The organism is Agrobacterium sp. CG160-95 (assembly GCF_053521725.1).
Window position 1 is genome coordinate 672564 of record NZ_JBNWDU010000001.1, and the last position, 54312, is coordinate 726875.

The 54312-nt window shown below is 59.7% G+C and carries 62 protein-coding genes (2 of these 62 running past the window's edge); 31 read left to right on the forward strand and 31 right to left on the reverse strand.

Annotation, left to right across the window (positions count from 1 at the left end; all coding sequences use genetic code 11):
• From ispH to coxB, 9 genes are all read right to left on the reverse strand, one after another.
• A protein-coding gene (gene ispH, locus ACQZ63_RS03405) for a 4-hydroxy-3-methylbut-2-enyl diphosphate reductase (RefSeq protein WP_019564182.1) crosses the window boundary here: on the reverse strand, positions 1–12 show its beginning. It extends 1035 nt beyond the left edge of the window; the window shows 12 of its 1047 coding nt (coding positions 1–12); the start codon lies at positions 10–12; its stop codon lies off the left edge, out of view.
• Positions 13–75: 63 nt separating this feature from the next.
• Positions 76–810 (reverse strand): SURF1 family protein, encoded by a 735-nt coding sequence (locus tag ACQZ63_RS03410; protein WP_003511792.1) that lies wholly within the window; start codon positions 808–810, stop codon positions 76–78.
• A 10-nt stretch (positions 811–820) separates the two neighbouring features.
• Positions 821–1207: a DUF983 domain-containing protein gene (locus ACQZ63_RS03415; protein WP_019564184.1), complete on the reverse strand. Its 387-nt coding sequence runs from the start codon at positions 1205–1207 to the stop codon at positions 821–823.
• Between the two features lie 100 nt (positions 1208–1307).
• Positions 1308–2183 carry a cytochrome c oxidase subunit 3 gene (locus ACQZ63_RS03420; RefSeq protein WP_003511788.1) on the reverse strand — a complete coding sequence of 292 codons (876 nt, stop codon included), beginning with the start codon at positions 2181–2183 and terminating at the stop codon, positions 1308–1310.
• Between the two features lie 63 nt (positions 2184–2246).
• Positions 2247–2876 carry a cytochrome c oxidase assembly protein gene (locus tag ACQZ63_RS03425; RefSeq protein WP_003511786.1) on the reverse strand — a complete coding sequence of 210 codons (630 nt, stop codon included), beginning with the start codon at positions 2874–2876 and terminating at the stop codon, positions 2247–2249.
• Between the two features lie 42 nt (positions 2877–2918).
• Entirely contained in the window at positions 2919–3050 is a 132-nt protein-coding gene (locus ACQZ63_RS03430; protein WP_013635615.1) for a hypothetical protein, read from the reverse strand.
• Positions 3050–4003: a heme o synthase gene (cyoE, locus tag ACQZ63_RS03435; protein ID WP_113555957.1), complete on the reverse strand. Its 954-nt coding sequence runs from the start codon at positions 4001–4003 to the stop codon at positions 3050–3052. The genes ACQZ63_RS03430 and cyoE overlap by 1 nt, the downstream gene beginning before the upstream one ends.
• Before the next feature lie 381 nt (positions 4004–4384).
• Positions 4385–6094 carry a cytochrome c oxidase subunit I gene (gene ctaD / locus ACQZ63_RS03440; RefSeq protein WP_003511781.1) on the reverse strand — a complete coding sequence of 570 codons (1710 nt, stop codon included), beginning with the start codon at positions 6092–6094 and terminating at the stop codon, positions 4385–4387.
• A 17-nt stretch (positions 6095–6111) separates the two neighbouring features.
• Complete coding sequence (gene coxB, locus ACQZ63_RS03445; RefSeq protein ID WP_019564187.1) at positions 6112–6975, reverse strand: cytochrome c oxidase subunit II; 864 nt, start codon at positions 6973–6975, stop codon at positions 6112–6114.
• Positions 6976–7416: 441 nt separating this feature from the next.
• Here coxB and ACQZ63_RS03450 point away from each other — a divergent pair, with 441 nt between their 5' ends.
• The 5 genes from ACQZ63_RS03450 to ACQZ63_RS03470 all read left to right on the forward strand — a co-directional run bounded on the left by ACQZ63_RS03450 (position 7417) and on the right by ACQZ63_RS03470 (position 11208).
• Complete coding sequence (locus tag ACQZ63_RS03450; RefSeq protein WP_003511775.1) at positions 7417–7941, forward strand: invasion associated locus B family protein; 525 nt, start codon at positions 7417–7419, stop codon at positions 7939–7941.
• A gap of 69 nt (positions 7942–8010) precedes the next feature.
• Positions 8011–8319, forward strand: a complete 309-nt coding sequence (locus ACQZ63_RS03455) for a hypothetical protein (protein WP_113472841.1) — start codon at positions 8011–8013, stop codon at positions 8317–8319.
• Between the two features lie 79 nt (positions 8320–8398).
• Entirely contained in the window at positions 8399–9814 is a 1416-nt protein-coding gene (tldD, locus tag ACQZ63_RS03460; protein WP_003511774.1) for a metalloprotease TldD, read from the forward strand.
• Between the two features lie 275 nt (positions 9815–10089).
• Positions 10090–10527: a bleomycin resistance protein gene (locus ACQZ63_RS03465; RefSeq protein ID WP_019564190.1), complete on the forward strand. Its 438-nt coding sequence runs from the start codon at positions 10090–10092 to the stop codon at positions 10525–10527.
• Positions 10528–10533: 6 nt separating this feature from the next.
• The gene (locus tag ACQZ63_RS03470) at positions 10534–11208 is read left to right on the forward strand and encodes an HAD family hydrolase (RefSeq protein ID WP_080799218.1); all 675 of its coding nucleotides are present in this window, start codon (positions 10534–10536) and stop codon (positions 11206–11208) included.
• A gap of 267 nt (positions 11209–11475) precedes the next feature.
• Here the strand turns inward: ACQZ63_RS03470 and ACQZ63_RS03475 are convergent, their stop codons facing one another.
• Complete coding sequence (locus tag ACQZ63_RS03475; protein ID WP_111789417.1) at positions 11476–11781, reverse strand: pyrophosphohydrolase domain-containing protein; 306 nt, start codon at positions 11779–11781, stop codon at positions 11476–11478.
• A gap of 150 nt (positions 11782–11931) precedes the next feature.
• Between ACQZ63_RS03475 and ACQZ63_RS03480 the strand changes: the two genes are divergently transcribed.
• Positions 11932–12711 (forward strand): sulfite exporter TauE/SafE family protein, encoded by a 780-nt coding sequence (locus ACQZ63_RS03480; protein ID WP_162763635.1) that lies wholly within the window; start codon positions 11932–11934, stop codon positions 12709–12711.
• A 31-nt stretch (positions 12712–12742) separates the two neighbouring features.
• Here the strand turns inward: ACQZ63_RS03480 and pdxH are convergent, their stop codons facing one another.
• Positions 12743–13363, reverse strand: coding sequence for a pyridoxamine 5'-phosphate oxidase (gene pdxH, locus ACQZ63_RS03485; RefSeq protein ID WP_003511768.1), 621 nt, complete (start codon positions 13361–13363; stop codon positions 12743–12745).
• 56 nt (positions 13364–13419) lie between these two features.
• Between pdxH and ACQZ63_RS03490 the strand changes: the two genes are divergently transcribed.
• The 4 genes from ACQZ63_RS03490 to ACQZ63_RS03505 all read left to right on the forward strand — a co-directional run bounded on the left by ACQZ63_RS03490 (position 13420) and on the right by ACQZ63_RS03505 (position 16766).
• Positions 13420–13869 (forward strand): RT0821/Lpp0805 family surface protein, encoded by a 450-nt coding sequence (locus ACQZ63_RS03490; RefSeq protein ID WP_003511767.1) that lies wholly within the window; start codon positions 13420–13422, stop codon positions 13867–13869.
• A gap of 212 nt (positions 13870–14081) precedes the next feature.
• On the forward strand, positions 14082–15191 hold the full coding sequence (locus tag ACQZ63_RS03495) for a DnaJ C-terminal domain-containing protein (RefSeq protein WP_003511764.1): 1110 nt from the start codon (positions 14082–14084) through the stop codon (positions 15189–15191).
• Positions 15192–15322: 131 nt separating this feature from the next.
• Positions 15323–16141 carry an enoyl-ACP reductase FabI gene (gene fabI, locus ACQZ63_RS03500; protein ID WP_003511762.1) on the forward strand — a complete coding sequence of 273 codons (819 nt, stop codon included), beginning with the start codon at positions 15323–15325 and terminating at the stop codon, positions 16139–16141.
• 31 nt (positions 16142–16172) lie between these two features.
• Complete coding sequence (locus ACQZ63_RS03505; RefSeq protein ID WP_003511761.1) at positions 16173–16766, forward strand: histidine phosphatase family protein; 594 nt, start codon at positions 16173–16175, stop codon at positions 16764–16766.
• 197 nt (positions 16767–16963) lie between these two features.
• Here ACQZ63_RS03505 and ACQZ63_RS03510 read toward each other — a convergent pair whose 3' ends face one another.
• A complete protein-coding gene (locus tag ACQZ63_RS03510) occupies positions 16964–17224 on the reverse strand; it encodes a DUF1344 domain-containing protein (RefSeq protein ID WP_003511760.1) in 261 nt (86 codons plus the stop codon).
• 40 nt (positions 17225–17264) lie between these two features.
• Between ACQZ63_RS03510 and ACQZ63_RS03515 the strand changes: the two genes are divergently transcribed.
• From ACQZ63_RS03515 to ribB, 3 genes are all read left to right on the forward strand, one after another.
• On the forward strand, positions 17265–17540 hold the full coding sequence (locus ACQZ63_RS03515; RefSeq protein ID WP_162686617.1) for a hypothetical protein: 276 nt from the start codon (positions 17265–17267) through the stop codon (positions 17538–17540).
• Positions 17541–17677: 137 nt separating this feature from the next.
• The gene (gene aroC / locus ACQZ63_RS03520) at positions 17678–18775 is read left to right on the forward strand and encodes a chorismate synthase (protein WP_003511758.1); all 1098 of its coding nucleotides are present in this window, start codon (positions 17678–17680) and stop codon (positions 18773–18775) included.
• A 12-nt stretch (positions 18776–18787) separates the two neighbouring features.
• Positions 18788–19888, forward strand: coding sequence for a 3,4-dihydroxy-2-butanone-4-phosphate synthase (gene ribB / locus ACQZ63_RS03525; RefSeq protein ID WP_003511757.1), 1101 nt, complete (start codon positions 18788–18790; stop codon positions 19886–19888).
• Between the two features lie 168 nt (positions 19889–20056).
• Here the strand turns inward: ribB and ACQZ63_RS03530 are convergent, their stop codons facing one another.
• Entirely contained in the window at positions 20057–21250 is a 1194-nt protein-coding gene (locus tag ACQZ63_RS03530; RefSeq protein WP_111789419.1) for a winged helix-turn-helix domain-containing protein, read from the reverse strand.
• A 115-nt stretch (positions 21251–21365) separates the two neighbouring features.
• Between ACQZ63_RS03530 and ACQZ63_RS03535 the strand changes: the two genes are divergently transcribed.
• The 7 genes from ACQZ63_RS03535 (at position 21366) to dxs (ending at position 27506) form a co-directional block, all read left to right on the forward strand.
• Positions 21366–22046: an ABC transporter ATP-binding protein gene (locus ACQZ63_RS03535; protein ID WP_113555959.1), complete on the forward strand. Its 681-nt coding sequence runs from the start codon at positions 21366–21368 to the stop codon at positions 22044–22046.
• On the forward strand, positions 22043–22648 hold the full coding sequence (locus ACQZ63_RS03540) for an energy-coupling factor transporter transmembrane component T family protein (RefSeq protein ID WP_113555961.1): 606 nt from the start codon (positions 22043–22045) through the stop codon (positions 22646–22648). The genes ACQZ63_RS03535 and ACQZ63_RS03540 overlap by 4 nt, the downstream gene beginning before the upstream one ends.
• A 31-nt stretch (positions 22649–22679) precedes the next feature.
• The gene (locus ACQZ63_RS03545) at positions 22680–23243 is read left to right on the forward strand and encodes a biotin transporter BioY (RefSeq protein ID WP_035197936.1); all 564 of its coding nucleotides are present in this window, start codon (positions 22680–22682) and stop codon (positions 23241–23243) included.
• Between the two features lie 26 nt (positions 23244–23269).
• The gene (locus tag ACQZ63_RS03550; RefSeq protein WP_003511750.1) at positions 23270–24205 is read left to right on the forward strand and encodes a histone deacetylase family protein; all 936 of its coding nucleotides are present in this window, start codon (positions 23270–23272) and stop codon (positions 24203–24205) included.
• Between the two features lie 2 nt (positions 24206–24207).
• The gene (locus tag ACQZ63_RS03555; protein WP_003503059.1) at positions 24208–24462 is read left to right on the forward strand and encodes an exodeoxyribonuclease VII small subunit; all 255 of its coding nucleotides are present in this window, start codon (positions 24208–24210) and stop codon (positions 24460–24462) included.
• Between the two features lie 102 nt (positions 24463–24564).
• A complete protein-coding gene (locus ACQZ63_RS03560) occupies positions 24565–25488 on the forward strand; it encodes a pirin family protein (RefSeq protein ID WP_113555963.1) in 924 nt (307 codons plus the stop codon).
• A 98-nt stretch (positions 25489–25586) separates the two neighbouring features.
• A complete protein-coding gene (gene dxs, locus ACQZ63_RS03565; RefSeq protein WP_003511745.1) occupies positions 25587–27506 on the forward strand; it encodes a 1-deoxy-D-xylulose-5-phosphate synthase in 1920 nt (639 codons plus the stop codon).
• A gap of 41 nt (positions 27507–27547) precedes the next feature.
• Here dxs and ACQZ63_RS03570 read toward each other — a convergent pair whose 3' ends face one another.
• A complete protein-coding gene (locus ACQZ63_RS03570; RefSeq protein ID WP_013635596.1) occupies positions 27548–27910 on the reverse strand; it encodes a nuclear transport factor 2 family protein in 363 nt (120 codons plus the stop codon).
• Between the two features lie 107 nt (positions 27911–28017).
• On the opposite strand from ACQZ63_RS03570, the gene ACQZ63_RS03575 reads away from it, so the two are divergent.
• Together ACQZ63_RS03575 and ACQZ63_RS03580 are read left to right on the forward strand one after the other, a co-directional pair.
• Positions 28018–28812 carry a helix-turn-helix transcriptional regulator gene (locus ACQZ63_RS03575; protein ID WP_113555965.1) on the forward strand — a complete coding sequence of 265 codons (795 nt, stop codon included), beginning with the start codon at positions 28018–28020 and terminating at the stop codon, positions 28810–28812.
• 6 nt (positions 28813–28818) lie between these two features.
• Entirely contained in the window at positions 28819–29127 is a 309-nt protein-coding gene (locus tag ACQZ63_RS03580) for a putative quinol monooxygenase (RefSeq protein WP_113555967.1), read from the forward strand.
• Positions 29128–29181: 54 nt separating this feature from the next.
• Here the strand turns inward: ACQZ63_RS03580 and ACQZ63_RS03585 are convergent, their stop codons facing one another.
• Complete coding sequence (locus ACQZ63_RS03585; protein ID WP_113555968.1) at positions 29182–29565, reverse strand: ACT domain-containing protein; 384 nt, start codon at positions 29563–29565, stop codon at positions 29182–29184.
• Positions 29566–29691: 126 nt separating this feature from the next.
• Positions 29692–31713: a methyl-accepting chemotaxis protein gene (locus ACQZ63_RS03590; RefSeq protein WP_113555970.1), complete on the reverse strand. Its 2022-nt coding sequence runs from the start codon at positions 31711–31713 to the stop codon at positions 29692–29694.
• Between the two features lie 277 nt (positions 31714–31990).
• Between ACQZ63_RS03590 and ACQZ63_RS03595 the strand changes: the two genes are divergently transcribed.
• The gene (locus tag ACQZ63_RS03595; RefSeq protein ID WP_019564205.1) at positions 31991–32743 is read left to right on the forward strand and encodes a TlyA family RNA methyltransferase; all 753 of its coding nucleotides are present in this window, start codon (positions 31991–31993) and stop codon (positions 32741–32743) included.
• Positions 32740–33990, forward strand: a complete 1251-nt coding sequence (locus ACQZ63_RS03600; protein WP_025592642.1) for a class I SAM-dependent RNA methyltransferase — start codon at positions 32740–32742, stop codon at positions 33988–33990. The genes ACQZ63_RS03595 and ACQZ63_RS03600 overlap by 4 nt, the downstream gene beginning before the upstream one ends.
• On the opposite strand, the gene ACQZ63_RS03605 is transcribed toward ACQZ63_RS03600, so the two are convergent.
• From ACQZ63_RS03605 to ACQZ63_RS03615, 3 genes are all read right to left on the reverse strand, one after another.
• Positions 33991–34305 (reverse strand): hypothetical protein, encoded by a 315-nt coding sequence (locus ACQZ63_RS03605; RefSeq protein WP_003511727.1) that lies wholly within the window; start codon positions 34303–34305, stop codon positions 33991–33993.
• A 90-nt stretch (positions 34306–34395) separates the two neighbouring features.
• Entirely contained in the window at positions 34396–35154 is a 759-nt protein-coding gene (locus tag ACQZ63_RS03610) for a crotonase/enoyl-CoA hydratase family protein (protein WP_019564207.1), read from the reverse strand.
• A gap of 10 nt (positions 35155–35164) precedes the next feature.
• Complete coding sequence (locus ACQZ63_RS03615) at positions 35165–36949, reverse strand: acyl-CoA dehydrogenase (protein ID WP_111783289.1); 1785 nt, start codon at positions 36947–36949, stop codon at positions 35165–35167.
• A 223-nt stretch (positions 36950–37172) separates the two neighbouring features.
• On the opposite strand from ACQZ63_RS03615, the gene ACQZ63_RS03620 reads away from it, so the two are divergent.
• Positions 37173–38168, forward strand: a complete 996-nt coding sequence (locus ACQZ63_RS03620) for a transporter (RefSeq protein ID WP_113555971.1) — start codon at positions 37173–37175, stop codon at positions 38166–38168.
• 103 nt (positions 38169–38271) lie between these two features.
• Here ACQZ63_RS03620 and ACQZ63_RS03625 read toward each other — a convergent pair whose 3' ends face one another.
• From ACQZ63_RS03625 to ACQZ63_RS03640, 4 genes are all read right to left on the reverse strand, one after another.
• Entirely contained in the window at positions 38272–38796 is a 525-nt protein-coding gene (locus ACQZ63_RS03625; RefSeq protein WP_113555973.1) for a BA14K family protein, read from the reverse strand.
• Between the two features lie 224 nt (positions 38797–39020).
• Positions 39021–39485: a BA14K family protein gene (locus ACQZ63_RS03630; RefSeq protein ID WP_003511718.1), complete on the reverse strand. Its 465-nt coding sequence runs from the start codon at positions 39483–39485 to the stop codon at positions 39021–39023.
• Between the two features lie 181 nt (positions 39486–39666).
• Positions 39667–40749 carry an FAD-binding oxidoreductase gene (locus tag ACQZ63_RS03635; RefSeq protein WP_013635587.1) on the reverse strand — a complete coding sequence of 361 codons (1083 nt, stop codon included), beginning with the start codon at positions 40747–40749 and terminating at the stop codon, positions 39667–39669.
• Between the two features lie 7 nt (positions 40750–40756).
• Complete coding sequence (locus tag ACQZ63_RS03640) at positions 40757–42001, reverse strand: aromatic ring-hydroxylating oxygenase subunit alpha (RefSeq protein ID WP_013635586.1); 1245 nt, start codon at positions 41999–42001, stop codon at positions 40757–40759.
• 332 nt (positions 42002–42333) lie between these two features.
• On the opposite strand from ACQZ63_RS03640, the gene ACQZ63_RS03645 reads away from it, so the two are divergent.
• The 3 genes from ACQZ63_RS03645 to ACQZ63_RS03655 all read left to right on the forward strand — a co-directional run bounded on the left by ACQZ63_RS03645 (position 42334) and on the right by ACQZ63_RS03655 (position 45466).
• Positions 42334–42942, forward strand: coding sequence for a DUF6656 family protein (locus tag ACQZ63_RS03645; RefSeq protein ID WP_112681551.1), 609 nt, complete (start codon positions 42334–42336; stop codon positions 42940–42942).
• Positions 42943–43006: 64 nt separating this feature from the next.
• On the forward strand, positions 43007–43984 hold the full coding sequence (locus ACQZ63_RS03650) for an L-threonylcarbamoyladenylate synthase (protein ID WP_112155197.1): 978 nt from the start codon (positions 43007–43009) through the stop codon (positions 43982–43984).
• A gap of 48 nt (positions 43985–44032) precedes the next feature.
• The gene (locus ACQZ63_RS03655; protein ID WP_003511708.1) at positions 44033–45466 is read left to right on the forward strand and encodes an FAD-binding oxidoreductase; all 1434 of its coding nucleotides are present in this window, start codon (positions 44033–44035) and stop codon (positions 45464–45466) included.
• Between the two features lie 27 nt (positions 45467–45493).
• Here ACQZ63_RS03655 and ACQZ63_RS03660 read toward each other — a convergent pair whose 3' ends face one another.
• On the reverse strand, positions 45494–46012 hold the full coding sequence (locus tag ACQZ63_RS03660; RefSeq protein ID WP_003511706.1) for a hypothetical protein: 519 nt from the start codon (positions 46010–46012) through the stop codon (positions 45494–45496).
• A gap of 288 nt (positions 46013–46300) precedes the next feature.
• On the opposite strand from ACQZ63_RS03660, the gene ACQZ63_RS03665 reads away from it, so the two are divergent.
• The 3 genes from ACQZ63_RS03665 to ACQZ63_RS03675 all read left to right on the forward strand — a co-directional run bounded on the left by ACQZ63_RS03665 (position 46301) and on the right by ACQZ63_RS03675 (position 49277).
• Positions 46301–47458 carry a PA0069 family radical SAM protein gene (locus tag ACQZ63_RS03665; protein ID WP_003511704.1) on the forward strand — a complete coding sequence of 386 codons (1158 nt, stop codon included), beginning with the start codon at positions 46301–46303 and terminating at the stop codon, positions 47456–47458.
• A gap of 338 nt (positions 47459–47796) precedes the next feature.
• Positions 47797–48450: a ribonuclease HII gene (locus ACQZ63_RS03670; protein ID WP_019564214.1), complete on the forward strand. Its 654-nt coding sequence runs from the start codon at positions 47797–47799 to the stop codon at positions 48448–48450.
• Between the two features lie 137 nt (positions 48451–48587).
• The gene (locus ACQZ63_RS03675) at positions 48588–49277 is read left to right on the forward strand and encodes a permease (RefSeq protein WP_113555975.1); all 690 of its coding nucleotides are present in this window, start codon (positions 48588–48590) and stop codon (positions 49275–49277) included.
• A gap of 218 nt (positions 49278–49495) precedes the next feature.
• On the opposite strand, the gene ACQZ63_RS03680 is transcribed toward ACQZ63_RS03675, so the two are convergent.
• The 7 genes from ACQZ63_RS03680 to ACQZ63_RS03710 all read right to left on the reverse strand — a co-directional run.
• Positions 49496–49981 carry a F0F1 ATP synthase subunit B gene (locus tag ACQZ63_RS03680; protein ID WP_003511699.1) on the reverse strand — a complete coding sequence of 162 codons (486 nt, stop codon included), beginning with the start codon at positions 49979–49981 and terminating at the stop codon, positions 49496–49498.
• A 1-nt stretch (position 49982) separates the two neighbouring features.
• Complete coding sequence (locus ACQZ63_RS03685) at positions 49983–50624, reverse strand: F0F1 ATP synthase subunit B (RefSeq protein WP_003511698.1); 642 nt, start codon at positions 50622–50624, stop codon at positions 49983–49985.
• A gap of 81 nt (positions 50625–50705) precedes the next feature.
• Positions 50706–50933, reverse strand: coding sequence for a F0F1 ATP synthase subunit C (locus tag ACQZ63_RS03690; RefSeq protein WP_003494147.1), 228 nt, complete (start codon positions 50931–50933; stop codon positions 50706–50708).
• Between the two features lie 73 nt (positions 50934–51006).
• Positions 51007–51756, reverse strand: coding sequence for a F0F1 ATP synthase subunit A (locus ACQZ63_RS03695; RefSeq protein WP_003511697.1), 750 nt, complete (start codon positions 51754–51756; stop codon positions 51007–51009).
• Between the two features lie 61 nt (positions 51757–51817).
• Positions 51818–52183, reverse strand: a complete 366-nt coding sequence (locus ACQZ63_RS03700; protein ID WP_003511695.1) for an AtpZ/AtpI family protein — start codon at positions 52181–52183, stop codon at positions 51818–51820.
• A 270-nt stretch (positions 52184–52453) separates the two neighbouring features.
• Positions 52454–53605, reverse strand: a complete 1152-nt coding sequence (locus ACQZ63_RS03705) for a cell wall hydrolase (protein ID WP_003511694.1) — start codon at positions 53603–53605, stop codon at positions 52454–52456.
• A 146-nt stretch (positions 53606–53751) separates the two neighbouring features.
• Positions 53752–54312: the 3' portion of a potassium transporter Kup gene (locus ACQZ63_RS03710; protein ID WP_013635578.1), read on the reverse strand. 1359 nt of this gene lie beyond the right edge of the window; only the last 561 of its 1920 coding nucleotides appear in the window; its start codon lies off the right edge, out of view — the gene reads right to left on this strand; its stop codon occupies positions 53752–53754.

A 54312-nucleotide genomic window follows, 5' to 3' on the forward strand; every position in this document is an offset into this window, starting at 1 on the left:
GGCGATGTTCATTCGTGCTCCTTGGCGTGCTCCTTGCCCTTGCCCGGTAGCCAGCCTTACCGGACAGGGCGCGCGTTATTCACCTTGCGCCTTACCGTTCCGGAAATAGGCAAAACCGGCGACGATGACAAGGGCCGCCGCCAGACCATACCACGTTATCGCATATTGCAGGTGATTGTTGGGCAAATCTATCAGCGTCACGCCGCCCTGTGGCCAGCCGCCGGGGTTCGGCGCATCGTCGGCATCCACGAACAGGTTGACCAGCCTGTTGGGCGGGATATCGGTGCTCGACGCCATGGCCGCCAGATCCTTCCAGTAGAAGATGTTCTTGGCGATATCGTTATCCGGCAGCAGGGAAGACGGTTTTGCAACGAGCGGCGCGCGCGCCAGCCCCTTGATCTCCACCTCGCCAGCGACCTGCCCTTCAGGCCGCTTCGTTGCCTCCTTCATCTCAAACGGCACGAAGCCGCGATTGACGAAGAGGATGCGGCCATCGGCAAGCGACAGCGGAGTATAGATGTAATAGCCGGTTCTGCCCTGATGGGTGGCGAAGAAATGCCGCTCGCGGGCATGATCGAAAACGCCGGAAACGTTGACCCTGCGATATTCAATTTCGCCGCCGCTTTTGGCAATGGCCTCAATCTGCGAGAGCGTGGCCGGACTTGCGTTGCGCCGCGCCTCGATATCGGCAATCAGCGCTTCTTTCCAGTAAAGCCGCTTCACCTGCCATGTGCCAAGGCCGAGAAGGATGGCAAGTGCCAAAAGGACGAGCGGCGCGGCAAACCAGATGCGTCTTTCCGCCGCCTTCATGTGGGAAACCTCATTCACGATCAAGCCTGCCTTCGCTTGCATTGTTGCGGTATTGCAGCGCAATCATGATGCCCTTCATCTTGCGCAGCAGCACGAGGGAGACGATCACCGCAAAAGGCAACCAGAGCATGACATGCACCCAGACGGGCGGCGCAAAACGCTGATCGAACCAAAGCGCCAGCCCGACGACAAGGAAACCGACGATCAGCATGACAAAGACGGCCGGGCCTTCACCCGCATCGGCAAAGCCATAATCCAGCCCGCAAGCACTGCATGCGGGTTTCGGGGTCAGGAAGCCGTCGAACAGCCTGCCATTGCCGCAACGCGGGCAGCAGCCCTTCAGCCCGACTTTTATTGGGTCCACCGGCGCAAAACCGCCGTTTCCGGGTTCAGACATGATGGCCTCCCGCCCTGGGCCGGTTAAACCTCCGTCCGGCCCGCCTGTTTAAACACAAAGGGCGGCAGATGCCGCCCTCCGAGTCAGAAAACAAACCGCATCACTCCGCCAGCGGCGCGCCCCAGCCGCCCCAGATGTAGATCGCGAAGAACAGGAACAGCCAGACGACGTCTACGAAGTGCCAGTACCAGGCAGCTGCTTCGAAGCCGAAATGCTGTTTCGGCGTGAAGCCGCCGGCAATGGCGCGCAGCAGGCAGACCAGCAGGAAAACCGTGCCGACGAAAACGTGGAAACCGTGGAAGCCGGTCGCCATGAAGAAGGTCGCACCATAGATCGAGTTCTTGAAGTCGAACGGGGCGTGCATGTATTCGTAAACCTGCACGGTCGAGAACAGGACGCCGAGGGCAACGGTGAGGACGAGACCGGTGATCAGCCCCTTGCGGTCATTGTGCAGCAGGGCATGGTGCGCCCAGGTGACGCAGGTGCCCGACAAAAGCAGGATGACGGTGTTGTAGAGCGGCAGGTGCCAGGGATCGATGACCTCGATGCCCTTTGGCGGCCACTGACCACCGGTATATTCGAGGCGGGACGCCTGAATGGCCTCGTGCGGATAAAGGCTGGCATCGAAATAGGCCCAGAACCACGCGACGAAGAACATCACCTCAGAGGCGATGAACATGATCATGCCGTAACGCAGGTGAAGCGAAACGACGCGGGTGTGGCTACCCTCATTGGCTTCCTTGATCGTGTCTGCCCACCATGCGTACATGGTGTAAAGCACGATGACGAGACCGATATAAAACAGCCAGGGATTGGCCAGTTCCATGCCGAACAGCTTGAAGGAGCCAGCCGACAGGTAACGCATGTAACAGACGCCGCCGAAGGTCAGAATGAAGGCGCCGATCGAGGCCAGAAGCGGCCAGGGGCTTGGATCTATGATGTGGTAGTCGTGGTTCTTCTGATGCGTATCTGCCATGTGTGACAATCCCCTGGTATCTCTTCCCAGACCCGGCCCTGCTCAGAAGGCCCGAGTCTCCTCTCACAATTTGCTTTCGCCAGATTCAGTCTTTACCGGCAAGGACGCAACCGGTTTTTCGGTTTTGGCCGGATAAAACGTATAGGACAGCGTCAAAGTATGAATGTTCTTCGTTTCGCGCGCCGTGGCGATATCCGGATCGATGAAAAACACCACCGGCATTTCGAGCGTTTCGCCCGGCTGAAGCGTCGTTTCGGTGAAGCAGAAACACTCCACCTTATTGAAATAAGCGCCTGCTTCCATGGGCGTAACGTTAAAGACCGCCGTGCCCGTGGTTGCCACCGCTGAGCGGTTCGTCGCCTTGAAATTGATCTGCACCGTCTCGCCGATTTTCGGCGTGACCAGCTTGTCGACCGGGCGGAAATCCCAGTTGAGGCCATTCGACGTATTGGCGTCGAATGTGACGTTGATAGTCTTGTCGAGAATGACGTCGGAATATTGCTCGACGCGCTGGGTAGTGCCGTTATAGCCAGTGACGCGGCAGAACAGGCTGTAGAGCGGAACGGCGGCATAGGCCATGCCGATCATAGCGCAGAAAAACACGAGACAGAGCACGAGGATGGAGCGATTGCTCACCCGCTGCGTGCCGGCCGTTGCCTTGTCTGCCCCGATATTTGCCCCAGTATTCGCCATGTCCCCCTCCTCTCCTCCGATCATGCCCTCACTGTCAGGCCGTCAATGCGAGCCGATCTTGATGATGGTGATGACGTAAAACAGTACCACCAGACCGGCGAGCAAGACGCCGAGCGCGACGTTGCGCCCGCGCCTCGATTTTTTCTGCGCCGCGCTCAGTTCCACGGTTTCCATCAAAAAACTCCCGAAATCACGGCTTTCAGGGCCGGAGCGAAATGATCGGCCAAAAGGCCGGAGAAGATGGCGAAGAGGTAAAGCACCGAATAGGCGAACATCTTCTTGGCGGGCAGCATTTTTTCGTCACCATCAGGCATGCGCCGGACATCGAGCGAACAGTACACAAAGATCGCGCTCAGCACGGCGGCGAAAATGCCATAACCGAGGCTCGCCAGACCGGTGAAATACGGCGCGACCGCAACTGCAGCCGTCAGCACCGCGTAAACGATCATCTGGTTCTTGGTGGAGCGCTCGCCCGCCACGTTCGGCATCATCGGAATGCCGACGGAGCCGTAGTCGCGCATCTTGAACAGCGCCAGCGCCCAGAAATGGGCTGGTGTCCACAAGAAGATGATGAGGAAGAGGATGACGCTATCAAGCGAAACGCCGCCGGTGACGCAAGCCCAGCCAAGCATGGGCGGGAAAGCGCCGGCAGCACCACCAATGACGATGTTCTGCGGTGTCGAGCGTTTCAGCCACATCGTATAAACGACGGCGTAGAAGAAAATGGTGAAGGCGAGCAGTCCGGCGGAGAACCAGTTGACCGCAAGCCCGAGGATGACCACCGAAAAGGCCGAGAGCGTCAGCCCGAAGGCCAGCGCCTCGCCAGGTGCTACGCGGCCGGACGGGATCGGCCGCTTGGCGGTGCGGCTCATCACGGCGTCGATGTCTGCATCGTACCACATGTTGAGCGCGCCGGATGCGCCGGCACCGACGGCAATACAGAGAATGGCGATGAGGCCGAGGACCGGGTTGATGTGGCCCGGCGCCAGCACGAGGCCCGCAAACGCCGTGAAGACGACGAGCGACATGACGCGCGGTTTCAGCAACTCGAAATAATCGCGCGCGCCGGCTTCCGAAAGTTCGGAGCTTTCCAGGCCAAGCAATTCGCGATTGTCGATGACGGTCATTTCGTATCCTGTTTTTCTTCAGATGCCGCTTGCCGCGGCATCCCTTGCACCAGCCCGAAAACAGAGTGTCGTTTTCGGCGTGCACGGTGCGTCAATTCATTGGTCCGAACGTTCCGGCACGGGCAGCACCGGGGTCAAAGACCCGATGCCATGCGCCTGGCATATCGCCACGCCCGTTCCGTCGCCCTTCTACGTCTGCCCATTCATAGTGGCAGTACTTGGCTTTTATCATGTCGCACGAAAAGCTTCGCTTGGACAAAATGCCTCACGCAGCAGCAGACTCCGTCCGCCTCAAGGGAAACGGCGCGGATAAGCCCACACCATCCCCTCTTTTCAGCTTCCGGAGTTCGCAAGCCCTGCCTGCGCACTCCGGTCCGGCATTCAGCGAATGCGCGGAAGCTGTTCCCACTGGTGGTATGGCGGCGGAGAGGACAGCTGCCATTCGAGCGTCGTCGCACCTTCACCCCAGGGATTGTTGCCAGCGATCCGCTTCTTGGCGAAGGCTTCCCAAACACCGAAGAGGAAGATCAACACGGCAACGGCCGAGATATAGGAACCATAGGAAGACACCAGGTTCCAGCCGGCATAGGCATCGGGATAATCGATGTAACGACGCGGCATGCCGGCAAGGCCGAGGAAGTGCTGCGGGAAGAAGATCAGGTTCACGCCAACGAACATCACCCAGAAGTGCAGCTTGCCGATGAACTCGTTGTACATGTAGCCGGTGATCTTCGGGAACCAGTAATACCAGCCGGCGAAGATCGCGAAGACCGCGCCGAGCGACAGAACGTAATGGAAGTGCGCCACGACGTAGTAGGTGTCGTGCAGCGAACGGTCGAGACCGGCATTGGCGAGCTGGACGCCGGTAACACCGCCGACCGTGAACAGGAAGATGAAGCCGATTGCCCAGACCATCGGGGTCGAGAAGGTCAGCGAACCACCCCACATCGTCGCGATCCACGAGAAAATCTTGATACCTGTCGGCACCGCGATGACCATGGTTGCGAAGACGAAATAACGCTGCGCTTCCAGCGAAAGGCCGACCGTGTACATGTGGTGCGCCCACACGATGAAGCCGACAGCGCCGATGGCGACCATGGCGTATGCCATGCCGAGATAGCCGAAGACCGGCTTCTTGGAGAAGGTGGACACGATGTGGCTGATGATGCCGAAGCCGGGCAGGATCAGGATGTACACTTCCGGGTGGCCGAAGAACCAGAACAGGTGCTGGTAGAGGATCGGATCACCACCGCCTTCCGGCGAGAAGAATGCCGTGCCGAAGTTACGGTCGGTCAGAAGCATGGTGATGCCACCAGCCAGAACCGGCAGGGAAAGCAGCAGCAGGAATGCGGTGACCAGAACCGACCAGGCAAAAAGCGGCATCTTGTGCAGCGTCATGCCCGGAGCGCGCATGTTGAGGATGGTGGTGATGAAGTTGATGGCGCCAAGGATCGACGACGCGCCGGCAACGTGCAGCGAGAAGATCGCAAGATCCACCGCCGGTCCCGGCATGCCGTTGGTCGAAAGCGGCGGATACATGGTCCAGCCGCCACCCACGCCGTAACCGCCCGCCGGACCTTCGACGAAAAGCGACAGGAGCAGCAGGATGAACGCCGGAACGATCAGCCAGAAGGAAATATTGTTGAGGCGCGGGAAAGCCATGTCAGGAGCGCCGATCATGATCGGGATCATCCAGTTGGCAAAGCCGCCGATCATCGCCGGCATGACCATGAAGAAGATCATGATGAGCGCGTGCGCTGTCGTGAACACGTTGAACATGTGCTTGCCGCCGTCGATGGCAGCGTCACCCTCGAAACCGTAAACCATGGAGGCCAGACCGTGGAAGATCTGGATGCCCGGCTCCTGCAGCTCCATACGCATGACAACCGAAAGCCCGCCACCGATGATACCCGCCATGATGGCGAAGATCAGGTAGAGCGTGCCGATGTCTTTATGGTTGGTCGACAGGAACCAGCGGGCGAAAAAGCCCGGCTTGTGGGAATGATCATGAGAATGATCATCATGCGCGTGCCCATCATGAGCGGATTGACCATGCGAGTGATGATCGTCGTGTGCGGAAGGTCCAGCCATTGTCGTCACTCCAGGTCTCAGTTGGTTTCGTTGGCGGCAACGTCGACCGTGCGCGGAGCGCCATCGACGGAGGCCATCAGTGCCCGGTTCGCGCCGTTCAGATCTGAAGCGGCGGCGGCGTGCCAGGCATTGTACTGCTGTTCGGAAACCACCCGAATGGCGATCGGCATGAAGGCATGGTCCTTGCCGCAAAGCTCGGAACACTGGCCGTAATAAAGGCCTTCCTTCTCCGGCTTGAACCAAGTTTCGTTGAGGCGGCCCGGAACGGCGTCGATCTTAACACCGAAAGCGGGCATGGCGAAGGCGTGGATGACATCCGTAGGCGCCGCCGTCACCAGAAGGCGAACGGTCTTGCCGACCGGAACGACCATTTCATTGTCTACCGCGAGAAGACGCGGGTAGCGGGCCTTGTCCTCCTTGCCTGCAGCTGCACGATCCTGCTCCTTCAGCAGATAGCTGTCGAAGGCGAGCGGCTCGGCGCCCTCGGCAGCCTTGTATTCGTAGTTCCAGAGCCATTGCGTCGCAGTCGCCTTCAGCGTCAGGTCAGGGTTTTCCGGCTGCGTCAGCTGCGCGTTCAGAAGATTGAACGACGGGAAAGCGAGGAACAGGAGAATGAGAACCGGCGCAAGCGTCCACACCACTTCGATCGCGGTGTTGTGGCTGGTCTTGGACGGCACCGGATTTTTCGCTGCACGGAATTTCAAGGCGACGATAATGAGCAGCGCAAGAACGAAAAGCGTAACCGGAACAATGAACCAGAGCGTATATTGTTCAAACCAGCGTATTTCGTGCATGATCGGCGTGGCGGCCTCCTGCATGCCCATTTGCCAATGCACCGGCTGATCGGCGTGGGCGCCGACAGCCGTGAGCAGACAGGTCATCCCCGCCAATGCTGCGTAAATCCTATTCGTCACGGTACCCTCTCCCTCACGCGTCTGATCTTGATCAATTACAGACGCAGAATCCATGCTTATGGTACTAACTTCAAACCACAGTTTGTCCTCTGCCGCAATATGCGTAAGGACACGGATGTAAGCCAATTTCACCATTGTTCATCGCAGCCGAGTTTCCCATGTCCCGTATCCCGCAAGATATTTCAGGTGCGCTTGGCAATGGTCAAAATCCGGCGCAGCCCCTGCTGGCAGCGCTTTTGCAGCAGGCTTGAGCCACCAGGGACCGGCTGCCGCACGGTCAAATCAGGCGCCTGCACCTGGCAACAGGTCCTATTTCCGCCCAACTCGGCTGGAATTGAGGTACCAAGGCTTTTTTTTCCGGATTATGGCGTCAAAATAGCCGCACTGATTCGAATCCCAGAGGTATCCATGCGTCTTTCCCCGCTCGCGCGCACTTTTCTTGCCGCCGCCGGTCTTGCCATCATCGCTCCCGCCGCAGCGGCGCTGGCGCAACAGCAGCCGCCCGGAACGCCGAAGTCGACGCATGGAGCATGGTCGGTGATCTGCGACAAGCCGGCAGGCGCATCCGAAGATCAATGCGCCCTGATGCAGAACGTAATTGCCGACGACCGCCCGGAAGTGGGGCTTTCGGTGGTGGTCCTGAAAACCGCGGACCGCAAGTCGCGCATCCTGCGTATCCTCGCACCGCTTGGCGTGCTTCTGAAGGACGGCATGGAGCTTTATATCGACAACAACAATATTGGCCGCGCCTATTTCACCCGCTGCTTCTCCGAAGGCTGCTATGTCGAGGTCGATATTGACGACGAGCTGCTGAAGGTTCTGCGCGCCGGCAAGAACGCGGTTTTCGCGCTGCGTGAATCCGTCGATCAGGATCGTGTCGGTATTCCGATCGAGCTCACCGGCTTTGCCGAAGGCTACGACGCGCTTCCTTAAACAATAAGGTTGAATCCGAGAGACTAAAACTCTACCATGAAAGTATTGTTTTAACTATTTTCGGATATCATGAAATATAGAAAACCGGCAACCCTCCGTCAGTTTTGCGGCGTTTTTCTGGTACTTCTACTATTTGCTTTTGCGGTGAGCTTTGCTCATGAAAGTGGCCTCTTGCCCGATTTCATGGTAGGAAACGCGCAGCCGCAAATGCTGATTATGATTGTCACTGGGAATATTCTGTCGCAGTTCCACTGGGAACGCGTCGTGCCGAATCCGCCTGAACACTGGGGACGTCTGACGTTGCTGGTTCTTCTCCATAGCGTCCCTGTCTATGTGGCCATGGCTTTTTTCGTGCACCTCATATTCAAGCTGACTTGAGCCAAATCACGCTTTGGCTTGCCACCGACGCCCCACAATCCTACATGCTTGCCAGACACTATTCAGTTTGGAGCCTTCAATGACCAACGACCTTGTAAATCTCTTCGATTGCGACGAGACGCAGTTGCGCAAGCTGGTCGCGGAAGCGCTCACCGGCGCAGACGATGGCGAGTTGTTCATCGAACATGCGCAGGCCGAATCGCTGACCTTCGATAACGGCCGCCTGAAGGGCGGCTCCTTCAATACCGACCAGGGTTTTGGCCTGCGCGCCGTTGCCGGCGAGACCGTTGGATACGCCCATGCGGGCGAGCTGTCGCAGGCTGCGCTGAAGCGGGCGTCGGATGCTGTCGGCGCCGTGACCAGAGGTTATTCCGGTTCCTATGCCGCAGCCCCACAACGCACTAACAAAAAGCTCTACGGCGACGAAAACCCGATCGGCAGCCCGAGCTTCGAGGAGAAGGTGAAACTTCTCACCGATATCGACGCCTATTTGCGCGACAAAGACGCGAATGTCCGGCAGGTGACGGCGACGATTTCCGCAAGCTGGCAGGTGGTGGATATTCTACGCGCCGATGGCCATCGCGTCAGCGATGTCAGGCCCATGACCCGTATCAATATTTCCGTGGTCGCAGGTGAAGGCGACCGGCAGGAAAGCGGCTCCTACGGCATTGGCGGCCGCGTCGGCTTTGGCGATTTCATTACCACGGAGAACTGGCAGCGCGGTGCGGACGAGGCGCTGCGCCAGGCGCTCGTCAACCTGACCGCCGTCGATGCGCCCGCTGGCACCATGGATGTGGTTCTCGGCTCCGGCTGGCCCGGCGTCATGCTGCATGAGGCTGTGGGCCATGGCCTCGAAGGCGATTTCAACCGCAAGAAAACCTCGGCCTTTGCCGGCCTGATGGGCGAGATGGTGGCAGCCCCGGGTGTGACTGTGGTGGATGACGGCACCATCGACAGCCGCCGTGGTTCACTCACCGTCGACGACGAGGGAACACCGTCGGCCTATAATGTGCTGATCGAGAACGGCAGGCTGGTGGGATACATGCAGGACCGCCAGAACGCCCGGCTGATGGGTGCAAAGGCGACAGGCAATGGCCGCCGGCAGGGTTATGCCTATGTGCCGATGCCGCGCATGACCAACACCTACATGCTGTCAGGCGACAAGACGCCCGAGGAGATCATCTCCTCCGTCAAGAAGGGCATCTATGCCGTTTCCTTCGGTGGCGGTCAGGTGGATATCACATCAGGCAAGTTCGTGTTCGGCTGCACCGAGGCCTATCTCATCGAGAACGGCAAGATCGGCGCGCCGGTGAAGGGTGCAATGCTGATCGGCAACGGGCCGGACGCAATGAAGCGCGTCTCGATGATCGGCAACGATTCGAAACTGGACACCGGCATCGGCAATTGCGGCAAGGCCGGGCAATGGGTGCCGGTTGGCGTCGGCCAGCCGCATCTGCGCATGGACCAGATCACCGTCGGCGGCACGAAGGCGTAGTTCCGGCCCGGAGCCGGAATCCGGCCTACCCGCGTTCGCTTGGCGAGATGAGTCTTTTCAGCCCAAGGACTTGGGCTGACTGGATGCCGGATCATGCCCGGCATGAGGTGAGAAAAGCTGTGGCAGGACGAAAAGTTGAACCTGCTTCAGCCCACAACTCCGCACATGGCTGCCATGATGAGGATTCCTCTGGCAAGTCACCCGGAAGACGATAATATCGCCCCATCACCGCAGGCCACGCCTCCCGTCGCCGGGCCTGCGCGGCAAAGGAGACCATGACCATCATACGAAATGCCCTCGTCCCGGAACTAGCCGTCAGCGACTGGCAGAAAAGCCGCGCTTTTTATTGCGACCTGATCGGTTTTCATGTGGTTTATGAGCGCGCCGAAGAGGGCTTTGCCTATCTGGCGCTGGGTGATGCGCAACTGATGATCGACCAGATCGGTGCGACCCGGACCTTCGTGGCGGAAAATGCAGCGCTTGAATTTCCGCTGGGCCGCGGCATGAATCTGCAACTTGCCGTTCCTTCCCTGCTGCCCATCCTCGCGCGGCTTGAGCGGGCCGCAATCGATCTTGTCCTGCCGTCAGAGGAAAAATGGTACAGGCGCGGCACAGTCGAGGTCGGCAACCGGCAATTCATCGTCGCCGATCCGGACGGTTACCTGCTCCGCCCGTTCGAAAGCCTCGGCGAACGCCCCTTCCGGTTCGGTTGAGCCGCCATGCTGCCTTTTCTCCCGCATGCAGTCGTTTTCGACATGGACGGATTGCTGATCGAAAGCGAGACGCTTTATCGCGATTCCTTTCTGGCCGCGTCAGATGAGGGCGGCCACGGAATGTTGGTCGAGACCTATCAGAAGGTCTGCGGCAGCCCGTGGGATGTCATTACCGGCACCATTTTCGCCGATTATGGCGCGGATTTTCCGATCGACAGCTTCCGCGACGCCTGGCTCCGGCATCTTGCCGTGATGATGGCGGAAGGCGTGGCGCTGAAACCCGGCGTCGTCGAAATCCTCGATCTTCTCGACAGGCTCGATATACGCCGCGCCATCGCCACCTCCTCGCGGCACGATTCCGTCACGCGTCATCTCGGCCCCTATGACCTGCTCAAACGTTTCGATACCATCGTCGCCCGCGGCGACTATTCGGAGCCGAAGCCGTCGCCCATGCCATATCTTACTGCCGCAAAACGTCTCGGCATCGATCCGGGCCGTTGCCTGGCGCTGGAGGATTCCTGGCACGGCGTGCGCTCCGCCTCCTCGGCGGGCATGATGACGATCATGGTGCCGGATGTCGCGCCGCCGACCGAGGAAATGCGGGAGAAGTGTATCGCCGTTTCAAGCGACCTTCATGCGGTTGCCGGCCTCCTGCAACAGGCGCCGTTATCAGAGGCATGAAGGCGCGTCACATGCCTTTAGCCATTGGTCTTTATGGAGCCTCACATATAGGCTGACAGGCCGATCCTGCTCGAATTCATTTGTCGGCTCATCCATAAACGGCGCGGCGCTGATATTGCTCGCTCTTTGCGCATTTCAGATTACCCTGCGGCAGGTCATGACACCGGTGGCCGCCATTCTCACAGCTCTGCTCTCTATCGTTTCGCTCTCATAATCGCGGCAGCGGCAGAGCCGCAGCGCTAGGGTCGCGTCCTTCCCCGCAAACTGTCATACCGATGGTGTAAAACGCCACTTGCGCTCTATCGATGCTTCGATGTCGAGGCGGTTATAATGCGCCAGCAGCAAAACGTGGCCGAGGAGATCGGCGGTTTCGTCGGCAAGATCGAGTTTCATCTCCTCTTCGCTTCTGCCTTTGCCGCGCCCACGCCCCGTCAACCGGTTCCAGGCCTGCGTGACCTCACCAACCTCCTCCTGAAGCTTCAGCATATACCAGTCGGGATCGCGGACGATCCCATTTTCCTCGACGTATTTCTGTGAGGCAGCTTCAAACTGGCGCATCAAGACAGCAAGCATTTGTTCATCCTTTGTTCGTGAGATACAACTCTGATCACGATTCTCCGGCGGCGTCGATTCGAAAGCGTATCGTGCGATAATCAGCTGAAATTTCCGCGACAGGTGCCTGCATGCGGGATAAAGAGGTATTCGAAACCCATGCAGTCACCCATGCCTCTCCTCGATTTTTTCTCGGCTCCCATCACCGCGCATAGTCCGACGCTGCTCGCCATGTTTGCGGGCGCCGCCTTTCTCGCCGGACTTGCCCGCGGCTTTTCCGGCTTTGGTGCGGCCCTCATCTTCATTCCGCTGGCAAGCGCCATTGTCGGCCCGCGCATCGCCTCGGTGGTTCTTCTTGTGGTGGACGGCGTTTTGACGCTCGGCATGATACCGCCGGCCTGGCGCATGGCCGACCGGCGTGAAGTCTTCACCATGGCAGCCGGTGCGCTTGTCGGTATCCCGCTTGGAACGCTGCTGCTTTCCGGCGGGGATCCGCACACCCTGCGCTGGATCATTTCCATCGTGGTTGTCGTGCTGCTGTTATTTCTCGTTTCCGGCTGGCGTTACAGCGGCCGGCCGAAAACGCCGCTCACCCTGTTCACCGGGCTTGTTGCCGGGCTGTTTTCGGGTGCGGCGCAACTGGGCGGTCCACCCATCGTCGCCTATTGGCTTGGCGGGGCCCTCAAGGGCGCTTTCGTGCGCGCGAATGTCATTCTCTATTTCGCGATTTCGACCGTGATCTCCGCCACCAGCTATTTTTTTGGTGGCCTGTTCACTGCCGACGTCTTTGTTTTTTTCCTGCTAGCCCTGCCGTTTTACGGGGCGGGTCTTTATGGCGGTGCACGGCTGCACGGGCTCGCCGACGAGGCGGCGTTCAGGCGCATCTGCTACGGCCTGATCGCCATTTCCGCCGTCATCGGCCTGCCGCTATTTGATTCGCTGCTGAAATAGGCAGGCAAGGACGGCCTGCCTCCTGCAGCTTTCAAGGATACATGCGGACCTTGGACCACGGTTCATCCGGCGTCTCGCGGCGGAATTCGACACGGTCGTGCAGGCGGAACTTGCGGTCGTGCCAGAACTCGATGCTGACCGGGCGAATGCGGAAACCGGACCAGTAGGAGGGGCGCGGAATATCGCCGATCGCATATTTCGCGGTGTATTCGGCAACCGCCTTTTCCAGCGCAAACCGGCCTTCCAGCGGCCGCGACTGCTTCGACGCCCAGGCGCCGATGCGGCTTCCGCGCGGACGCGAGGCGTAATAGCTATCCGCTTCCGCGTCGGTAACGATCTCCACCTCGCCGCGCAGACGCACCTGCCGGCGCAGGCTTTTCCAGTGGAAACACATGGCCGCTTTTTTCTGGCCCAGGATCTCGCGCCCCTTCTGGCTTTCGAAATTCGTATAGAAAACGAAGCCGCGATCGTCGACGTCCTTCAGCAGCACCATGCGCACATTCGGCAGGCCGTTTTCATCGACGGTTGCGAGTGCTACCGCGTTCGGATCGTTGATTTCGGAGGCCGTCGCGTCCTTCAGCCATTCGGCAAAAAGCGTGAACGGTTCATTTTCTTCAGTGAAGTCACTGGATGTTAACCCCGTTTCCGACATATTGACTAAAATGCTCCCGAGCTGATTTGGACCCCAGAGATGATCTCTGGCGAAAGATGGTGACCGTCATAGCAAAGTCGAACAGTCGAACAAAGGGCCTCCTTTCATCGATAGCGGAAGTTTCCGCCATCGTGTCAATGCTTGTGGTGCTGAGCGGATGCGTCAGCCTTGACCTGTTCGGCGGCGACAAGGTCGATCGCTCGCTTTCCACCGCCTCTGTTCCCAACCAGCCCAATAATAACCCGCAGACCGACGACGCGACCATCCGCAATGCGGTGACATCGGCGGATCTCACCAAACTCGCGGAACAGCCCCTGCCCTGGGCCAATGCCGCAACCGGCAGCGCTGGTGTCGTCACCACCATTCACGAAGACAAGTCCAGCGGTTTCGTCTGCCGCGATTTCAAAACGACGCGCCACTCTTTCGAAGGTGTGGCGAGTTATGCCGGACAGGCCTGCCTGTCGGAAACCGGCGAATGGTTACTCACCCGCTTCGAACAGAAATAAACTGTTTACCCTGGCGCGCGGAATTAATCCGGCCGCATGGCGGCGCGCATTCCCCGTAAACAACTGCTTAGCAACTTATTGCCACAGTCGACGTTGTTTGAACCGAGGGCATGCATGCGAATGATCGCAGGCATCCCTTTTCGGAGGGGTTTGTTTCAGGATTGCGCCATGAGCGGCTGCACGTGCCTGAGCCAACGTAACTGGTGTTTCGCATGCGCGATCCGTATTCTATCCTCGGCTTAAAACGTGACGCCCGTCACGAAGACATCAAGGCTGCCTGGCGCACGAAGGCAAAAACCGTCCATCCGGACGCCAATCGCGATGACCCCGACGCGTCGGCGCGATTCGCCGAGGTCGGGCAGGCCTACGATCTTCTGAAAGACCCCAAAAAGCGCGATCTTTACGACCAGGCCCGCAAGGCGGCCGAGAAAAAGCAGCGCGGCGAAACAATCATGCAGCAGCGGGAGGCGGCGCGCGAGGCCGCCGAGCGCGCCAGGGCCGCTGAGAAGCTCATGGAGGAACTGGCCCGTGCGGATGCCCGCAACAGGGCGCAAACCGGCCAGAAAGCCGATGCAAAACCCGAAACGGCCGAAGATATCGTCGAGCGGATTTTCGGCGCCGACGCGCAGAACGACCCCAAGGTGCAGCAGGCAGCCGAAGCGGCGAAAGCCGCAGCCACGGGCGTTAAAGGCGATGCGCCCAGTGCTGGCGAAACAACGCAGACGTCTGCAAGCGAAACCGCAGCTGCCTCTCTCGCCGCCAATCTCTTCAGCGCTCTCGTGCGCCGCTTCCGCCCCCCGCAGACGCCGCCGGAAAAGGCACCTGACATCACGGCGGAAGCCACCGTTACGGTCACCGAACTTCTGGAGCGCAAATGGATCACCGTATCCCTTGCCGACGAACGCGAGGTTCGCTTCCAGCTTGAACCCGGCATGACGGACGGTCATGTGGTGCGGCTAAAGGGCCAGGGGCTGAAGCTTCCGAACATTGCGCGTGGCGATCTGGCCGTCACGTTGCTGGCGGCACGCGACGACGCCTTTTCCCTTCGCGGCTTCGATATTCATACGACGCTGCCAATCTCTCTCAGTGACGCGGTTCTGGGTTGCGAGACGAGTATCCGGACGCCGCTTGGCGAGGAAACCGTCACCATTCCTGCCTGGTCCGGCTCCGATCGCGAGCTGCGGCTTGCCGAAAAGGGGCTTGCGGACGGCAAGGGTGGATATGGCGATCTCGTCATCGAATTGCGCATCATCCTGCTCGAAAAGCCGGACGAGAAGGTGACTGACCTCATGCGCCACATGCGCGAAGGCCTTTATTTGTAAAAGTTTTGCGAATAGGTGGGACAACGCACCCTTTGTTACGTTCCCTAACAGTAGATGATCCTCGGCAATCTTGAACAGGATTGCAGCCTATGCCATAGGCAGGATCAATCGAAAGTATCAGGGAGCATACAATGGCTCAGGCATCCGGCCTTATGGCTGGCAAACGCGGCATCATCTTGGGTGTCGCCAATAATCGTTCAATCGCTTGGGGCATTGCCAAGGCTTGCGCGGACGCGGGCGCGGAAATCGCGCTCACCTGGCAGGGCGACGCGCTGAAGAAGCGTGTTGAACCGCTGGCGCAGGAATTGGGCGCCTTCATGGCCGGCCACTGTGACGTGACCGACCTCGAGACGATCGATGCGGTTTTTGCCGGGCTGGAAAAGCATTGGGGCAAGATCGATTTCGTCGTGCACGCCATCGCCTTTTCGGACAAGGACGAGCTGACCGGCCGTTATCTCGACACCAGCCGCGATAACTTCAACCGTACCATGGACATTTCCGTCTTCTCGCTGGCCGCCGTTGCCAAGCGGGCAGAGCCGATCATGAATGATGGCGGTTCGATCATCACGCTCACCTATTACGGTGCCGAGAAGGTCATGCCGAACTACAACGTCATGGGCGTGGCCAAGGCTGCACTCGAGGCCAGCGTTCGTTATCTCGCGGTAGACCTCGGCAGTCGCGGCATCCGCGTCAACGCGGTTTCCGCTGGCCCGATCAAGACGCTTGCGGCTTCCGGTATCGGCGATTTCCGTTACATTCTGAAATGGAACGAATACAACGCGCCGCTGAAGCGCACCGTTTCCATCGAAGAAGTCGGCAAGTCGGCGCTTTACCTGCTGTCCGACCTTTCGACGGCTGTCACCGGCGAAATCCACCATGTGGATTCCGGTTATCACACCATCGGCATGAAGGCCGTTGACGCGCCGGATATTTCGGTGGTCAAGGACTGAGCCGACCGAACTTTGAAACAGGGGTATCGCCTTGCTCGTCTATGTGATCCGGCACGGACAAACGGACTGGAATGCGATACGCCGGCTTCAGGGCCAGAAAGACATTCCGCTCAATGATTTCGGCCGCGCGCAAGCGGTCGGCAACGGCAAGGTTCTGGCGCAAATTCTCGGCGACTCCGCGCGTGATTTCGATTACGTGGCAAGCCCGCTCGGGCGCACGCGCGAGACCATGGAGCTGATGCGCGGGGCGATGGGGCTCGATCCCCACGCATACCGTACCGATGACCGCCTCGTCGAAGTTTCCTTCGGCGACTGGGAAGGCCAGACCCTGCCGGAACTGAAAAAAGAATTTCCTGACCGGGTGAAAGCGCGCAAGGCCAACAAGTGGGACTTCATTCCCCCAGGTCAGCATGCCGAAAGCTATGAAATCCTGTCCTGGCGTATTGGCGCATGGCTTTCCTCAGTCGAGGTGCCGACGGTATGTGTCTGCCACGGCGGCGTAATCCGCTCGATCTTCCGCCTGGTTTCCGGCATGGACAAGGATGAAGCCTCTACGACGCAGATCCCGCAGGACCGGATTTTGAAGGTCGAGATCGACAGGAACAGTGCTGAGTGGATTTCGTGAGGGTACCGATCCTGCTCCCTCATTCCGACCTCGAGCCGGAACCCGGCCAACCCAAATCTTTGGGCTGAAAAAAATCCCGCCACGCAGACGCTCGTCGGCTGGATGTCGGATCAAGTCCGACATAATGGAAATTCTGGAGCTTCCCGACCGGGATTAGAGAGGTCCGCCTCGACAACAGGCAGAGCCGAAACCTCAGTTTACTGCACGACCTCGAGATCATCGACCACGCGTTTTCCGTCCACTTCCGTGTAGAAAACAACGACCTTCACGCCTGCCTTCAGGCCTTCGAAATTGAACTCTTCCGGCACACGGTAATTCTTGCCGTCGTTCAAGGTAATGGTCAGCGCATTCACGTCGATCTTGCTGATCGTTCCCTCGACATCGACGCTCTGGGCGTAGCTGTTGATAGGCATAAGCAAGTTGGCGGTGGCCAGAAGGGCGGCAATCATCATACGCATCGATCTAGCTTTCGTGAATTTGCGTGAAAACCTTACATGCATGAAGAATTGCCTTTCGAATGTGGCGGAAATTGCCCGCAACCATGACATTTTCGGCCCAATTGATGAACGGATTTTGGATCACGTTCAAGTCGTTAGTGATTTTTACACCGCATTTCCCGGCAATATTGGAAAACCGCGAAACAGCGTGGAAAACACCAGCACCTTTACACTTTTGTCACCTGGAAAACCCTGCGCCGTTTCCGCCGAATCATTCATCCGGCCAGTCGTCAGCCATCGTCACGCCTGTCGTTTTCCGGACTGCTCGGCGTCGTGAACGGTGCGTCACCGTCTTATCGGACTTGCGATGAAAGAAAGGCTTTTGCCTTGGTCCGATTTTCTACTATGACAAATCCGCTTGTTTTAAACGGCCCCTGTCCGCAGGCGCGCCCTCGTTTTCCGGTCTAGAGAAATATGTCGCATAACAGCTTCGGTCATCTTTTTCGCGTTACCACCTGGGGCGAAAGCCATGGGCCCGCTTTGGGCTGCGTGGTGGACGGCTGCCCGCCCGGTATTCGCTTCACGCTTGCCGAGGTGCAGCACTGGATGGACAAGCGCAAGCCCGGCCAAAGCCGCTTCGTCACCCAGCGCCGTGAAGATGACATTGTCAAAGTCCTGTCCGGCGTGATGCTGGATGAGGACGGCGAGACGATGATAACCACCGGCACGCCGATCTCCATGCTGATCGAAAATACCGACCAGCGTTCCAAGGATTACGGCGAGATTGCCCGCAGCTTCCGCCCTGGCCATGCCGACTTCACCTATGACCTGAAATACGGCATTCGCGATTATCGCGGCGGCGGACGCTCTTCCGCCCGCGAGACGGCGGCGCGTGTTGCCGCAGGCGCAATCGCCCGCAAGGTGGTACCGAGCCTCAACGTGCGTGGTGCGCTGGTGCAGATCGGCAAACACAAGATCAACCGTGACAATTGGGATTGGGACCAGGTCGATCAGAACCCGTTCTTCTGCCCCGATCCGGCGATGGTGCCGGTGTGGGAAGAATATCTTGACGGCATCCGCAAGGCGGGATCGTCGATCGGCGCGGTCGTCGAAGTCGTGGCGGAAGGTGTTCCGGCCGGCATCGGCGCGCCGATCTACGCCAAGCTCGATCAGGATATTGCCTCCAGCCTGATGTCGATCAACGCCGTCAAGGGCGTGGAGATTGGCGAGGGATTTGCCTCGGCTGAGCTTTCCGGCGAGGAGAATGCCGACGAGATGCGCATGGGCAATGACGGCAAACCGATTTTCCTGTCGAACCATGCCGGCGGCATTCTGGGGGGCATCGCGACTGGCGAGCCCGTCATCGCTCGCTTCGCCATCAAGCCCACCTCCTCCATTCTGACGGAGCGCCAGTCCATCGACACCGACGGCCGCAATGTGGATGTGCGCACCAAGGGCCGCCACGACCCCTGCGTCGGCATCCGCGCCGTGCCGATCGGCGAGGCGATGGTGGCCTGCACCGTTGCCGACCATTATTTGAGAGATCGTGGCCAGACCGGCCGGTTGAAGTGAGGTAAATCCGAAATGGCCTATGATCAGAAACGTGTCGTCGACGCTATCCGCGCTTTCGAAGCTGGCGAGATCGTTGTCGTGACCGACGACGACGACCGTGAAAACGAAGGCGATCTGATTATTTCGGCGGTTCATTGCACGCCGGAAAAAATGGCGCTGATCGTGCGCCACACATCCGGCATCGTTTGCGCGCCCATGCCGCGTGACGAGGCAAAGAGGCTGAACCTCAACGCCATGGTGGCGGAAAACGACAGCGCCCACACCACCGCCTTCACCGTCAGCGTCGACTTCAAGCATGGCACGACGACCGGTATTTCCGCGGATGACCGCACCTTGACGGTGCGCAATCTCGCCAACCCGAATGTCGGCGCGTCGGATTTCACCCGGCCAGGCCACATTTTCCCGCTGATTTCCCGCGAAGGCGGCGTGCTGATGCGTTCCGGCCATACCGAAGCGGCCGTCGATCTCTGCCGGCTCGCCGGCCTGCCGCCCATCGGCGTCATCAGCGAGCTGGTCAATGACGATGGCACTGTGATGCGCGGGCCGCAGGTCCTGGATTTCGCCGAAAAACACGGCATGAAGCATGTTTCGGTCGCCGATCTGATCGCCTATCGCCAGCGCAAGGAAACGCTGGTGGAGATGGAATCCTCCTTCACCATCCAAACCCCGTTCGGACCGGCCAAGGCGCATACCTATTCCCTGCCATGGGACCGGATGCAGCATATGGCGGTGATTTTCGGCGATATCCGCGATGGCGTTGATATTCCCGTCCGCCTGCACCCTGAAAACGTTGCTGACGACGTGTTCGGCGACCGCCAGCCGGTGCAGCACTATATGCAGAAGATCGCCGAAGAAGGCCGCGGCGTCATCGTCTATCTGCGCGAAGGTTCTGTCGGCGTCGGCCAGGTGGACGGACGACGCAAGGCGCGTGATCCCGACGAAGCGCACGCACAGGCCCGCTCCCGCGAAAATGAGTGGCTGGAAATCGGCCTCGGCGCGCAGATTCTCAAAGACCTCGGCATCAGCTCGATCAAGCTGATGACGACCCGCGAGCGCCACTATGTCGGGCTGGAAGGCTTCGGGATCAAGATTTCGGCAACGGATATCGGGTGATTTAGGGACGTCGCGAGGGCGCTTCGATTTGGCGTCCTCTCCTCCCGTCCGGCGTCATCCTCTGTCTTGCGCCGAGGATCTGCAGACGCATCCTATACATTTTCCGTTGCAGATGCTCGGGATGGGCCCGAGCATGACGGAAGAAACAGTCGCCGGCTCAAGGCGCAATTACACTTCCCGCCACCCCTCCAGATAATTCACACTCTCCACCCCCGTAAACTTCGCAAGCCGCGACAATTCCGCGTCTAGTTTTTCGAGCCTTCCCGCTGAGGCGCGCACGCCCGGTTCCAGCCACAGGCGGCGCACATCCAGCGTGCTGCGCTTGCGGTCTGCCTTCATGTCGATACGGCCGATCAGCCGGTCGCCTTCCAGAAGCGGGAAGACGTAATAGCCATATTGCCGTTTCGGCTCGGGTACGAAGACCTCGATACGGTAATAGAAGCCAAACAGCCGCTCCGTGCGGTTGCGGTCGCGCAACAGCGGATCGAAGGGGCTCAGCACACGGACGCGGGACGACGGTTCCGGCAGGTTGGCGACATCGGCGCTGAAATCCGCAAAGGCATAGGACGGACGGGCAGCACCGCCATCGCTTGCGAGAAGCGAGACCTCGCACAGTTCGTCACGGTGGCTCTTGACCCAGTCCCTCGCCTCCTGCGGGGTAACGAGATCAAAAAAGGCGGCGATTTCGCCATGGGTGGCAAAACCCAGCCGGGTGAGCGCCTGCCGGCAGGCCCAGTCGACGAATTGCGTATGCTCCACTTCGCTTTCGTGGTGCTCGCCGGGAATGACCCGCTCCGCCAGATCATAGACCTTCTGGAAATTCACGCGGCCTGATATGGCAAGCTTGCCGGTGTGCCACAGATATTCGAGTGCGGTCTTGGAAGGATGCCAGTTCCACCAGCCGCCGGACTGATGCCCCTCCTCCTTCAACTCACGCGCCAGAACAGGACCCGTGGCGGCGATGCGCTCCAGCGTCTCGGCGAAAGCCGCATCAAACCCCTCACCATGCCATTTGCGCCAGCGCTCCTGAATGATCGGCTCGCGGCGGCGGAAGCGGTGCTTCCAATAGGGGTAAAATTCGGTCGGCACGATGGAGGCATCATGCGTCCAGTGCTCGAACAGCGCGCGGTCCTTTTCCAGGAGTGCTGTCAGATGTTCGCGCCTGTAGGTCTGGTTTCGGGAGAATATTATCTGATGATGGGCGCGCTCCACCGTGCCGATACTGTCCACCTGCACGAAACCGATATCGGTAATGAGCTGCAGCAGGCCATCCTTGGAAAGCGCCTTTCCGGGCGGAGAGCAAAGCCCCTGCCGCGCCAAAAAAATCCGCCTTGCCGCTTCGTTTGAAACCTTGATCGTCATAAAGCAGAAGGTATGACGGCTTTTTCAGGATTGCAATGTTCTTTTTTTGTTCCTTGTTTCACTTCTGTTGATGACACGATATAGAACCGGAAAGCGATAGAGGGATGCATCAATCTTGGAAATCCGTTTCGACACCGCAGGCGTCGCCTTCGAGGGCAGGCAGGCTTTACAGCCCGTGTCCCTGACATTGACTGAACGGCGTATCGGCGTCATCGGCCTCAACGGCTCGGGCAAGACCACCTTTGCGCGGCTGATCAATGGTCTGACAAAGCCGACGCGCGGCAAGGTGTCGGTGAACGGTCTCGACACCGTCAAAGATGCGAGAGCGGTATTGCAGGCAGTCGGTTTCATCTTCCAGAATCCGCAGAACCAGATCATCCTGCCGATCATACGCGACGATGTCGCCTTTGGCCTCAAGCGACTCGGTATCGGCAAGACGGAGACAGAAACGCGGGTCAAGGCCGTGCTTGCCCGGCTCGGTATCGCTCATCTGGAAAAACGGCGCGCGCACGAGCTTTCCGGCGGCGAATTGCAGCTGGGGGCGCTGGCCGCCCTGCTGGTCACTGAACCGCAAATCCTCATTCTCGATGAACCGACCAATCAGCTCGACCTCAAAAACCGCGCGATCGTTGAGAAGACAATGGCTGCGCTGTCGCAGGCGCTTGTCGTCATCACCCATGATCTGCCGCTGCTTTCCGGCTTCGATCGCGTACTGGTTTTTCACGAAGGCGAGCTTGTTGCAGACGCCAACCCCGAAGAGGCGGTGGCACGTTATCTGGAGGTTGCGTCGCGATGAAGTCCCTGCATGTCGAAGGCACGGGCTGGCTCTACCGCGTCTCTCCGCGCCTCAAGCTCGTGACGCTGATGGTTTTCAGCATTGCGCTGTTTCTCACCCGCGATCTGCTTTTGCTGGGATGCGCCGTCGTTGTGGCCGCCGCCATTCTGCGCGAGACGCGGCTACAATTCCGCGAGATCGGCCTGCGGCTACGCCCGGTGATGCTGACCATTCTCCTCGTTGCCGCCTTCAGCTATCTGCTGCTTCCGGTACACGATGCGAGTGTCAATCTTCTGCGGCTGACTGCACTGGCGCTTCTCGCCACCGCCGTCACCATCACCGTCAGCATTTCGCAATTCATGGACGAAATCGCGTTTGCCGCCGCCCCGCTGGAAAGGCTGGGGCTGGTCAAGGCGGCCGATATCGGGCTCGCGGTCGGGCTCGTCGTGCGGTTCGTGCCGGAGATCGTCAATCGTTACCATGCGGTGCGCGATGCGCACCGCGCGCGCGGCCTCCCCGTTCGGCTGGCCACGATCATCGTGCCGCTCGTCATTATGACGTTGAAGGATGCGGATGCCATTGCCGACGCCATTGACGCGCGCGGTTTCAGAGGCCAAAGCTGACGGCAAAACAACCATCCGGAGTTCCCGAGCCATGACGACCCGCGACCTTGTGCTGATCTCGCTGTTTTCCGCCATCATCATCGCACTCGGACTTTTGCCGCCGATCACGCTTGGTTTCATTCCGGTGCCCATCACCGCGCAGTCGCTTGGCGTCATGCTGGCCGGTGTCGTGCTGGGGGCGAAACGCGGCACGCTCGCGGTTCTTCTGACCATCCTCATCGCCGCCATCGGCCTGCCAGTCCTCTCAGGCGGACGCGGCGGCCTTTCCATCTTCACCACGCCGACCACGGGCTTCCTGATCGGTTGGATTGCTGCCGCTTTCGTCACCGGCACGCTCTCGGAAAAACTCGTCAATCGCGGCCAGTCGGCTCTGACGCAGGGTATCGGTTTCTTCATCGCAAGCCTCGCCGGCGGCGTGGTCGTGCTTTATGCCTTCGGCATCTCCTATCTGGCGCTGGTGGTCGGGCTCGGGTTTGAAAAGGCGTTCATGGGTTCGCTCGCCTTCATTCCCGGTGATGCGTTGAAGGCCGTGCTTGCCGCCCTTGCCGGCCGCGCTGTGATGGTCGGTTATCCGCTTTTGCCGCAGCGCGCTTGATCAGCTTATTTCGGGAGGATTAGAGAATGGCGACCCGTCTTTACGAACATCCGATCTTCCTTGAACACATCACGCCGGAAGGCCATCCCGAGCGGCCGGATCGGCTGCGATCTCTGAACATTGCGCTCGAACATCCGAATTTCGAGCGGCTGGTCCGCAAGCAAGCGCCGCAGGCCAACGAGGATGCCGTGCTTCTGGCGCATCCGGAGGAGCATCTGCTGTCCGTCATGCGCCAGATTCCCGAGGAAGATGGCGAGATCAACCGCGTCGAGGCCGACACCTATGTCTCGCCGAAAAGCCTGCAAGCGGCGCTGACCGGTATTGGCGCTGCGATGGTGGCGGTAGATGACGTGTTTACGGGTGCCGCCGACAACGTCTTCGTTGCGTCCCGCCCGCCCGGCCACCATGCGGAAACCGCAAAGGCCATGGGGTTCTGTCTCTTCAACAATGCAGCAATCGCCGCCCGTCACGCCCAGAAGGTGCACGGCGCAGAGCGCGTCGCCATCATCGACTGGGACGTGCATCACGGCAACGGTACGCAGGATATCTTCTGGAACGACACGTCAGTGCTGTTCTGTTCCACCCACCAGATGCCGCTTTACCCGTGGAGCGGCGATAAAAACGAAACCGGCGTGAAGAACAATGTCGTCAACGCGCCACTTTCCCCCAATACCGGCAGCGAGTATTTTCGCGAGGCGTTCAAATCCCGAGTCCTGCCGGCGATTGCCGATTTTTCGCCCGATCTCATCATCATCTCCGCCGGTTTCGACGCGCATCACCGCGATCCGCTGGCGCAGATCAATCTGGTGGGCGAGGATTTCGACTGGGCGACGGGGCGGCTGCTGGAAATGGCGGACAAATACGCCTCGAACCGGGTCGTCAGCCTGCTTGAAGGCGGTTATGATCTGGAAGGGCTGGCGGAATCGGCGGCCATGCATATTTTGAGAATGATGAAGGGTTGAAAATGACGGAAAATGCCAACACAGCCGATGTCAGCGGTTATTCCTTCGAAAAGGCCGTCGCCGAGCTGGAAAGCATTGTTGCACGCCTGGAGCGCGGAGACGTGGCGCTGGACGAGTCGATCGCCATCTACGAGCGCGGCGAAGCCCTGAAAAAACATTGCGAGACGCTGTTGAACGCCGCCGAAAAGCGTATCGAGAAAATCCGTCTCGACCGCGCCGGAAAACCACAGGGCGTGGAGCCGCTGGACGGGGAATAAACACGTCCTGTTGAACGGGGGCGACACAGCGTTCAACATTACGGCGCACCCACGTCGTATCGTTCGTGGTAAGCTTGCGTGTAACGATACGAGGAGCTTCGGATGTCCTTCTTTCCCGGCAACGATCCTGTCGCGGGTGATGCTTTCGCCTGCGACGCCATCGAAAACCTCATCATTCCGCGCACCAGCGATATTGGCGGCTTCGCCGTGCGGCGTGCGCTGCCGACGCGGCAGCGGCGGCTGGTCGGCCCATTCATCTTTTTCGACCGCATGGGTCCGGCCATCCTGAAGGCGGGCGAGGCGCTGGATGTCAAGCCGCATCCGCATATCGGGCTTTCCACCGTTACCTATCTGTTTGACGGCGAAATCAAGCATCGCGACAGCCTCGGCACCGAACTGGTCATCCGGCCCGGCGACATCAACCTGATGACGGCGGGGCGCGGAATCGTGCATTCGGAGCGCACGCCGGAAAACCTGCGCGGCCATCCGCTTTCCATGTCCGGCCTGCAGACCTGGCTTGCCCTCCCCGATCATATGGAGGAAATCGCCCCGGCCTTTTCCCATACCGCCCGGGAAGACATGCCTCTGATCGATATCAAGGGCGCATCCGGCCGGGTCGTTATCGGTGATTTCGAAGGCCTCACTTCCCCCGTTTCGGCTTTTACCGACACGCTTTACGTTGACCTGACGCTGGAACCGGGTGTGAAATTCCCGTTCTCCGCCGACCATGAGGAACGGGCGATCTACATTCTTTCCGGCTCTCTGGATGTCGCGGGTGACGTTTTTGCCGCCGACCAGTTGCTCGTCTTCCGGCCCGGCGACGACATCACATTGCAGAGCGGCAGCGGCGGCTGTCACATCATGATCTTCGGCGGTGCGGCACTCAACCAGCGCAGTTACATCTGGTGGAACTTCGTTTCGTCATCAAAAGAACGCATAGAGCAGGCCAAACAGGAGTGGAGAACCGGACGCTTCGATATCGTTCCCGGCGACGAAGAAGAGTTTGTGCCTTTGCCGGAGGGTTGAAATTCTATAGAAGTGAACGACATGCAGGGCTCAACTGCCGGCTTTCCATATGAAAGACGCACTGGTGCCCACCGCTGACACGAGAAAAGGCCGAACGATTGACCGGAATGCCACAGACCCCATTGCTTGACCGGGTGAATTTTCCATCCGATCTCAAGGAGATCGACGATCGCGACCTGCCGGAACTGGCAAGGGAGTTGCGCGACGAGATGATCGACGCGGTGTCGAGCACCGGCGGGCATCTGGGTGCCGGTCTGGGCGTGGTGGAGCTGACGATTGCCATCCACAAGGTGTTCAACACGCCTGAAGACCGGCTGATCTTCGATGTTGGCCACCAATGTTATCCGCACAAGATCCTGACCGGCCGTCGCGAGCGCATCCGCACGCTGCGCCAGGAAGGCGGGCTTTCCGGTTTCACGCGTCGGGCCGAGAGCGAATATGACGATTTCGGCGCCGGCCATTCCTCCACCTCCATTTCCGCCGGTCTCGGCATGGCGGTGGCTGCGGGGCTGGATCAGAGCGACCGCAAGGTTATCGCCGTCATCGGTGATGGCTCCATGTCTGCGGGCATGGCGTTTGAGGCGCTCAACAATGCCGGTGCGCTCGACGCGCGGTTGATCGTCATCCTCAACGACAACGACATGTCGATTGCGCCGCCGACGGGCGCGATGAGCGCTTATCTCGCGCGGCTCGCCTCCGGCCGCACCTATATGGGCTTTCGCGATTTCGGCAAGAAACTCACCGCCTATCTCGGCAAGACCATCGACCGCGCCATTACCCGCGCCGTGACCCATGCGCGCGGTTACGTGACGGGTGGCACGCTGTTCGAGGAGCTTGGCTTCTATCACATCGGCCCGATCGACGGTCATTCCTTCGATCACCTGCTGCCTGTACTGCGCAATGTGCGCGACAACCAGAAAGGCCCCGTTCTCATCCATGTGGTGACGCAGAAGGGCAAGGGTTATGCGCCAGCAGAAGCGGCAGCGGACAAATATCACGGCGTCAACAAGTTCGATGTCATTACCGGCGCACAGGCGAAAGCCAAGCCGAATGCGCCAAGCTATACCAGCGTGTTTGCCGAAGCGCTTATCCAGGAAGCGACCCTCGACGACAAGATCATCGGCGTCACCGCCGCCATGCCTAATGGTACCGGGCTGGACAAGATGGCCGAGCTTTTCCCGGCCCGCACCTTCGATGTCGGCATTGCCGAGCAGCACGCCGTCACCTTCGCGGCGGGGCTTGCGGCTGACGGTTACAAGCCGTTCTGCGCGCTTTATTCCACCTTCCTGCAACGCGGTTACGACCAGCTGGTGCATGATGTGGCGATCCAGAGCTTGCCCGTGCGCTTCCCCATCGACCGCGCCGGTTTCGTCGGCGCAGACGGACCGACCCATGCCGGCTCTTTCGACACCACATTCCTTGCCACCCTGCCCGGCATGGTGGTTATGGCGGCGTCCGACGAGGCCGAGTTGAAACATATGGTTCGCACAGCCGCAGCCTATGATGAAGGCCCGATTTCCTTCCGTTATCCGCGCGGCGAAGGCGTGGGCGTCGAGATGCCCGCGCGCGGTGAGATTTTGCAGATCGGCAAGGGCCGCATCATCAAGGAAGGCACGAAGGTCGCACTCCTTTCCTTCGGCACACGCCTTGCCGAATGCCTGGCAGCAGCCGAAGACCTCGATGCCGCCGGACTTTCGACCACGGTTGCCGATGCGCGCTTCGCCAAGCCGCTCGACCTCGACCTCATCCGCCAGCTTGCCGCTCATCACGAGGTTCTGGTGACGATCGAGGAAGGCTCTGTCGGCGGTTTCGGTGCACATGTGCTGCATTTCATGGCAAGCGCAGGCTTGCTCGACCATGGCCCGAAGGTTCGGACCCTGACCCTGCCCGACCATTGGGTGGAGCAGGCCAAGCCGGAGACCATGTATGCCAATGCCGGCCTCGACCGCGCCGGCATCGTTTCCACCGTGTTCAATGCGCTCGGCCAGCGTCAGGCCGGCGTCGGCTTCGCCGGCTGACAGCATTACCGGGACAGAAGGCGGGACGATCCGCCTCTGCCTCAGGATGCGGCGCCATCGAGAAAACCGACGACATTTTCAATCTGCCCCTCGGCATTTAGGCTGACGACATCGGTTCCGCCGGCGACATCTTCTCCGTCAGGCGAAATGAGACGCCATGAAAAACGGGTGAAGTTGCCGTGGCCATCCGGGGTGCCTGTGAGCACAAAGCGATATCCCGGAAATTTCTGCCGCGCCGCCTCGATCATCGCGGCAATCCCCTGCTGCCCCTCACCCTGCATCAAAGGATCTGTATAGCACGCCATTTCAGCCCAGCCTTGGCTGACGAGGCGCTGGCGGCGTTCATCGTTCTCCTCGTTCCAGACAGCGAGGTAGGTTTCGGCGATTTTGAGATGTTGCGTCATGATTGCGCTCCTTTTGGTTGACGGCCTGAGCATGCCGGGGGCTGTGACGCAGAACAATTACCTGCGAGGTAATCGCATTGCCGATATCTTCTGCTAGGCTGCGGGGCATGACACATCATCAAGAACATGTCGGCCAGGTGCTTAAGGAATGGCGGGCGCGCCGCAGATTGAGCCAACTCGATCTGGCGTCCGATGCCGAGATATCGGCGCGCCATCTGAGTTTTGTGGAAAGCGGGCGATCTTCGCCCAGCCGTGAAATGCTGGCAAGGCTGGCAGAGCAGCTTTCCATGCCAGCCCGCGCCGCCAACCGGCTGATGCTGGCGGCAGGCTATGCGCCGATCCATTCCGAACGATCACTGGATGCGCCTGATATGACGGCCGTTCGTAAGGCCGTCGAAACCGTGGTGCAGGGCCACATGCCCTTCCCGGCACTTGCCGTCGACCGCCACTGGAATCTGGTTCTTGCCAATGATGCGATCAAATCGCTTCTCGCCGGCATATCCGAAGACCTGCTTCACCCGCCCCTCAATGTATTGCGGCTGAGCCTGCATCCTGATGGCTTGAGTTCACGCATCGTCAATCTTGCCGAATGGCGGCATCACCTGCTGGATCGCCTACGCCGCCAAGTCGAAGAGACCGGAGACGAGACGCTTTCCCGGCTGCAGGCGGAACTTTCCGCCTATCCCGCGCCCGCAGCTCCACGGCATTCCGCCGGGCCCGATCCGTTGGCGATACCGCTCGAACTACGTGATCCGTTGTCCGGGGGCGTGCTGCGCTTCATTTCGACCACCACGGTTTTCGGAACCGCCACGGATGTGACGTTGTCCGAGCTGGTGCTGGAATGTTTCTACCCGGCCGACGCCGAGACCCGCGCCGCCCTGATGCACGGCACAAAGGAGTAATTATCCATGCACACCACCTATCTCATCGGCTTCAAGGTCCGTGCCAATCAGCGCGAACGTTTTCTAGGATTGCTGAATGATCTGCTCGACGCCATGCGACAAGAGAACACCTTTGTGAACGCAACCCTGCATCGGGACGGCGAAAACGAAAACCACTTCCTGTTGCATGAGACCTGGAGCGATCATCAGGATGTCCTAGACGTTCAGGTTCATCGTCCCTATCGGCAGGCTTGGCACGATGCCTTGCCTGAACTTCTGGATGCCCCGCGCGATATCTCCGTCTGGCACCCCATGCGGGCTGATCACGCTGCGTGAGACTATCATCGTCCCACCAACGCATGGTGCATCAGTGTCGCTGCGAAATGGATATTAGATGAGCGAATGCCCAGCATTTTTCAGCAGAACGAAAGCTTTTTCCAGATCGTTCGATTTCACAAGCAGGTGGTCGCCATCGAAAGTCGAAACCACAAATATACCGATCTCATTGGTCGAGAGCGGCTCGATAACGGACAAGACGATGCCCGTTTCATCGAAGGCAAATGGCCCCTGTAGCTTTAGACAGGACCAACCCGTATCAGATCTGACATGCCCAGGTATACGATCTTCCCGGCAGACGATGGAAAGCTCATCATCGGTCCGGGTGATACTGACGAAGCCACCGCCATCGGCCCAGACCGGAATGGCTTCAGATGCCTCAAGTCGGGCCACCCCATATGCACCATCCAGAACTTTCAACTTGATCCTAGGTGCCATCTCGAAATCACCTTTGTTGGGAAACCGCGACAGAACGCGTGGTTGAGTGCTCGCGCCGTAAATCTAGCAACAAAAAGGGGGCTTCACAGCCCCCTGATTCACGCTTGATGATCGTGACCGTCAGGATCAGAACTCCGTCCAGTCCTGATCCTTTGCAGCCGGCGCTTCCGCTTTGCCGCCAAAGGCGCGGGCGAGGCTTTGGCCAAGGGCGCGGGCGGGTGAAGCGACCGGCCTTGCGGTTGTGGAGGCAGGCTTCACTGCGGCTTTTCTGACTGGTGCGGCGGGTGCGGGCTGGTAGACAGGCTTCACCGAGGACTGGCGAGGAGCAGAATATCCGCCGGCGCCGGCAACGGCACCGCGAACGCCGCCCACCTTGAACTGGCCGAGCAGGCTATTGAGCGCTTCCGCTTCACGGGCGAGCGAATGGCTGGCAGCGGTCTGCTGCTCAACCATTGCGGCATTCTGCTGCGTGCCCTGATCCATGGTGTTCACGGCCGTGTTGATTTCCTGCAGACCAGTCGCCTGTTCGCGGGCAGCGACGACGATGGCGCTGACATGGGCGTTGATCTCCTCGACTTCTGCCACGATGAGTTCGAGCGCCTTGCCGGTCTCGTCGACGAGGTTGACGCCGTTTTCCACCTGCTGGCTGGAAGCGCCGATCAGCGTCTTGATTTCCTTTGCGGCATTGGCGGAACGCTGGGCGAGTTCACGCACTTCCTGCGCGACGACGGCAAAGCCCTTGCCCGCGTCACCCGCACGGGCGGCTTCGACGCCTGCGTTCAGCGCAAGCAGGTTGGTCTGGAAAGCGATATCGTCGATGACGCCGATGATATTGCCGATTTCGCCTGATGATTTTTCGATCTCGCGCATGGCGGCAACCGCCTTGCGAACCACGACGCCGGATTTTTCCGCTCCGCTGCGGGCACGCTGAACCAGATTGCCGGCGTCCTCAGCACCCCTTGCGCTGTCACGCACCGTGGTGGTGACTTCTTCCAGTGCTGCGGCGGTTTCCTCGATGGAAGCAGCCTGCTGTTCGGTGCGGCGTGACAGGTCGTCGGCAGCAGAGAGCATTTCCGAAGCCCCGGCATTGATTGCAGCGGCATTCTCGCCAACTGCGCGCATGGCCTGCTGCAGCTTTTCGACAGCGCTGTTGAAGTCGATACGGATGGGGTCGATGTAGGAGGCGAACGGCGTTTCGATACGGTAGGCGAGATCGCCTTCCGCCAGAGCCGCAAGACCCTTGCCAAGCTCATCACGCGCAAGGGCGTTAGCGGCTTCGTCCTGGGCCTTCTCTTCCTCGTTGCGGCGGCGCTCGGTCTCGGTTGCGGAGCGCATGCGCTCGGTTTCGCCGGCAAGGCGGGATTTTTCCAGCCCGGCTTCCTTGAAGACGAGAACGGCCTTCGCCATTTTGCCGACTTCATCCTTGCGGTCGAGAGCCGGAACTTCCGTGGTCATATCGCCGTCGGCAAGCCTGCTCATAGCCGCCGTCATACCGACGATCGGCGTGACGATGGAGCGCGACAGGGCCCAGATGAGGGCCACGGCCAAAAGACCGGCAACCGCGCCGCCACCCAGAAGTGCGAGCTTGAGGTTGAGTGCGGCAGCATCCTGCTGTGCGGCGTAGCTTGCCGACAAGCCGTTCAGCTGGTCCTTGATCTTGGCGGCGGAGGCACGGAAACCGTCGAGCTGACCCTTGGCCTGATTGCGACCGATCTCGATGATTTCGGAAATCGGTGCTTCGGTCGTCTTGCGGGCGGCAAGCTGCGGTTCCGCCAGTTCCTTGAAGAACACGGTGGCGGATGCCTGCATGTCATCGATGGATTTCAGAATGTCCGGCTGGCCGGCGGCAAGCGCACGGGCTTCACCAAGCTTCTTCAGCATCAGATCGCGCTGGGCGAAAACATCGTTGTAGGTGCTGTCGCTGCGAAACAGCAGAAAGCCGCGCTGGTTGACGGCCTGTTCCAGCATTGCGGCCGTCGCACCGTCAACCGCATGCAGGATGTTGTTGGCCTTGTTGTTCTGGACCGTGACGTGCTCGCTCCCCAGCGTCTGCCAGAAGACCACCGCCGAGGCGAGCAGGCAAACGCCCATCAAGACGCAGAAGGTGACAATGAGCTTAATGTTGATGGGGAAATTTTTTAGCGACATCGCAAACTCTCTCGGCGACCTGATGCCACGGAGCAAGCGTCTGCGCTGCAACGGTCGCAATTTTGGAAATGGGAGGAGATGCCGTCATGGCAGGTTCCGACTGGCCGCACGGGCCTTGCAGACAAAGTGCAATACAAGCCTTTATATTGGATTAATCGCATATGCTGTTTAACGACCACGAAACGACCCTGCGCTGCGGCAAATGGTGCCGCTGCGAAGCCTTGCGCGCGATAAATCGCTTGCATCTGCGGGGTTTGGCGGTCATTGACACGGGACCATGTCCAAAACACCTGAAAATGAACGGCTTGACCAGCTTCTTGTTTCGCTCGGCCACTTTGCCAGCCGCTCGCGTGCGCGCGATGCGATTGCGCGCGGCACCGTGAGCGTTAACGGGAAAACGGCCACAAAGCCCAGCCAAACCGTTGCCGGAAACGTCAAGATCGCCATTACCGATCCGGCGCAGGCCTATGTTTCCCGCGCCGCCCTCAAGCTTACCGCCGCGCTCGATCACTTCGGGCTCGATCCGAAGGGCCATGAATGCCTCGACGTCGGCGCCTCCACCGGCGGCTTCACCGAGGTATTGCTTCATCGCGGCGCAAAACACGTCACCTCCATCGATGTCGGCCACGGGCAGATGCATCCACGGATCGAGAACGATCCGCGCGTGACCAATCTGGAAGGGCTGAATGCGCGCTTCCTGACAACCGACGACATTGATGACCGGTCCGTGGACTTCATCGTCTCCGACGTGTCCTTCATCTCCATAAAGCTCGCCCTTGCCCCGGCACTCGCACTTGCCGCCTCCGGCGCGCAAGCGGTTCTGCTGGTCAAGCCGCAATTCGAGGCAGGCCGTGATGCCATCAGCAAGGCCGGGCTGTTGAAAGAGCCGGAAACGGCGCCTGCCGTTGCTGCCGAACTGGAACGCTGGCTCGTTGAAGACATGGGCTGGAAGAGCCTCGGTCTCATCCCCTCGCCGATTTCCGGCGGCGATGGCAATATCGAATTTCTTCTCGGAGGCGAAAAGCCATGAGCACGCAGACCGTCAGTATCAAGAGCCTTGGCGCCCAGGGCGACGGCATTGCGCACTGTCCCGACGGCCCGGTCTATGTGCCCTTCGCCCTGCCCGGCGAAACGGTGGCGATCGCCAAGGTCAAGGATACCGGCACCATCATCTCGATTGCGGAAGCCTCCACGGATCGCCGCGAACCCGTGTGCCGCCACTTCGGCCCCGAGGGCGTTAACGGCACCTGCGGCGGCTGTTCGCTGCAGCATTTTGCCGACCAGCCCTACCACGCCTTCAAGCGGGAGCTGGTGGTTTCGGCGCTGAGATCGAAAGGCCTGACGCCGCCAGTAGACGATCTCGTCATCTGTCGCCCCGGCGAGCGCCGCCGCGCGGTGTTTGCCGCCCGCAAGACGGAAAAGGGCCTGCTGCTCGGCTTCAACCAGGCAAACAGCCATCACATCGTCGCCATCGAGGAATGTCCCGTCACCTCGCCCGGTATCGTCGCGCGGCTGGACGCCGTGCGCGCAATCGGCCTTTCCCTTGCGTCGAATGCAGAACCGTTCCGCATGACCGTTCTTGAAACGCTTTCGGGCCTCGACATTTCCGTCGACGGCATCAAATCCGTCGGCGACAAACAGCGGCGCACATTGACGGAAACGGTGCTGGCTATGCGTGGCATCGCCCGTGTCGCGCTATCAGGCGAAATCCTGATCGAACCGCAAAAGCCGATCATCGAATTCGGCGGCATTCCGGTTTCCCCACCGGCCGGCGGTTTCACGCAGGCAACCAAACAGGCCGAAGACGCCATGGCGGAACTGGTGCTTGCCCATGTTGGCAAATCCAAACGCATCGCCGATCTCTTCTGCGGTTCCGGCACGTTTGCGCTGCGGCTTGCGCGCGTCGGCCGCGTGCATGCGGTTGAGGCAGAGGACAAGCCGCTGAAAGCGCTCGATTTCGCCGCGCGCAACACGCAGGGCCTGAAACCCGTCAGCATCGAAAAGCGTGATCTTTTCCGCCGGCCGTTGATGACGAGCGAAATGAAGAATTACGATGCCGTTGTGTTCGATCCGCCGCGCGCCGGTGCGGAAGTCCAGTGCAAGGAACTTGCGCGCAGCGCGGTGAAGAAAATCGTCGCCGTCAGCTGCAATCCGCTGACGCTTGCGCGCGACCTCGCCATTCTGGTGGAGGGCGGCTATCGCGTCACGCGCGTCACGCCGGTCGACCAGTTCTTGTGGTCGCCGCATGTGGAAGCGGTGGCGACGCTGGAGAAATAATCACCAGGCGGTGTCAACAGTGCCGTTGCCGACCACGCCCGAGCAACGGCAGGCGCCGCCAACGCGGCCCTGTTCGATGGGGCAGACATAGGGCCGACGACGATTGGCGCTGTCCGGTGGAGTGATGACGCAAACGAAACGCGCGCGGCGCTGGCGATCGCGGGAATTGCCGGAGTAATAATTCGGGCTGTCGTCTTGCGTGGACTGCGCCAGAATGACGTTATTGCTCGAACCCGGCAAAGGCACGGTCGCCGCTGCCTCTGCGACAGTCGCAGCGGAGAGGAGGACGGTCAGGGCGAAAACAAAGTGACGCATGGCGGGTGGCCTTCGAAGGATGACGTTGCGTTATCTAACCCAAGCCATATTACCCGGTTCCTTAACCGCAAGGAATTCCTGCCGGAACGCTTAACGCCGCATGAATGCCTCGAAAGCGGCCCGCGCCTCGGCACTCTGCAATTGCGCGGTGAAATGGCGGGCTTCCTCATCGATGCGGGCCAGCACATCCGCCGGATTGCCGCGCACGAGATCGCGGGCAATCTTCAGCGCCTGCTGCGGCTTGGCGGCAAGCCGCGTGGCAAGCGCCAGCGTTTCGCTCTCGACATGTTCCGGCGCCACGACTTTCCAGATCATTCCGGCCTGCAAGGCCTGTTCGGCGGTAAAACCTTCGCCCATGGCCAGCAGGGCAAAGGCGCGCTGATGGCCGATGAGCTTTGGCGCAAGCAGGCTGGACGCAGCTTCCGGCACCAGCGCCAGATCCACAAACGGCGTCTTGAACAGGCTGCGGTTGGAGGCAACGGTCAGATCGCAATGCAGGTTCAGCGTCGTGCCGATGCCGATGGCCAACCCATCGACGCCCGAAACCAGCGGCTTTTCGAAGGTTGCCAGCGCCTTCAGAAGATCGAGCACCGCGAGCTTGCCCTTTGCACCAGACATGGCGAAGGCAAGAAAATCGGCCATGTCATTGCCGGCGGAAAAGCAGCCTTCCGTACCCAGAAACGCGACGACACGGATATCCGGGTCTGCATTGGCGGCCTTCAGAGCCTCTGCCATGCGCAGATACATTGCATCGGTGATGGCATTTTTCTTTTCCGGCCGGTTGAAGCGGATGGTCATAACGTCAGGCGCATGACTGACCCGCTCGACTAAAATATGGTCGTCCGACATGGTTTTCTCCTTAACCCAGTACGGCGCGGGCGGCGGCAAGGCTTGCTGCACCGGCAATGACGCGATCCCTCAGCGCTGCCGTTTCCGCCAGCAGGTTTTCCGCCGCAAACCGGCAGAGCGATGCGCGATGCGCTCCCCTGCCGTCATCCACCTGGGCCAGGGCGCCCTTGGCAAGATAGGCTCCGGTGAGCGCCAGCCCGAAGAGGCGCTGATAGGGCGTGGCACCGGCGAGCGCGGTTTCGGTTTCGCCCGCTTTCAGGCGTTCCAGCAACCAGTCGGTCGCCGTTTCTAGATCGGTGAGACTCGTTTCGAGATAACGGGCAGTCTCGCCGAGATCACTGCGGTTCGAGGCAGCAGTTCGGGCGACGATTTCACGCAATTCTGCGATGAAACCGCGCACCTGTGCGCCATCGGAAAGCGGCAGCTTGCGCACCACCAGGTCGATCGCCTGAATGCCGTTGGTGCCTTCGTAGATCGGCGCGATGCGGGCATCGCGCAGGTAACGCGCCGCACCGGTTTCCTCGATGAAACCCATGCCGCCATGCACCTGAATGCCCATGGAAGCGACATCGACACCGGCATCGGTGGAGAAGGACTTGGCGATTGGCGTTAAAAGAGCTGCGCGCTCCTGCCAGTGAGCGCGTTCAGCCACGTCCTCGGCGGCATGCGCCATATCGATGGCGTGGGCGCAGTTGAAGGAGATGGCGCGCGCACCTTGCGTCAGCGCTTTCATCGTCAACAGCGTACGGGCGATATCGGGATGCTCGATGATCGGGCTCATGCCCGAACCCTGCCAGCCGGGCGCCTTGCCCTGCGTGCGTTCCCTGGCGTATTCGATTGCCTTCTGTGTCGCCGCCTCGCAGATCGCCACGCCCTGCATGCCAACGGCAAGGCGGGCGTTGTTCATCATGGTGAACATGCAGGCGAGACCCTTGCTCTCCTCGCCGATCAGCCAGCCCAAGGCACCCTTCTCTTCGCCAAACTTTCCGTCCCCGAAGATCATCGTGCAGGTGGGCGAACCGTGAATGCCGAGCTTGTGCTCCAGCGAATGGCAGAAGACGTCGTTGCGGCTGCCCGGCGTGCCGTCGTCTTCGGGCAGGAATTTCGGCACGAGGAACAGCGAAATTCCGCGCGTGCCGGCCGGCGCATCCGGCAGGCGGGCGAGAACGAGGTGGATGATATTGTCCGCGGCGTCATGTTCGCCCCAGGTGATGAAAATCTTCTGCCCGAAAATGCGGTAGGTGCCGTCACCATTACGCTCGGCACGGGTTTTCAGCACGCCAAGGTCCGATCCCGCATGCGGTTCGGTGAGGTTCATCGTGCCGGTCCATTCGCCGGAGACGAGTTTGGGAAGATAGATGCGCTTCAGGTCGTTGCTACCGTGGGCAACGAGAGCTTCCACCGCGCCCATGGTGAGCGTCGGCGCAAGCGCGAAAGCCATGGAACCGGAATTCCACATTTCGAGTGCGGCGACGTTCAGCATATGCGGCAGGTTCTGGCCGCCGAATTCTTCCGGTGCGGTGAGGCTGTTCCAGCCGGCCTCAGCCCAGCGCCGGTAAAGATCGGCCCAGCCGTCCGGCGTTGAGACCTTGCCGTCGCTCAGCCGCGCGCCCTGTCGGTCGCCTATATCGGCAAGCGGCGCGACCTGCTCGGTGGCGAAACGGCCGGCCTCCTGTAATATGGCATCGACCACATCTTCACCGAGGTCTCCCAGAGCACCTCTGGACAACGCGTCTTGCAGACCCGCCACATGTTTGAGTGTAAAGGCGATATCATCCACCGGCGCGGTATACATGCTGCCTCCTCCCGAAGCTCTTGCCTATCGTGCTGTTGCTTTCGGGCTAAATGATTTTTACGTAAACGTCAATTTGAAAATTCCCGCCTTTTCAGCGGGATTGTTATAAAACTGTCAAATGAATTTGCTCAGCATGCGCTGACAGGTGCCGTGCCACCGCTGCCGTTTCCGTTTTGGGGCGACGGACGCCTCCCCTCCCATTCCGCCGGTCAGGACTGCCACGATGGATCTCATAACGCCCGCTATCCCCGGCCTTGTCTGGGCCTATCAATTCCACCCCGGAACGGCGCCATGCCGGCGGCTTGCGCCCGATGCGGGCTTTGGCGAGATGGCGCAATGCGAGGGCTTCTTCTGGCTGCACCTCAATCTCGCGGATCAGCGGGTGGCGGGCTTTCTCGAAACGATCGATGGTCTCGATCCGGCAGCGCTGGCAAGCCTCACCACCCATGAAACCCATCCGTCCATCACGGTGGATGAAAAGTCACTTTATGGAACGCTGGTCGATTTCCAGCGCGAGTTCGATCAGGAAACGCGTGATTTCGGTTGGCTGCATTTCGCGGTCAGCGACCGTTTCATCATTACCACCCGTCTGCAACCGTTGCGCTCAGTGGACCGGCTGAAAGCGGCAGTCGACAAGAATTCCAACCGCTACCTCACGCCGGCCCATGTCTTCGAAGGCCTCGTCGCGGAGTTCCAGCGTTCGCTGATCAGCCTGGTGATGGAAACGACCGAAGAGCTGAATGCCATCGAGGATCTGGTCTATGACAGCGAAAACCGCGACGAGCGGCGGCGGCTTGCGCCGCTCAGGCGCACGGTCGTTCGCCTCCACCGGCATCTGCGCACGGTGCTCACCCTGATGCGGCGGGCGTCTGCCGCCGATGAGGACGAGATGCCTGACGGTTTCGAGGATGTCGCCTCGCGGCTGATGGGCCGCCTCGAGGCCGTCGATCACGATGTCTACGCCCTTCAGGAACGCGCAAGGCTGCTGCACGAGGAAATCGATTCCAAGCTCTCGTCCGAAACCAACCGGCATCTTTATATCCTGTCGCTGATGACGGCATTCCTGCTGCCGCCATCGCTGGTCACTGGCTTCTTCGGCATGAACACGGATGAGTTGCCATTTACGGTCGGCACCGGCGGCACGATGGCGGCCAGCATCTTCATCGTGATTTCGGTTATGCTTGCCTGGTTCGTGCTGAAGCGGGCGCACATTCTGTGAAAACAAAAAGCCGCCCGTATCCGGGCGGCTCGTAATAACTATCAGGCTGGTCAATCGCTACTCCGTCTTGCCGGATGAAGGCCGGAGTGACGGAGTAGTGCTATCAGCTGTAAGGCGAATAGCAGGGCTGGCGTGGGCCATTGTAGGGCTGGAACGTGTTGCTATAGGCATCGTAGGACCGATACCGGCCATAGCACCAGTTCACATGCGCCTGGCTCATGCCGGCACGACGGACCGGACGATATTCGCGGTAGACCGGACGCGGGCGATATTCCGGAACCGGACGGTAGACTTCGCGCGGCTGCGACAGTGCGCCGCCGATGATCGCGCCCGTCGCAAAGGCTGCGAGCGGGAACCAGTAACCGTCGTGGTGACGATAACCCGGGCGGTAGTCGCGATAACCGCGATGGCCGCCGTACCAGCCGCGGCGTTCGCCGCCCCAGCCGCCACGATTGTCACGATCGCGCCAGTATTGCACATTGACGACATTCTTGTCGGCATCGTTACCCAGGGTCTCGACACTCTTCGGCGCCATCAGCAATGGCATTGCCTCAGCGGGAACAATCGCTCCTGCAACCACGATTGCAGAAAGACCGACAGCCAGGATATTCTTCACATAGCTTCTCATCTGACTTCCTCCATTCACGACGGTCGACAGGCCGTTGCACGTGAATAATTACACCTTTTTCTTTTTATCCAGCCAGTTTGTCGGTGCTGGCTGGAACATCACAGGTTGCAGGCTAGGCGCTTTCGCCTGAACCCAGCATTAACGGCGTTGTCACGCTTCGGTTACCGAAACTCGCCACCCGAAAACAAAAGCCCGGATCAGATTCGGGCTTTCGAAAGGCGTGCTTAGCGGCTGTATGGAGATACGCATACACGACGCGGACCGCTGTTCGGCTGGTAGCTGTTATCGTAGGCGCGGTAAGAGCGCCAACGATTCTGGCACCAGGCAACATGGCTGCCGCCATAAGCCGGTCTCGGCTGCGCCATGGCACCGCCAATGATTGCGCCAGTGGCGAAGGCCGCCAGCGGGAACCACATTCCGTTGTGATAGCGGTAGCCCGGACGGCGGTCGCGATAGCCGCGATGGCCGTTATAATATCCGTCCCGCGACGGGCGCGGACGATACATGCGGTCGCCGTATCTACGGTCACCTCGGCGGTCCCATTCACGATACTGCACCGGCACTACATTCTCGGTTGAGATTGCCGGTTTCGCCATCGGAACAGGCGCCTGGAACGCCTGCGACGGCGTGAAGCTTGTCAGGAACAGGACAACCGCCGTAGCGACGCTCGTCGTGCGGAAATTCATCATGATCTTTCCTCCGTTTGCTGTGGCGCGTTGAACCGCGCTTTCTAACTACTCGGTCTTGTCGGAGGTAGGGGCAGCCCCATTGAAACACCCGAAAAGAATTCGATGACGTGCAAACGAGTTTTAAGACCTTTGGTTCCGGTTCAAAAATAGATTCCCGCATAAGACGCAGGATTTCGTGCGCTCAGGCTTCCACCTTCACGTCGGTCAACGGCCGCGAGCAGCAGGCGAGAATATAGCCTTCATCGATTTCGTCATCGAGAATGCCGCCATTGTGGTTCATCTCCACCTCGCCGGAGAGCTTCAGCACCCGGCAGGTGCCGCAAATCCCCGATTCGCAGGCGGCACCGATGCGCACACCGGCGGCGCGCGCCGTCATCAGAACGGTCTGGCCGGGCTGGCACGGCACTTCCTTGCCGGAAAGCGTAAACCCCACCATCGAGAGTGCTTCGCCATCCGCCACGGTATGAATACTCTCGCCCACAGCAACCGGGGCGGCTGGCGAAAAGCTTTCCTGGTGGTAACGGCTCATGTCGAAGCCGGAAGCATCCAGCATGGAGCGGATGGCGGCCATGAAAGGCTCCGGTCCACAACAGAACACCGTGCGATCCATGAAATCAGGCGACAGAAGCGCAATCTTGGCCTTGTCGACCATGCCCTTCAAGCCGGACCAGAGATCAGTGCGGCCGCAATTTTCCACGATGAAACCGAGCGACAGTTTCGGCATGAAGCGGGCAAGATATTCCAGCTCGTGACGGAACACGATATCGGATGGCGAGCGCGAGCAATTGATGAAGGCGATGTCACTCTGCGGCGCGCGGTCGCTCATGTCGCGCACCATCGACATCATCGGCGTCACGCCGGAGCCGGCCGAGATGAACAGGTATTTGTCGCCGGGATGCCGGACATAAGAGAAATCGCCGAGCGGGCCGAGTGCCCGGATTTTCATGCCGGGCTTCAGATTGTCGAACATCCAGCGCGTGCCGATGCTGGTGGCCTGCGCCTTGACCGTGACCGACAGCGCATAGGGTCGCGACGGGCTGGAGGACAATGTGTAGGTGCGGTAGAGCGGCTCCTTGCCTACCGGCAACTCCAGTGTCACGAACTGGCCCGGCAGGTAACGGAACCAGTTCTGATCCTCCGACCGGAACAGGAATGTCATCACGTCAGGCGTCTCGGGCGTCACCGAAATGCATTCCAGCAGGTGGAGCTTGTCGCTCCACGGCTTCATCTCGTCTATGTGCTTGTAGGTCACAGCCATATTCATCTTCGCGTTACGCTACTGCCGAAAGGCGGGCCTTGTCGCCCGACAGCCGGTCAACCATGAAATCGGCATACCAGTTGACGAACTGCATCACGCCGCCCTCGTCTTCCATGGAATAGGGGCCGGGCTGGTAAGCGGGCGAACGGATGCCGAAGGCGTTTTCCTCGACGATGCGGCGGTCCTGATCGTTGGTTTCGTTCCAGACGTGCGTGAGATCCTCGAGATCGTAATCCACACCTTCAACCGCATCCTTGTGCACCAGCCATTTGGTAGTGACCATGGTCTCATTGGCGTTGAGCGGCAGCACGCGGAAGGAAATGGTGTGGTCGCCGAGGAAGTGGTTCCAGGTCGTCGGATAATGGAACAGAAGCAGCGCGCCGATATGGCTGATGCTGACATCATCCGAAAGCGGCCGGCGCACGGCGCGTTTTCCCGACATGGTGTAGCTTTCCGCCTCGCCGATCAGCGGCATGCGGGCAACACGGAACTGGCCTTTCGGATCGATCTTGAAGCGGCTCGGCAGGCCGGCAGCCTCGCAGCGTGCCCAGTGGCCACCGATCTCGGGATCGCTTGCACCACCGTCCGTACCCGTAACGCTCGGGTTTTCAGGATAGGTGCGGCAGAGTTCCGGATGGTTGGCGGCGCAATGGTAGCACTCGCGGTTGTTTTCCCAGACGAGCTTCCAGTTACCCTTTTCGATGATCGTGCTTTCATGCGCGACCTTGGCTTCCCAGATGCGATGCGGCGCCATGTAGCTTTCGACCTCGGCGCGCATCGGCGCGAAATCGGCGGGCTGGTCTGCCAGGCAGATGAAGACGTAACCGGCAACGGTTTCGCAGTGGACCGGCTTCAGGCCGAATTCAGCCTTGTCGAAATCATCGCCCATATGGCGGGCAAACAGCAGCTTGCCGTCCAGATCGTAAGTCCACTGGTGATAGGGACAGACGAGGCGTGCGGACTGGCCCTTATGAGAAGAGCAGACGCGGGAACCGCGATGGCGACAGGAATTATGGAGGGCGCGAATCTGTCCATCGCGACCGCGAATGATGACGACGGAATAGGCGCCGACCTGAACGGTGATGTAATTGCCGGCCTTCGGCACTTCGCAATCATGGCCGACAAACAGCCAGTCGCGGTACCAGATGGTTTCCATGTCCAGATTGAAATAATCCGGGTCCGTGTAGAAAGACTGTTCCAGGCTGAAGCCTTCGCGGCGGTTCTTCAGCTGACGCAGTACGGTATCACGCAATTCCATGGCCAAATCCTCGATCAAACCGCCCTGCCCCACACCATTTATCGGACTGCGGAAGTGTGATCCCATCTAAACATCAGCGTTCATTTGCGGTAGCGCAGACAGCGACATCGGCTTCCGCATTGGCGACAAATTGCGACATGCGCCAATGGCCGTTGCACGCCATTCCGCTGCGAAATCCGGCAGCTATTCCCCGCCGGAAACCACGTCGCAATATGACGCATGATGTCGCGCAGCTCCCTCTCTACCCGTTAAAAAACGGGGGGTGTGGCGCAACGGAGTTTTAACATGCCCTAAACTATATTGCCTGATCGACAACAACGAGGGCGTTCCGGGTGGAGAAGGCGACACGCATACGTTATTTCGATGCCGGCAAACATTCGGTCGCGCCGATACGTTCAAAGACCGCGCATTCGGATTTCCTGCGAACCGGGCGCATCAGCCGCTACGAAGAACGCTGGCTGCCGAGGGAACGCGTCTATTACAGCCATGAAGAAGTGGCGGCGATGACCGGGCGCAAGCTCGAGGCTGCTGCCGACGCCACCCATAGCCGTCTCAATGGCTTTCACCAGTCCATCCGTTTTCCCAAGATGGTTTTCCACCATCTGCTGGATGAGCGGCCGCATCTCGGCTATTGCCATGTCACGGCAGCGAAAACCAGTTTCGACGCCGAGCGTCATGTGCTCTGGTCATTCTATTTCGCGAATTTCTTCGCCGAGTTGAGCGGGGCCGAGAACTTCTTCGAAAACATCGATGCGCGCTATTCGCGGATGTATTTCGCAGTCGCCATCAACGCGCTTCCAAACAAGAACGTCGCCATCGATACCTCCTTCCATCGCGGCGGCCTGCTGTTCCAGACCCACGACCCGCGCGTAGCGCTCAAAAACGTGCTTATGCTCGGCGCCCGCTCGGACGAGATGCGCAAGATCATCAAGGCAATATAAAAGCCACGATAGCGCTTTCCATAAGGCCCTGAAATACGCTATTGACGCCCTGAAAGGCAGCATCATGGCGCGTCATATCGATATCGAAAACGAGCGGGAAACCGCCTTGCAGGCGGCTGTCGAGGAGCTTTCCCGCGGCCAGCCAATCGCCCTGCCCACGGAAACCGTCTACGGCCTTGCTGCGGACGCCACCGATCCGGCGGCCATTACCCGCATTTACGAAACGAAAGGCAGGCCGCAGTTCAATCCGCTGATCTGCCATATGGCCGATATCGCCATGGCCGAACGTTATGCGGTTTTCGATCCCGTGTCGCGACGCCTCGCCGAAGCCTTCTGGCCCGGCCCGTTGACGCTGGTTCTGCCACTGAAACCGGCAAGCGGCATTCACTCACTCGCAACGGCCGGGCTCGATACCGTCGGCATTCGCGTTCCGCAGGGTTTCGCCGGTGATCTGATCCGCCGGTTCGACAAACCTCTTGCTGCGCCCAGTGCCAATAGTTCAGGCAAGATCAGCCCCACTAGTGCCGCCCATGTCGAGGCTGATCTCGGTAAAAGGATCAACCTCATTCTTGATGGCGGTGCTGCCTCCGTCGGTGTCGAATCCACCATCGTCAAAGTGGAAGACGACGGGCGGGTGCGGCTGCTTCGTCCCGGCGGCATCGTCACCGAGGAGATCGAGCGCATCACCGGAACCCAGCTCGAACGGCCGGAAAAGGCATCAGCTGCCATCGAGGCACCCGGAATGCTCGCCTCGCATTATGCGCCCGGTGCAGCTGTTCGCCTCGACGCGACGTCCGTTTCTTCCGACGAGGCACTGATCCGGTTCGGCGGCATCGCGGTTGAGGGACAAGAGACGGCCCGTACCGTTCTCGACCTCAGCCCTTCCGGCGACCTTGCCGAGGCGGCCGCCAATCTGTTCGATTATCTCAAAGCAGCCGATGCGAGCGGTGCCGCGACAATCGCGGTCACAACCATTCCCGCACACGGTCTTGGAGAGGCGATCAATGACCGCCTTTCCCGCGCCGCCGCGCCGCGAGGCTGACGGTACTTCACCATTTCGCCCACCGTTTGAAATGACAGCGAGACGCCAATGACAATCGCAGCCCCCTCCTCCGACATCCTCGACCGCTTCACTGCCATTGTCGGCGAAAAAAACGCGGTGCGCGACGCTGTGGAAATGGCGCCGCGTCTTGTGGAAAATCGCGGGCTTTACCATGGTGCGTCACCGCTGCTGCTCAAGCCCGGCACTGTCGAGGAGGTTGCAGCCATCCTGAAGCTCGCCAGCGAGACCGGCACGCCCATCGTGCCGCAGACCGGCAATACTGGCCTTGTGGGTGGCCAGACGCCGCGTGCTGACGGAACCGACATCATCCTCTCGCTCGAGCGCATGAACCGTATCCGCGACATCGATCCGGTCGCCAATACCATCGTTGCGGATGCCGGCTGCATTCTCGACGACATCCACAAGGCCGCATCGACCGTGGAGCGGATGTTCCCGCTGTCGCTCGGCTCGCAGGGCTCGTGCCGCATCGGCGGTAATCTGGCCACCAATGCCGGCGGCACGGCAGTTCTCGCTTATGGCAATATGCGCCAGCTTTGCCTGGGGCTTGAAGTGGTGCTGCCGACAGGTGAAATCTGGGACGGGCTTCGCCGGCTGAAAAAGGACAATACGGGTTACGATCTGCGCGATCTCTTCATCGGTTCGGAAGGCACGCTCGGCGTTATCACCGGTGCGGTGCTGAAGCTTTTCCCCGTGCCGCTCGGCCATCAGGTGGGTTTTGCCGGTCTTCGATCCACCGACGATGCGTTGAAGCTGTTCGAAATGGCGTCGAACCTCTGCGGCACAGCGCTGACCGGTTTTGAGCTGATGCCGCGCATCGGCGTGGAATTCACCGCCAAACATATTCCCGGCGTGCGCGATCCGCTACAAACGCCGCATGACTGGTACGCGCTCATCGATATCTCCACCTCCGATTCGGCTGAGACGGCTGAAACAATGATGCAATCGCTGTTGGAGCGCGGTTTTTCGGCCGGGCTGGTCGAGGATGCGGTGATCGCTTCATCGGAAGCGCAGCGTCAGGCGCTCTGGCATATGCGCGAAAGCATGTCGGATGCGCAAAAGCCGGAAGGCGGCTCTATCAAACACGACGTTTCCGTTCCGGTGTCGAAGATACCGGAATTCATGGCAACGGCGGAAAAGGCCGTTCTTGCCGCCATTCCCGGCGCCCGCGTCTGCGCCTTCGGCCATCTGGGCGATGGCAACATCCACTACAATATTTCCCAGCCGGTTGGTGCGGACAAAGCTGAATTCATCGGTCGCTGGCGGGATATGAACGAGATCGTGCACGGCATCGTGCTGTCGCTCGGCGGCTCGATTTCGGCCGAACATGGCATCGGCCAGTTGAAGCGCGACGAGCTGGCCGCGATCAGGCCTGGCATTGAAATGGACCTGATGCGACGCATCAAACACGCCTTTGACCCCGCGGGCATCATGAACCCCGGCAAGGTGATCACCGCCCGCTAGGGACAGCAGCTTCATCATCGTTGCAGGTTAGTTGGAAGTTCTCGCCGTCCAGGCGGGAACCAGTTCCGCATTCAGGCGGCGCGGCTTTTGCGCGTGCACGAGCTGTGTCAGGCCCATGCCGGATTTTGCGATCGCCACTGCATGTTTCTTCGGCATCAGGTAGCCGCATTCCAAGGGAGGACGGCGGCGCACTATCCGGCTGAAAAAGGGCCGCTTGTGATACCGGGACGGCGAGAAACGCGCGGGCTCCGCACAGACAGCCACATATTCAAGAATCTCTTCGATCCAGCCGCTCTGCGGACGCGCACCCGGTTCGACCAGCAGGATCCAATGCCCGCGCGCCGAGCGCATGACATCCTCAATATCCCACTGCGCATAAAAACGGCAGCCAGCGGCATCGGCGACGCGCGACGATCCATCGCGCGAACCGTGATCGAGGATCACAACGTCGCTTACCAGCCCTTCCACGGCCCCGGTTACAAGCGCAGACAGCGTATGCGCCAGTTCCGGTTCCTGATCCCGGCATTCCATTATGACTGTCAACATATGCATAGCTCTAACGCATCGCACAATAAATTGCCACTGCACTGGATGTCAGAAAATCCGCGACCGTTCAGGCTTAACTCTAACCCACCTTCAGGTGGGATTGATACAAACAAGACCCCGGCCGCGGGTTGGTCAGCTATCGATTTTGCATTTTTTGTTCTTGTAATGTTCTCATTTTTACGGTAGGAATTTAATCATTCGAAGAGGCAATGAAACGCCGGTTCGAGTGGAAACGGTTTAGGGCGTTGGCTTGCCTTGAGAGGCGTGCTGCACCCTGGGAGCATCCAGATGAGAGACCATACGCTTTCGGGGCAGGCTGCTTTCCAGCCGAGCCATACGCCTGACATTGCCAATGCGTTGGCCGATGCGTCGGGCCTGCGCATCGAGATCGACCGTCGTCGAGGGCGTGGCGCCGGACTTAACCCGGGCGGGCGCTTCGAGGCCCTGCAGCGGGAGGTTTTCGACGATGGCTGGCAGACCCTCGAGGAGCTGCCGGAGTTCCGCACCGAAGTGCAGGTGGAAAAGCCGCGCAGCATCATCAGCCGCAACGAATCGCCTGACATCCCTTTCGACCGTTCCATCAATCCCTATCGCGGCTGCGAACATGGCTGCATCTACTGTTTCGCCCGTCCGACGCACAGCTATATGGGGCTCTCTGCGGGGCTGGATTTCGAGGCGAAGCTTTTCGCCAAGCCGGATGCGGCAAAGCTGCTCGAAAGGGAGCTGGCGAAGCCCGGCTACAAGCCGCGCGTCATTGCCATCGGCACCAATACCGACCCCTACCAGCCGATCGAGCGCGAATGGCGCATCATGCGGCAGATACTGGAAGTGCTGGCAAAGGCCGACCATCCCGTCGCCATCGTCACCAAATCGGCCCTGATCAAGCGGGATATCGATATTCTCGCGCCCATGGCCAAGAAAGGTCTCGTCAAGGTTGGTATTTCCGTGACGACGCTGGACCGCAAGCTGGCACGCAGCATGGAACCGCGCGCCGCCACGCCCGAAAAGCGGCTGGAAGCGGTCAAGGCGCTGACGGATGCCGGCATTCCCGTGGCGGTGATGATGGCACCCGTCATTCCCGCACTCAACGATCATGAGATCGAACGCATTCTCGAAGCCGGCAAGGCCGCTGGCGCAACGGAGGCCTCCTATGTGCTGCTGCGCCTGCCGCTGGAGGTCAGCCCGCTCTTCCGCGACTGGCTGCTGCGCAACTATCCGGACCGCTACCGGCATGTCATGTCGCTGGTGCGCTCCATGCGCGACGGCAAGGATTACGATGCGGAATTCGGAAAACGCATGAAGGGTGCTGGTCCCTATGCATGGCAGATCGGCAGGCGTTTCGAAATGGCGACGAAACGGCTTGGCCTCATCCGCCGCGGCATTCACCTGCGCGACGATATCTTCGTGCCGCCGGGAGGTGCCGGCGTGCAATTGTCGCTGCTTTGAAAATATGAGGCCCGCTTGGCCGATCGAAGGCGCATTACGATGCGCGCAACGATACCCAGCGGTGCAGACACATAAGGAGTGGTGGCCCTTTCCTGTTGAAGGAGCCACGCTCTTGACGAAATGCCCGGCGGGTTTTCCCTGGCCCGTCGGACATCACCCCCCGGAACCCGCCGCCTCGCGTGCGATCGTTTTTCCTCCGCCGCCCCGTTGGAGGATCAAAGGTCATGACGACCTAAGGGGCACGGTTGGCCACGCCCCTTGACCCGGCTGGCCGCGCCCGTCATCGCCCGCTTCCGGGGGCTTGCAGGAGATCGGGTGTGTGTGCAAGTTTCTGCCGCATGAAACGCCGCACCACACCCGATTCTCCTGCCCTCTTTGATCTCGCCGATACGGGCCCAGATTTCTCCTTCGAACTTGAGGCCAGGAAGAAGGGGCTTTGGCCCGTGGCCGGCACGGATGAGGCAGGCCGGGGGCCTCTCGCGGGACCAGTGGTTGCGGCAGCTGTCATTCTCGATCCCGACAACATTCCTGGTGGTCTTGACGATTCCAAGAAACTGACCAAGCTGAAACGGGAAAGCCTGTTTCTGCAAATCATGGAAACATCGATCGTTTCCGTCGCCTCCTCTGGCCCCGGCCTTATCGACACCATGAATATCCTGCGCGCCAGCCTCGACGCGATGCGTCGCGCCGTACTCGGCCTCGAAATCTCCCCGGCCCTCGTGCTGGCAGATGGCCGCGACAAGCCGCCGGGCATCACCTGCGAGTCAAAGGCCGTCATCAAGGGCGATTCCCGCTCCCTCTCAATCGCCGCCGCTTCGATCATCGCCAAGGTGACCCGTGACCGGATGATGGAACGGGCCGGTGTAGTGCACAGCTCCTATGGTTTCGAAGGCCATGCGGGTTACGGCACACCAGCCCACCTGCGCGCCATAGAAAGCCATGGGCCCTGCCCGCTGCACCGGATGAGTTTCAGGCCGCTGAAGCAGGATTGATCGAAAACCACGATCCTGAAGCGGAGAATGCGGTCTCGCCCCGGATTTCAGCGCCCTGCCATGAGGTGACGATCTCCGTCTCCACTGGTAGAATTCTATCTCAATGCGTGGACTTGACGGGCTTTGGGAGAAGAGATTTGGATTTCATGAAACTGTTGAAGTCGCTCGAGGAACTTCTCTACGAGCTGGTTTCATGGCTCCTCTTCTATCCGCTGACAATGTGGCGATCGGTCGTCGCACCGCTCAGCATGATGCGCTACGCCGATAGCGAACTCGCGGATCGGCTCGAGGACCAGTATGACGACACACTGAGTCCACCCCTCTTCCTCCTGATCACTCTGCTATTTTCGCAGGGGCTCTCCGCCTCCCTTCCGACCATTTACGATCCCACATTGGCCGCCCGGGAGCTTGGTTCGGGTTCGAACCTGCTCATAGCGCGTGGCGTTATATTCGGGATTTATCCGCTGTGTATGGCCGTCACGCTTCTGCGGTGGAAACGGGTGAGGATCACCCGAAACTCCCTGCGTCCGCCGTTCTTCAGCCAATGTTACGTGGCTGCGCCGTTTACATTTGTCCTGGTTCTGGGTTTCGATTTTGCATCCATGCCTCTGGAACATGGCCTTACGTTCGGGCTCGCCATTATCGCGCTCGCCACGATCTGGTATGCGCAGGCACAGATACGATGGCTGATGCAGAATCTTGGCTTGGGTGTCGCGAAAGCAGGCCTGGCTTTCAGTGGCGCATTTCTGGTTGCCACCGCGGCAGCTTTTGTACTGGCGGTGCTGATAGCGCTCGAGGCCAAGACAATCTATCCCGCGATCACTTAACAAGCCTCGACAAATTGGCCGCCGCGAATTGCCGGCCAGCATCCAGTCCTCAAAGCCGATGCTTTTTCTCCAAAGGTCGACAGACATCGATAGACACGCGGCAAGCCGGCACCACAGTGTGCAACCGCGAGCTTGCCAACACCGCCCGTGGTTGAGGCATAAAACAAAAAACCCCTCGCGGCGGGTGCCGGAGGGGTTTTGAATAGCCCGAGATGAACTTAGTTCAGCTTCGACTTCACTTCGCCAATGGTGTTGGCGAAAAGTTTGGCCTTTGCGGCAGCGGTGGTCTTTTCGGCAATGAGCTTCTCGGAAGCTGCAATGGCGATGTCCACGGCGGCGGCACGAACGGCGCCGATGGCGTCTTCTTCGGCCTGCTTGATCTTCTGTTCCGACAAGGCCGTGCGGCGGACGACGAATTCTTCCGTCTTCTGCTTGGCTTCGGCGGTCAGCGCGGCCGCTTCGCGTTCGGCAGCGGCAACGATGCCTGCGGCTTCAGCTTCGGCTTCCTTGCGCTTGCGCTGGTATTCGGCCAGCAGGTGCTGTGCCTCTTCGCGCAGACGCTTGGCTTCGGCCAGTTCGTCCTGAATGTTCTGTGCGCGCTCGTCCAGAGACTTTGAGAGCATGCCCGGAACCTTGAGATAGGCGATCAGGACGAAGAAAAGGACAAGACCGACAAGAGCGAAAAATGATGCATCAAACGCCATATCAGGCTCCCTTCACAGTCGAAGCGGCTGCAATGGCGGCCTTGACGTCGGCATCCTTGACCTTGGCGCCAACCAGCTGGTCAACGATTGCGGTCGCGGTTTCCTCGGCAATGGCGCCGACATCCGCGAATGCCTGATCCCTGATACCCGCAATGCGCTTTTCGGCGGCGGCAAGCTTCTCGGCAAGTCCGGCTTCGATAGCGACGCGGTCGGCATCGGCTTTCGCCTTGGCGGCGTCACGTGCCGCGGAGCCTATCGAGCTTGCCTTGGCGCGGGCTGCCGCGAGTTCTTTTTCATAGGTTTCGACGGCTGCGTCGGCTTCGCTTTTCAGCCGTGCCGCTTCATCGAGATCCTGTGCAATGCGCCCATGACGGTTTTCGAGAATGCCGCCGACGCGAGGAACGATGACCTTCTGCATGAGCAGGTAGAAAAGGCCGAACGTGATCGCCAGCCACAGGACCTGCGATGCATAAGTAGACTGGTCGAACGGCGGGAAAACGCCGGAAGCACCGTGTTCGGCGCCGTGCGCTACACCGGTTTCCGTGTGCGTGGCTTCCGGTTGCGGCTGGCCGACAGCCGGAGTTTCCGTATGCGTTTCACCTACGGTCGGTGCTGACTGGGCATAAGCCTCGGTCACGAACATGCTCACCTCCAGGGGGACTGCAAATGCGAAGGATCACGGCACGCAATTTGCGCGAGCCGTGATCCAGACCTGATGCCGTTATTAGACAGCGAACAGGAGAAGGAGAGCTACGAGCAGCGAGAAGATGCCCAGAGCTTCCGTAACGGCGAAGCCGAATACCAGACGGCCGAACTGGCTGTCGGCAGCAGAGGGGTTGCGCAGTGCGCCGGAGAGGTAATCACCGAAGATACGGCCGAGTGCGAGGGACGTACCAGCCATGCCGAGGCATGCGAGACCTGCGCCGATGTACTTTGCTGCTTCCGCTTCCATGTGAGACTCCTTGAGATATTGGTTGTTGCGGCTATCTTTTGGCGCCCGTTGCCGGGGCCAGCGACTTTACTTCTCAGTGACCACCATGCACGGCGTCGTTCAGGTACATGCAAGTCAGTACCGCGAACACATAAGCCTGCAGGAAGGCAACGAGAAATTCGAGAGCGGTCATTGCGACCGTCATGATGAGAGGCAGGACTGCACCGCCGATACCGAGCGCGCCGAGCGCACCCATGGAGGCGACGAAGCCTGCGAAAACCTTGAGCGTGATGTGGCCAGCCAGCATGTTCGCGAAGAGACGAACGGAAAGGCTGATCGGACGCGACAGGAACGAAATCATTTCAATTGACGCGACAAGCGGCAATAGCGCTTTCGGCACGCCAGAAGGTGCGAAGATGCCGAAGAAATGCAGACCGTGCTTGTAGAAACCGTAAACGACGACCGTGCCGATGACGAGGCAGGCAAGCGCGAAGGTGACGATGATCTGGCTGGTGACCGTGAAGAAATACGGGAACATGCCGAGAAGGTTCGCAGTCAGCACGAACATGAACAGCGAGAATACGAATGGGAAGAACACCATGCCCTTTTTGCCGGCGCCTTCGCGCAGCATGGAGGCGATGAATTCATAGGACATTTCAGCAACGGACTGCATGCGGGTCGGGATCAGACCGCGGCTCGACGTTGCGAAATAAAGGAAACCGGAAGCGGCGGCCACGGTCGCGACCATGAAAAGCGACGCATTGGTGAAGGAAAAATCGACGCCGCCAATTTCGATCGGAATGATCGGCTGCACCAAGAACTGATGGGTCGGATCGTTTGCCACCGGCTGCCCTCTTTAACCTGTCGCCGCTCATGGCGGCATCTCAACTGCAAGAAAAAACAGCTTAAACGCCGTCTTTTCCACCCTCGTCTCGCTTGTCGGCTCTCTCAAGCAGCGGCGGCTTTGCCACCGCGCCCGTGGAGCGCAACACATTCAATACGCCTGCGCAGAAACCGAGAAGAAGAAGAACGATCATCCCCCACGGCGTCGTGCCGACAAAATAGTCCAGAAGATAACCCAGCATAGCGCCGACCACGATGGCCGAAATGAACTCCGATGAGAGCTTCACCGCCATCGCAAAGCCTTTCCGGCTTTCCGCGGCATTGGTCTCCGCCCTCACTTCCGCCTCATCCTCCGCCTTCACCTTTGCCAACTCTTCGGCAAGGCGCTTGCGACGCTCGTCCAGACTATCGTCACGGTTGCCAGTCATCTTAAAATCCCACCCATTTTCTCCGTTCCAGCCATGCCAGAACCCTTTGGAGTTGTAAACGGTGACGGATTAAGCCTGTTCCAGCCCGCTCTGAAGTCGCGCGCAACATAGTTTTAGGGGCTTCGCTAGTCAAGGCACTGGCGAAGCTTGTTTTTTGACAAATTAAATATTTAAAAACAAAGGCTTAACGCCAAATCGCAGTTTGTCGACGATGTTTCCCCCGGGAATCGGCATTTTTGACACGCAAATTGCGACAAATTGGCGGTGGTATCAGCTCCAGCCGCCACCATAGGTTCGATAAAAGACGTGCAAGCCAATCCTGCCGACCTTCTTCATGGATTTTCCCCAGGCGGGACGAACATAGACGGCATGATAGTGAGTCGCCGAGCCCACTTCCGTCAGCCAGATTTTGCCGGCGGTGGTTGCCATGGCCACTTCGCGCGCCATTTTCCAGTGACGTTCGGAATTCACCCGGTCCTTTATATTATCGCAGGCGAAGGAGAACTGGCAGCGGTTGCGCCAGTCCTTGTTCTGATAAACCACACCGCAGATGGTTTTCGGATAAGCGGGGTTGCGCACGCGGTTAAGGATCACCTGTGCCACCGCCGCCTGTCCCTTGACCGATTCACCGCGCGCCTCGAAATAGATGCCGGATGCGAGGCATTGCTGTTCGGCTGCGGAAAACACGGCAGCGGGCAGCGGCGTTGCCGCCCATGCGTGATCGTCCGCGCCGATCAACGGCACGAAGCGGCCGGCCTCCGGCTTTTTCAGAATGGCGTCGAACGGCGATTCACGGGCGAAATCCGGTTCGGCCGGCGCGTAAGCCGTGGCGAGAATATCGGGAGTCCTGTTGGTGACGAGTTCCGCCAGCATCGGAGAGACGCTTTTGTCCGCCTTCTTTTCATCACGGCGGAAATAGAAGGAGGCAAGTTTGACGTCGCTGCCGCGTTTCGGTTTCACGAAAGCCGTGCGGTCCTTGCGCTTCAGCGGCTCTATATCCAGCATGCTGGTGCGTTCCAGCACGGAACCGGCGGTGAAGGCCTTTGGCGGCTGCATGATTTCGGTTGCGACGATGCGACCCTTCTTGGCGGCACGGTTGACGCGCTCGCTGTCGGGTGTCGTCTCGTCACCCTTCTTGTTGGTAACGAAAGCCACCTTGCGGCCATCGGGCAGGGTCATGCCGCTGCCATGCAGCGCCGCCTCCCCTTCCGCATCGTTAAAGGTGAGCGAGGCATTATGGACAGAGCCTGCCGGAGACGCGGTCAGCACCATGCGCCATTGCTCGCCGCCATTGTCCAGCCCTGCCAGCAGGGAGGCCAAATCCGCGCGTGCGGCAATGGAAGGAAAGACGAGCCAGGCAGCTAGGCCGAAGACAACGGGTGAGGTCCATGCCTGAAGGGACGCAAAGGACCGACGACGCATTACTCTTTTCGAACGCAAAACCAGCACTCCGAACACCAGGAACCATATTTGTTACAGGTGTTCGAGAATCTCTTATTAACCTTGATGCTTGGTTAACGCCGCGCGTGGGCGCGGCTTCACGTTAATGTGTAACCACCTTCTAATAATCAGACGACGACGTGAGACCCGAGTTCCACCACGCGGTTGGCCGGAAGGCGGAAGTAGTCCGAGGGATCGGCGGCCGTTTCGGCAAGCGCGATGAACAGTCGGTTCTGCCAGCCGGGCATGCCCGATTTCGGATCCGGCACCAGCTTGCGGCGACCGAGATAAAACGAGGTGGACATGATGTCGAACTTGTAACCCGTGCGCCTGAGGTAACCGAGCGCCTGGGTGACGTTCTGCGTTTCCATGAAGCCGAAATGCAGTTCGACTACGGCAAAACGATCGCTCAGCTTCGTCAGTGTGTAACGATTTTCGGGGCGGACGCGCGGCTGGTCTTCCGTGCGGATCGTCAAAATCACGTTCTTGTCGTGCAGGACGTGGTTGTGCTTGAGATTGTGCAGCAATGCAGCGGGTGCGGCATCCGGATCGCCAGTCAGGAAAATCGCTGTGCCGGGCACGCGCACCGGCGCATGGGCGCTTTCCTTTTCCACCGAAGCCACGAAAGCCTTCAGCGGCACATCGCTGCGGCGGGTTTTGGCGAAAAGGATTTTCGAGCCGCGCTGCCA

What these genes read in the sequence shown, in the direction of transcription:
- ACQZ63_RS03640 (WP_013635586.1), bottom strand. Translation starts at nt 42,001, where the DNA reads ATGGAATTGCGTGATACCGTACTGCGTCAGCTGAAGAACCGCCGCGAA.
- ACQZ63_RS03595 (WP_019564205.1), top strand. Translation starts at nt 31,991, where the DNA reads ATGTCCAAAACACCTGAAAATGAACGGCTTGACCAGCTTCTTGTTTCG.
- ACQZ63_RS03620 (WP_113555971.1), top strand. Translation starts at nt 37,173, where the DNA reads ATGGATCTCATAACGCCCGCTATCCCCGGCCTTGTCTGGGCCTATCAA.
- aroC (WP_003511758.1), top strand. Translation starts at nt 17,678, where the DNA reads ATGTCGCATAACAGCTTCGGTCATCTTTTTCGCGTTACCACCTGGGGC.
- ACQZ63_RS03560 (WP_113555963.1), top strand. Translation starts at nt 24,565, where the DNA reads ATGTCCTTCTTTCCCGGCAACGATCCTGTCGCGGGTGATGCTTTCGCC.
- ACQZ63_RS03615 (WP_111783289.1), bottom strand. Translation starts at nt 36,949, where the DNA reads ATGTATACCGCGCCGGTGGATGATATCGCCTTTACACTCAAACATGTG.
- ACQZ63_RS03660 (WP_003511706.1), bottom strand. Translation starts at nt 46,012, where the DNA reads ATGTTGACAGTCATAATGGAATGCCGGGATCAGGAACCGGAACTGGCG.
- ACQZ63_RS03465 (WP_019564190.1), top strand. Translation starts at nt 10,090, where the DNA reads ATGACCATCATACGAAATGCCCTCGTCCCGGAACTAGCCGTCAGCGAC.
- fabI (WP_003511762.1), top strand. Translation starts at nt 15,323, where the DNA reads ATGGCTCAGGCATCCGGCCTTATGGCTGGCAAACGCGGCATCATCTTG.
- ACQZ63_RS03655 (WP_003511708.1), top strand. Translation starts at nt 44,033, where the DNA reads ATGACAATCGCAGCCCCCTCCTCCGACATCCTCGACCGCTTCACTGCC.
- ACQZ63_RS03530 (WP_111789419.1), bottom strand. Translation starts at nt 21,250, where the DNA reads ATGACGATCAAGGTTTCAAACGAAGCGGCAAGGCGGATTTTTTTGGCG.
- ACQZ63_RS03665 (WP_003511704.1), top strand. Translation starts at nt 46,301, where the DNA reads ATGAGAGACCATACGCTTTCGGGGCAGGCTGCTTTCCAGCCGAGCCAT.
- tldD (WP_003511774.1), top strand. Translation starts at nt 8,399, where the DNA reads ATGACCAACGACCTTGTAAATCTCTTCGATTGCGACGAGACGCAGTTG.
- ACQZ63_RS03420 (WP_003511788.1), bottom strand. Translation starts at nt 2,183, where the DNA reads ATGGCAGATACGCATCAGAAGAACCACGACTACCACATCATAGATCCA.
- ACQZ63_RS03410 (WP_003511792.1), bottom strand. Translation starts at nt 810, where the DNA reads ATGAAGGCGGCGGAAAGACGCATCTGGTTTGCCGCGCCGCTCGTCCTT.
- ACQZ63_RS03590 (WP_113555970.1), bottom strand. Translation starts at nt 31,713, where the DNA reads ATGTCGCTAAAAAATTTCCCCATCAACATTAAGCTCATTGTCACCTTC.
- ACQZ63_RS03490 (WP_003511767.1), top strand. Translation starts at nt 13,420, where the DNA reads ATGGTGACCGTCATAGCAAAGTCGAACAGTCGAACAAAGGGCCTCCTT.
- ACQZ63_RS03455 (WP_113472841.1), top strand. Translation starts at nt 8,011, where the DNA reads ATGAAATATAGAAAACCGGCAACCCTCCGTCAGTTTTGCGGCGTTTTT.
- ACQZ63_RS03685 (WP_003511698.1), bottom strand. Translation starts at nt 50,624, where the DNA reads ATGTTCGTGACCGAGGCTTATGCCCAGTCAGCACCGACCGTAGGTGAA.
- ACQZ63_RS03650 (WP_112155197.1), top strand. Translation starts at nt 43,007, where the DNA reads ATGGCGCGTCATATCGATATCGAAAACGAGCGGGAAACCGCCTTGCAG.
- ACQZ63_RS03600 (WP_025592642.1), top strand. Translation starts at nt 32,740, where the DNA reads ATGAGCACGCAGACCGTCAGTATCAAGAGCCTTGGCGCCCAGGGCGAC.
- ACQZ63_RS03475 (WP_111789417.1), bottom strand. Translation starts at nt 11,781, where the DNA reads ATGCTTGCTGTCTTGATGCGCCAGTTTGAAGCTGCCTCACAGAAATAC.
- ACQZ63_RS03635 (WP_013635587.1), bottom strand. Translation starts at nt 40,749, where the DNA reads ATGAATATGGCTGTGACCTACAAGCACATAGACGAGATGAAGCCGTGG.
- ACQZ63_RS03610 (WP_019564207.1), bottom strand. Translation starts at nt 35,154, where the DNA reads ATGTCGGACGACCATATTTTAGTCGAGCGGGTCAGTCATGCGCCTGAC.
- ACQZ63_RS03680 (WP_003511699.1), bottom strand. Translation starts at nt 49,981, where the DNA reads ATGGCGTTTGATGCATCATTTTTCGCTCTTGTCGGTCTTGTCCTTTTC.
- ACQZ63_RS03670 (WP_019564214.1), top strand. Translation starts at nt 47,797, where the DNA reads ATGAAACGCCGCACCACACCCGATTCTCCTGCCCTCTTTGATCTCGCC.
- ACQZ63_RS03510 (WP_003511760.1), bottom strand. Translation starts at nt 17,224, where the DNA reads ATGCGTATGATGATTGCCGCCCTTCTGGCCACCGCCAACTTGCTTATG.
- ACQZ63_RS03625 (WP_113555973.1), bottom strand. Translation starts at nt 38,796, where the DNA reads ATGAGAAGCTATGTGAAGAATATCCTGGCTGTCGGTCTTTCTGCAATC.
- coxB (WP_019564187.1), bottom strand. Translation starts at nt 6,975, where the DNA reads ATGACCTGTCTGCTCACGGCTGTCGGCGCCCACGCCGATCAGCCGGTG.
- ACQZ63_RS03580 (WP_113555967.1), top strand. Translation starts at nt 28,819, where the DNA reads ATGCACACCACCTATCTCATCGGCTTCAAGGTCCGTGCCAATCAGCGC.
- ACQZ63_RS03540 (WP_113555961.1), top strand. Translation starts at nt 22,043, where the DNA reads ATGAAGTCCCTGCATGTCGAAGGCACGGGCTGGCTCTACCGCGTCTCT.
- cyoE (WP_113555957.1), bottom strand. Translation starts at nt 4,003, where the DNA reads ATGACCGTCATCGACAATCGCGAATTGCTTGGCCTGGAAAGCTCCGAA.
- ctaD (WP_003511781.1), bottom strand. Translation starts at nt 6,094, where the DNA reads ATGGCTGGACCTTCCGCACACGACGATCATCACTCGCATGGTCAATCC.
- ACQZ63_RS03605 (WP_003511727.1), bottom strand. Translation starts at nt 34,305, where the DNA reads ATGCGTCACTTTGTTTTCGCCCTGACCGTCCTCCTCTCCGCTGCGACT.
- ACQZ63_RS03430 (WP_013635615.1), bottom strand. Translation starts at nt 3,050, where the DNA reads ATGGAAACCGTGGAACTGAGCGCGGCGCAGAAAAAATCGAGGCGCGGG.
- ACQZ63_RS03585 (WP_113555968.1), bottom strand. Translation starts at nt 29,565, where the DNA reads ATGGCACCTAGGATCAAGTTGAAAGTTCTGGATGGTGCATATGGGGTG.
- ACQZ63_RS03555 (WP_003503059.1), top strand. Translation starts at nt 24,208, where the DNA reads ATGACGGAAAATGCCAACACAGCCGATGTCAGCGGTTATTCCTTCGAA.
- ACQZ63_RS03495 (WP_003511764.1), top strand. Translation starts at nt 14,082, where the DNA reads ATGCGCGATCCGTATTCTATCCTCGGCTTAAAACGTGACGCCCGTCAC.
- ACQZ63_RS03630 (WP_003511718.1), bottom strand. Translation starts at nt 39,485, where the DNA reads ATGATGAATTTCCGCACGACGAGCGTCGCTACGGCGGTTGTCCTGTTC.
- ACQZ63_RS03545 (WP_035197936.1), top strand. Translation starts at nt 22,680, where the DNA reads ATGACGACCCGCGACCTTGTGCTGATCTCGCTGTTTTCCGCCATCATC.
- ACQZ63_RS03450 (WP_003511775.1), top strand. Translation starts at nt 7,417, where the DNA reads ATGCGTCTTTCCCCGCTCGCGCGCACTTTTCTTGCCGCCGCCGGTCTT.
- ACQZ63_RS03690 (WP_003494147.1), bottom strand. Translation starts at nt 50,933, where the DNA reads ATGGAAGCGGAAGCAGCAAAGTACATCGGCGCAGGTCTCGCATGCCTC.
- pdxH (WP_003511768.1), bottom strand. Translation starts at nt 13,363, where the DNA reads ATGTCGGAAACGGGGTTAACATCCAGTGACTTCACTGAAGAAAATGAA.
- ACQZ63_RS03470 (WP_080799218.1), top strand. Translation starts at nt 10,534, where the DNA reads ATGCTGCCTTTTCTCCCGCATGCAGTCGTTTTCGACATGGACGGATTG.
- ACQZ63_RS03515 (WP_162686617.1), top strand. Translation starts at nt 17,265, where the DNA reads ATGAAGAATTGCCTTTCGAATGTGGCGGAAATTGCCCGCAACCATGAC.
- ACQZ63_RS03705 (WP_003511694.1), bottom strand. Translation starts at nt 53,605, where the DNA reads ATGCGTCGTCGGTCCTTTGCGTCCCTTCAGGCATGGACCTCACCCGTT.
- ACQZ63_RS03425 (WP_003511786.1), bottom strand. Translation starts at nt 2,876, where the DNA reads ATGGCGAATACTGGGGCAAATATCGGGGCAGACAAGGCAACGGCCGGC.
- ACQZ63_RS03570 (WP_013635596.1), bottom strand. Translation starts at nt 27,910, where the DNA reads ATGACGCAACATCTCAAAATCGCCGAAACCTACCTCGCTGTCTGGAAC.
- ACQZ63_RS03415 (WP_019564184.1), bottom strand. Translation starts at nt 1,207, where the DNA reads ATGTCTGAACCCGGAAACGGCGGTTTTGCGCCGGTGGACCCAATAAAA.
- ACQZ63_RS03480 (WP_162763635.1), top strand. Translation starts at nt 11,932, where the DNA reads ATGCCTCTCCTCGATTTTTTCTCGGCTCCCATCACCGCGCATAGTCCG.
- ACQZ63_RS03700 (WP_003511695.1), bottom strand. Translation starts at nt 52,183, where the DNA reads ATGACTGGCAACCGTGACGATAGTCTGGACGAGCGTCGCAAGCGCCTT.
- ribB (WP_003511757.1), top strand. Translation starts at nt 18,788, where the DNA reads ATGGCCTATGATCAGAAACGTGTCGTCGACGCTATCCGCGCTTTCGAA.
- ACQZ63_RS03550 (WP_003511750.1), top strand. Translation starts at nt 23,270, where the DNA reads ATGGCGACCCGTCTTTACGAACATCCGATCTTCCTTGAACACATCACG.
- ACQZ63_RS03575 (WP_113555965.1), top strand. Translation starts at nt 28,018, where the DNA reads ATGACACATCATCAAGAACATGTCGGCCAGGTGCTTAAGGAATGGCGG.